General features: G+C 70.0%; 55 protein-coding genes and 2 pseudogenes (2 of these 57 cut by a window edge). 37 read left to right on the top strand and 20 right to left on the bottom strand.

Going from position 1 to position 56,273, the window contains the following annotated elements:
* Together ppgK and ACF088_RS03195 are read right to left on the bottom strand one after the other, a co-directional pair.
* On the bottom strand, window positions 1-825 hold the 5' portion of the coding sequence (ppgK, locus tag ACF088_RS03190; protein ID WP_392373635.1) for a polyphosphate--glucose phosphotransferase. The gene continues 69 nt to the left of window position 1, outside the view; the window shows 825 of its 894 coding nt (coding positions 1-825); the start codon lies at window positions 823-825; its stop codon lies beyond the left edge, outside the window.
* 84 nt (window positions 826-909) lie between these two features.
* The gene (locus ACF088_RS03195) at window positions 910-1,941 is read right to left on the bottom strand and encodes a 4-hydroxy-3-methylbut-2-enyl diphosphate reductase (protein WP_392373636.1); all 1,032 of its coding nucleotides are present in this window, start codon (window positions 1,939-1,941) and stop codon (window positions 910-912) included.
* Between the two features lie 83 nt (window positions 1,942-2,024).
* Between ACF088_RS03195 and ACF088_RS03200 the strand changes: the two genes are divergently transcribed.
* From ACF088_RS03200 to ACF088_RS03215, 4 genes are all read left to right on the top strand, one after another.
* On the top strand, window positions 2,025-3,557 hold the full coding sequence (locus tag ACF088_RS03200) for an APC family permease (RefSeq protein WP_392373637.1): 1,533 nt from the start codon (window positions 2,025-2,027) through the stop codon (window positions 3,555-3,557).
* Window positions 3,558-3,665: 108 nt separating this feature from the next.
* Window positions 3,666-4,901, top strand: a complete 1,236-nt coding sequence (gene xseA, locus ACF088_RS03205) for an exodeoxyribonuclease VII large subunit (protein WP_392373638.1) — start codon at window positions 3,666-3,668, stop codon at window positions 4,899-4,901.
* A 29-nt stretch (window positions 4,902-4,930) separates the two neighbouring features.
* Window positions 4,931-5,227 (top strand): exodeoxyribonuclease VII small subunit, encoded by a 297-nt coding sequence (locus ACF088_RS03210; protein WP_392373639.1) that lies wholly within the window; start codon window positions 4,931-4,933, stop codon window positions 5,225-5,227.
* A 360-nt stretch (window positions 5,228-5,587) separates the two neighbouring features.
* Window positions 5,588-6,181: a malonic semialdehyde reductase gene (locus ACF088_RS03215; RefSeq protein ID WP_392373640.1), complete on the top strand. Its 594-nt coding sequence runs from the start codon at window positions 5,588-5,590 to the stop codon at window positions 6,179-6,181.
* Window positions 6,182-6,417: 236 nt separating this feature from the next.
* On the opposite strand, the gene ACF088_RS03220 is transcribed toward ACF088_RS03215, so the two are convergent.
* Window positions 6,418-6,954, bottom strand: coding sequence for a DUF4245 domain-containing protein (locus ACF088_RS03220; protein ID WP_392373981.1), 537 nt, complete (start codon window positions 6,952-6,954; stop codon window positions 6,418-6,420).
* A 236-nt stretch (window positions 6,955-7,190) separates the two neighbouring features.
* On the opposite strand from ACF088_RS03220, the gene glpX reads away from it, so the two are divergent.
* Complete coding sequence (gene glpX / locus ACF088_RS03225; protein WP_392373641.1) at window positions 7,191-8,222, top strand: class II fructose-bisphosphatase; 1,032 nt, start codon at window positions 7,191-7,193, stop codon at window positions 8,220-8,222.
* A gap of 148 nt (window positions 8,223-8,370) precedes the next feature.
* Here glpX and ACF088_RS03230 read toward each other — a convergent pair whose 3' ends face one another.
* Both ACF088_RS03230 and ACF088_RS03235 read right to left on the bottom strand, forming a co-directional pair.
* On the bottom strand, window positions 8,371-8,730 hold the full coding sequence (locus ACF088_RS03230; RefSeq protein ID WP_088799725.1) for a WhiB family transcriptional regulator: 360 nt from the start codon (window positions 8,728-8,730) through the stop codon (window positions 8,371-8,373).
* Between the two features lie 309 nt (window positions 8,731-9,039).
* Window positions 9,040-9,924 (bottom strand): DUF1707 domain-containing protein, encoded by an 885-nt coding sequence (locus ACF088_RS03235; protein WP_392373642.1) that lies wholly within the window; start codon window positions 9,922-9,924, stop codon window positions 9,040-9,042.
* Window positions 9,925-10,091: 167 nt separating this feature from the next.
* Here ACF088_RS03235 and ACF088_RS03240 point away from each other — a divergent pair, with 167 nt between their 5' ends.
* The 7 genes from ACF088_RS03240 to ACF088_RS03270 all read left to right on the top strand — a co-directional run bounded on the left by ACF088_RS03240 (window position 10,092) and on the right by ACF088_RS03270 (window position 15,505).
* On the top strand, window positions 10,092-11,774 hold the full coding sequence (locus ACF088_RS03240; RefSeq protein ID WP_392373643.1) for a fumarate hydratase: 1,683 nt from the start codon (window positions 10,092-10,094) through the stop codon (window positions 11,772-11,774).
* Window positions 11,775-12,003: 229 nt separating this feature from the next.
* Window positions 12,004-12,210, top strand: a complete 207-nt coding sequence (locus tag ACF088_RS03245; protein ID WP_392373644.1) for a hypothetical protein — start codon at window positions 12,004-12,006, stop codon at window positions 12,208-12,210.
* Window positions 12,194-12,718 carry a DUF6879 family protein gene (locus tag ACF088_RS03250; protein WP_392373645.1) on the top strand — a complete coding sequence of 175 codons (525 nt, stop codon included), beginning with the start codon at window positions 12,194-12,196 and terminating at the stop codon, window positions 12,716-12,718. Before ACF088_RS03245 ends, ACF088_RS03250 begins: the two co-directional genes overlap by 17 nt.
* A complete protein-coding gene (locus ACF088_RS03255) occupies window positions 12,708-13,550 on the top strand; it encodes a helix-turn-helix domain-containing protein (RefSeq protein WP_392373646.1) in 843 nt (280 codons plus the stop codon). Before ACF088_RS03250 ends, ACF088_RS03255 begins: the two co-directional genes overlap by 11 nt.
* Before the next feature lie 451 nt (window positions 13,551-14,001).
* Window positions 14,002-14,166: a hypothetical protein gene (locus tag ACF088_RS03260; RefSeq protein ID WP_392373647.1), complete on the top strand. Its 165-nt coding sequence runs from the start codon at window positions 14,002-14,004 to the stop codon at window positions 14,164-14,166.
* A 73-nt stretch (window positions 14,167-14,239) separates the two neighbouring features.
* On the top strand, window positions 14,240-14,755 hold the full coding sequence (locus ACF088_RS03265) for a hypothetical protein (RefSeq protein ID WP_392373648.1): 516 nt from the start codon (window positions 14,240-14,242) through the stop codon (window positions 14,753-14,755).
* Window positions 14,756-14,842: 87 nt separating this feature from the next.
* A complete protein-coding gene (locus ACF088_RS03270) occupies window positions 14,843-15,505 on the top strand; it encodes a class I SAM-dependent DNA methyltransferase (RefSeq protein WP_392373649.1) in 663 nt (220 codons plus the stop codon).
* Between the two features lie 332 nt (window positions 15,506-15,837).
* On the opposite strand, the gene ACF088_RS03275 is transcribed toward ACF088_RS03270, so the two are convergent.
* The 3 genes from ACF088_RS03275 to ACF088_RS03285 are packed head-to-tail and all read right to left on the bottom strand — an operon-like array spanning window position 15,838 to window position 17,869.
* On the bottom strand, window positions 15,838-16,479 hold the full coding sequence (locus tag ACF088_RS03275) for a TetR/AcrR family transcriptional regulator (RefSeq protein ID WP_392373650.1): 642 nt from the start codon (window positions 16,477-16,479) through the stop codon (window positions 15,838-15,840).
* A complete protein-coding gene (locus tag ACF088_RS03280; RefSeq protein WP_392373651.1) occupies window positions 16,476-17,156 on the bottom strand; it encodes a DUF4166 domain-containing protein in 681 nt (226 codons plus the stop codon). Before ACF088_RS03280 ends, ACF088_RS03275 begins: the two co-directional genes overlap by 4 nt.
* Window positions 17,153-17,869, bottom strand: coding sequence for a hypothetical protein (locus ACF088_RS03285; protein ID WP_392373652.1), 717 nt, complete (start codon window positions 17,867-17,869; stop codon window positions 17,153-17,155). The genes ACF088_RS03280 and ACF088_RS03285 overlap by 4 nt, the downstream gene beginning before the upstream one ends.
* A gap of 410 nt (window positions 17,870-18,279) precedes the next feature.
* On the opposite strand from ACF088_RS03285, the gene ACF088_RS03290 reads away from it, so the two are divergent.
* The gene (locus ACF088_RS03290) at window positions 18,280-19,173 is read left to right on the top strand and encodes a hypothetical protein (protein WP_392373653.1); all 894 of its coding nucleotides are present in this window, start codon (window positions 18,280-18,282) and stop codon (window positions 19,171-19,173) included.
* Between the two features lie 271 nt (window positions 19,174-19,444).
* Here the strand turns inward: ACF088_RS03290 and ACF088_RS03295 are convergent, their stop codons facing one another.
* Complete coding sequence (locus tag ACF088_RS03295) at window positions 19,445-20,116, bottom strand: permease prefix domain 1-containing protein (RefSeq protein WP_392373654.1); 672 nt, start codon at window positions 20,114-20,116, stop codon at window positions 19,445-19,447.
* Window positions 20,113-20,454, bottom strand: coding sequence for a PadR family transcriptional regulator (locus ACF088_RS03300; RefSeq protein ID WP_392373655.1), 342 nt, complete (start codon window positions 20,452-20,454; stop codon window positions 20,113-20,115). The genes ACF088_RS03295 and ACF088_RS03300 overlap by 4 nt, the downstream gene beginning before the upstream one ends.
* A gap of 85 nt (window positions 20,455-20,539) precedes the next feature.
* On the opposite strand from ACF088_RS03300, the gene ACF088_RS03305 reads away from it, so the two are divergent.
* The 4 genes from ACF088_RS03305 to ACF088_RS03320 are packed head-to-tail and all read left to right on the top strand — an operon-like array spanning window position 20,540 to window position 22,675.
* Complete coding sequence (locus ACF088_RS03305) at window positions 20,540-21,013, top strand: DUF2269 family protein (RefSeq protein ID WP_392373656.1); 474 nt, start codon at window positions 20,540-20,542, stop codon at window positions 21,011-21,013.
* Window positions 21,014-21,024: 11 nt separating this feature from the next.
* Window positions 21,025-21,306: a hypothetical protein gene (locus ACF088_RS03310; protein ID WP_392373982.1), complete on the top strand. Its 282-nt coding sequence runs from the start codon at window positions 21,025-21,027 to the stop codon at window positions 21,304-21,306.
* 4 nt (window positions 21,307-21,310) lie between these two features.
* Complete coding sequence (locus tag ACF088_RS03315; RefSeq protein WP_392373657.1) at window positions 21,311-21,985, top strand: HD domain-containing protein; 675 nt, start codon at window positions 21,311-21,313, stop codon at window positions 21,983-21,985.
* A 36-nt stretch (window positions 21,986-22,021) separates the two neighbouring features.
* Window positions 22,022-22,675, top strand: coding sequence for a recombinase family protein (locus ACF088_RS03320; RefSeq protein WP_392373658.1), 654 nt, complete (start codon window positions 22,022-22,024; stop codon window positions 22,673-22,675).
* A gap of 663 nt (window positions 22,676-23,338) precedes the next feature.
* On the opposite strand, the gene ACF088_RS03325 is transcribed toward ACF088_RS03320, so the two are convergent.
* Together ACF088_RS03325 and ACF088_RS03330 are read right to left on the bottom strand one after the other, a co-directional pair.
* A complete protein-coding gene (locus tag ACF088_RS03325) occupies window positions 23,339-23,836 on the bottom strand; it encodes a hypothetical protein (protein WP_392373983.1) in 498 nt (165 codons plus the stop codon).
* 243 nt (window positions 23,837-24,079) lie between these two features.
* On the bottom strand, window positions 24,080-24,553 hold the full coding sequence (locus ACF088_RS03330; protein WP_392373984.1) for a nuclear transport factor 2 family protein: 474 nt from the start codon (window positions 24,551-24,553) through the stop codon (window positions 24,080-24,082).
* A 457-nt stretch (window positions 24,554-25,010) separates the two neighbouring features.
* Here ACF088_RS03330 and ACF088_RS03335 point away from each other — a divergent pair.
* From ACF088_RS03335 to ACF088_RS03365, 7 genes and pseudogenes are all read left to right on the top strand, one after another.
* Window positions 25,011-25,325, top strand: a pseudogene (locus ACF088_RS03335) (helix-turn-helix domain-containing protein); the annotation flags it as partial.
* Complete coding sequence (locus ACF088_RS03340) at window positions 25,304-25,492, top strand: DUF397 domain-containing protein (protein ID WP_392373659.1); 189 nt, start codon at window positions 25,304-25,306, stop codon at window positions 25,490-25,492. The pseudogene ACF088_RS03335 and the gene ACF088_RS03340, both read left to right, overlap by 22 nt.
* A 52-nt stretch (window positions 25,493-25,544) precedes the next feature.
* Window positions 25,545-26,957, top strand: coding sequence for a class II fumarate hydratase (locus ACF088_RS03345; RefSeq protein WP_392373660.1), 1,413 nt, complete (start codon window positions 25,545-25,547; stop codon window positions 26,955-26,957).
* 195 nt (window positions 26,958-27,152) lie between these two features.
* Entirely contained in the window at window positions 27,153-27,896 is a 744-nt protein-coding gene (locus ACF088_RS03350; RefSeq protein ID WP_392373661.1) for a DUF402 domain-containing protein, read from the top strand.
* Window positions 27,897-28,107: 211 nt separating this feature from the next.
* Window positions 28,108-28,791 (top strand): class I SAM-dependent DNA methyltransferase, encoded by a 684-nt coding sequence (locus ACF088_RS03355; protein WP_392373662.1) that lies wholly within the window; start codon window positions 28,108-28,110, stop codon window positions 28,789-28,791.
* 90 nt (window positions 28,792-28,881) lie between these two features.
* Window positions 28,882-31,479, top strand: a complete 2,598-nt coding sequence (locus ACF088_RS03360) for a SpoIIE family protein phosphatase (RefSeq protein WP_392373663.1) — start codon at window positions 28,882-28,884, stop codon at window positions 31,477-31,479.
* Window positions 31,480-31,662: 183 nt separating this feature from the next.
* Entirely contained in the window at window positions 31,663-33,126 is a 1,464-nt protein-coding gene (locus ACF088_RS03365) for a catalase (RefSeq protein WP_392373664.1), read from the top strand.
* Window positions 33,127-33,202: 76 nt separating this feature from the next.
* On the opposite strand, the gene ACF088_RS03370 is transcribed toward ACF088_RS03365, so the two are convergent.
* Complete coding sequence (locus tag ACF088_RS03370) at window positions 33,203-35,479, bottom strand: transglycosylase domain-containing protein (RefSeq protein ID WP_392373665.1); 2,277 nt, start codon at window positions 35,477-35,479, stop codon at window positions 33,203-33,205.
* Window positions 35,480-35,788: 309 nt separating this feature from the next.
* Here ACF088_RS03370 and ACF088_RS03375 point away from each other — a divergent pair, with 309 nt between their 5' ends.
* From ACF088_RS03375 to ACF088_RS03415, 9 genes and pseudogenes are all read left to right on the top strand, one after another.
* On the top strand, window positions 35,789-36,760 hold the full coding sequence (locus tag ACF088_RS03375; protein WP_392373666.1) for an SPFH domain-containing protein: 972 nt from the start codon (window positions 35,789-35,791) through the stop codon (window positions 36,758-36,760).
* Window positions 36,761-36,824: 64 nt separating this feature from the next.
* Window positions 36,825-37,091, top strand: coding sequence for a hypothetical protein (locus ACF088_RS03380; protein WP_392373667.1), 267 nt, complete (start codon window positions 36,825-36,827; stop codon window positions 37,089-37,091).
* A gap of 172 nt (window positions 37,092-37,263) precedes the next feature.
* Window positions 37,264-37,788, top strand: a complete 525-nt coding sequence (locus ACF088_RS03385) for a PadR family transcriptional regulator (RefSeq protein ID WP_392373668.1) — start codon at window positions 37,264-37,266, stop codon at window positions 37,786-37,788.
* The gene (locus tag ACF088_RS03390; protein ID WP_392373669.1) at window positions 37,785-38,474 is read left to right on the top strand and encodes an ABC transporter ATP-binding protein; all 690 of its coding nucleotides are present in this window, start codon (window positions 37,785-37,787) and stop codon (window positions 38,472-38,474) included. The genes ACF088_RS03385 and ACF088_RS03390 overlap by 4 nt, the downstream gene beginning before the upstream one ends.
* Window positions 38,471-40,957, top strand: coding sequence for an FtsX-like permease family protein (locus ACF088_RS03395; protein WP_392373670.1), 2,487 nt, complete (start codon window positions 38,471-38,473; stop codon window positions 40,955-40,957). Before ACF088_RS03390 ends, ACF088_RS03395 begins: the two co-directional genes overlap by 4 nt.
* A gap of 8 nt (window positions 40,958-40,965) precedes the next feature.
* On the top strand, window positions 40,966-43,368 hold the full coding sequence (locus ACF088_RS03400) for an FtsX-like permease family protein (protein WP_392373671.1): 2,403 nt from the start codon (window positions 40,966-40,968) through the stop codon (window positions 43,366-43,368).
* A gap of 58 nt (window positions 43,369-43,426) precedes the next feature.
* Entirely contained in the window at window positions 43,427-44,026 is a 600-nt protein-coding gene (locus ACF088_RS03405; protein ID WP_392373672.1) for a dihydrofolate reductase family protein, read from the top strand.
* A gap of 47 nt (window positions 44,027-44,073) precedes the next feature.
* Window positions 44,074-44,661 carry a Uma2 family endonuclease gene (locus tag ACF088_RS03410; protein ID WP_392373673.1) on the top strand — a complete coding sequence of 196 codons (588 nt, stop codon included), beginning with the start codon at window positions 44,074-44,076 and terminating at the stop codon, window positions 44,659-44,661.
* Window positions 44,662-44,894: 233 nt separating this feature from the next.
* Window positions 44,895-45,398, top strand: a pseudogene (locus ACF088_RS03415) (Uma2 family endonuclease); the annotation flags it as partial.
* 98 nt (window positions 45,399-45,496) lie between these two features.
* Here ACF088_RS03415 and ACF088_RS03420 read toward each other — a convergent pair.
* Window positions 45,497-46,456 (bottom strand): LysR substrate-binding domain-containing protein, encoded by a 960-nt coding sequence (locus tag ACF088_RS03420; RefSeq protein WP_392373674.1) that lies wholly within the window; start codon window positions 46,454-46,456, stop codon window positions 45,497-45,499.
* Window positions 46,457-46,589: 133 nt separating this feature from the next.
* Between ACF088_RS03420 and ACF088_RS03425 the strand changes: the two genes are divergently transcribed.
* Window positions 46,590-47,144 carry a peroxiredoxin gene (locus ACF088_RS03425; protein WP_392373675.1) on the top strand — a complete coding sequence of 185 codons (555 nt, stop codon included), beginning with the start codon at window positions 46,590-46,592 and terminating at the stop codon, window positions 47,142-47,144.
* 32 nt (window positions 47,145-47,176) lie between these two features.
* The gene (locus tag ACF088_RS03430) at window positions 47,177-47,710 is read left to right on the top strand and encodes an alkyl hydroperoxide reductase (protein ID WP_392373676.1); all 534 of its coding nucleotides are present in this window, start codon (window positions 47,177-47,179) and stop codon (window positions 47,708-47,710) included.
* A gap of 141 nt (window positions 47,711-47,851) precedes the next feature.
* Here ACF088_RS03430 and ACF088_RS03435 read toward each other — a convergent pair whose 3' ends face one another.
* From ACF088_RS03435 to ACF088_RS03450, 4 genes are all read right to left on the bottom strand, one after another.
* Complete coding sequence (locus tag ACF088_RS03435; RefSeq protein ID WP_392373677.1) at window positions 47,852-49,390, bottom strand: AI-2E family transporter; 1,539 nt, start codon at window positions 49,388-49,390, stop codon at window positions 47,852-47,854.
* Between the two features lie 127 nt (window positions 49,391-49,517).
* Complete coding sequence (locus ACF088_RS03440) at window positions 49,518-50,222, bottom strand: transglycosylase SLT domain-containing protein (RefSeq protein ID WP_392373678.1); 705 nt, start codon at window positions 50,220-50,222, stop codon at window positions 49,518-49,520.
* Window positions 50,223-50,664: 442 nt separating this feature from the next.
* The gene (locus tag ACF088_RS03445) at window positions 50,665-51,987 is read right to left on the bottom strand and encodes a PhoH family protein (RefSeq protein ID WP_392373679.1); all 1,323 of its coding nucleotides are present in this window, start codon (window positions 51,985-51,987) and stop codon (window positions 50,665-50,667) included.
* Window positions 51,988-52,539: 552 nt separating this feature from the next.
* Complete coding sequence (locus tag ACF088_RS03450) at window positions 52,540-53,337, bottom strand: isoprenyl transferase (protein ID WP_392373680.1); 798 nt, start codon at window positions 53,335-53,337, stop codon at window positions 52,540-52,542.
* Between the two features lie 122 nt (window positions 53,338-53,459).
* On the opposite strand from ACF088_RS03450, the gene mgrA reads away from it, so the two are divergent.
* Window positions 53,460-54,491, top strand: a complete 1,032-nt coding sequence (mgrA, locus tag ACF088_RS03455; protein WP_392373681.1) for an L-glyceraldehyde 3-phosphate reductase — start codon at window positions 53,460-53,462, stop codon at window positions 54,489-54,491.
* A gap of 431 nt (window positions 54,492-54,922) precedes the next feature.
* Here mgrA and ACF088_RS03460 read toward each other — a convergent pair whose 3' ends face one another.
* Window positions 54,923-55,651, bottom strand: coding sequence for a prepilin peptidase (locus ACF088_RS03460; RefSeq protein WP_392373985.1), 729 nt, complete (start codon window positions 55,649-55,651; stop codon window positions 54,923-54,925).
* Window positions 55,652-55,735: 84 nt separating this feature from the next.
* On the opposite strand from ACF088_RS03460, the gene ACF088_RS03465 reads away from it, so the two are divergent.
* Window positions 55,736-56,101, top strand: coding sequence for a DUF192 domain-containing protein (locus tag ACF088_RS03465; RefSeq protein ID WP_392373682.1), 366 nt, complete (start codon window positions 55,736-55,738; stop codon window positions 56,099-56,101).
* A gap of 53 nt (window positions 56,102-56,154) precedes the next feature.
* Here the strand turns inward: ACF088_RS03465 and ACF088_RS03470 are convergent, their stop codons facing one another.
* Window positions 56,155-56,273 carry the end of a Cmx/CmrA family chloramphenicol efflux MFS transporter gene (locus ACF088_RS03470; RefSeq protein WP_392373683.1) on the bottom strand. The gene runs 1,081 nt beyond the window's last position, so 119 of the gene's 1,200 nt are visible here — the last part of the coding sequence; its start codon lies beyond the right edge, outside the window; the stop codon is at window positions 56,155-56,157.

The raw sequence follows: 56,273 nt of genomic DNA on the forward strand, positions 1-56,273 counted from the left end.
GGCAGGCGGGGCGGACGCCCGAGGGGGAGCGGCCGCGGCCGGGGAACCGTCCGCGGCAGGTGGCTCGCCAGCCCGAGCGGCGTACGCAGCCATCGCGGCACCCACAATCCCCGCATTGTTCTGCAGCTGAGCCGGCACGATCTCCGCGCTGACGTTCTCGATCAGCGGCAGGAACTTCTCCGCCTTGCGGCTCACCCCGCCGCCGATCACGAACAGCTCGGGTGAGAAGAGCATCTCCACATGGGCGAGGTACTTCTGGACCCGGTGCGCCCAGTGCTGCCAGCTCAGCTCCTCGTCGTCCTTGGCCTTGGTGGAGGCGCGCTTCTCGGCGTCATGGCCGTGCAGCTCCAGGTGGCCGAGCTCGGAGTTGGGCACCAGGCGGCCGTCGGTGAAGAGGGCGCTGCCGATGCCCGTGCCGAGGGTGAGCACGATGACCGTGCCGGTCCGGCCGCGGCCGGCGCCGAAACGCAGTTCGGCCAGGCCGGCCGCGTCCGCGTCGTTGAGCACCGTGACAGGGGTGCCGCCGGCCTCGCCGCCGAGCCGCGCGGTGAGCAGTGCGGCCGTGTCGAGCCCGATCCAGCCCTTGTCGACATTGGCGGCGGTACGGGTCGTCCCGTCGGTGACGACACCGGGGAAGGTCGCACCGACCGGCCCCGACCATCCGAAGTGGTCCACGACCTCTTTGACGCCGTCCGCGACCGCATCCGGGGTGGCCGGATGCGGGGTCAGCACCTTGTAGCGCTCCTCCGTGAGCTCGCCGCGCTCCAGATCCACCGGGGCACCCTTGATGCCCGATCCACCGATGTCCACACCGAAGACCTTCATGGGAAAAGGCTAGGCGTCGGCGGGGCGGCTCGCCCCCGGGATGCACCGACCGGTGGCCCGGAAGGCGAGGCGAACGCGGCGGGCTCAGTCCTCGGTTGCCGCCTTGGCCTCGGCGCGCAGGTCCCGGCGGAGCTCCTTGGGCAGCGAGAAGGCGATGGACTCCTCGGCGGCCGTGATGGTCTCCACGTCCTCGTAGCCGCGCTGGGCGAGCCAGTCCAGGACGCCGTGGACGAGCACGTCGGGGACGGAGGCGCCGGAGGTGACACCGACCGTGCCGACGCCCTCCAGCCAGGCCTCGTCGATCTCCTCGGCGTAGTCGACCAGATGGGCGGTGCGGGCGCCCGCACCCAGCGCCACCTCGACCAGGCGGACGGAGTTCGAGGAGTTCTTGGAGCCGACGACGATGACGAGATCGGCCTCGGCGCCCATCTGCTTCACCGCGATCTGGCGGTTCTGGGTGGCGTAGCAGATGTCGTCGCTGGGCGGCGAGAGGAGGTTGGGGTAGCGGCCCTTGAGGGCGCCCACCGTCTCCATGGTCTCGTCGACCGAGAGGGTGGTCTGGGAGAGCCAGACGACCTTGTCCGGGTCGCGGACCTCGACATTGCCGACGTCCTCGGGGCCGTCGACCAGCGTGATGTGCTCGGGCGCCTCTCCGCTGGTGCCGATGACCTCTTCGTGGCCCTCGTGGCCGATCAGGAGGATGTCGTAGTCCTCCGCGGCGTAGCGGACGGCTTCCTTGTGGACCTTGGTGACCAGCGGGCAGGTGGCGTCGATGGTGGCGAGCTTGCCGCGCTTGGCCTCTTCGTGGACGACGGGCGCCACGCCGTGCGCGGAGAAGATGACGATGTTGCCCTCGGGCACCTCCTCCGTCTCCTCGACGAAGATGGCGCCCTTCTTTTCGAGGGTTTTCACGACGTACTTGTTGTGGACGATCTCGTGGCGTACGTAAACGGGGGCGCCGTACTGCTCAAGGGCCTTCTCCACAGCGATCACGGCGCGGTCCACGCCCGCACAGTAGCCACGGGGGGCGGCGAGCAGGACCTTGCGCTGGTCGCTGCGGCGCGAAGCGTCTTCGCCCGAGGTGGTGGCGGGCGTCGGGCTGGGCGAGGAAGTCATGCGTCCCATCGTAAAGGCGTGGCCCCGCCCCGGAAGATCGCGCCGTTGTCCGAGACTGGGGCGGCACGGAGCGAGGAGGCAGGATGCCGGGCACGAGCGGCGGCACAGGCGGCGAGCGGTCGGGTGGCAGGCAGTCGGGCGGCGCTGCGGACACCGCCGCCGGCGGGGGCGGGGGCGCCCCCGGTGCGCTGCGGCGGACGCTGACATTCCGGGATCTGGTCGTCTACGGTCTGCTGTTCATCGCCCCGATGGCGCCGGTCGGGATCTTCGGCACACTGCAGGCCGTCTCGCACGGTGCGGTCACCGCCGTCTACCTCGTCGCGACGGTCGCGATGGCGTTCACCGCGTACTCGTACGCCCAGATGGTGCGGGTCGCCCCGCAGGCCGGTTCGGTCTATACGTACGCCCGGGTGGGGCTGGGCGAGGGTGCGGGGTTCGTCGCCGGGTGGATGGCGATGCTGGACTACCTGCTGATTCCGGCGGTGGCGTACCTGTTCTCCGGGATCGCGCTGCATGCGCTGGTGCCGTCCGTGCACCAGTGGGTGTGGACGGCGCTGGCGGTCGCCGTGACCACGCTGCTGAATCTGTGGGGCGTGCGGACGGCGGCCCGGGTGGGCTTCGCGGTGCTGGCGATGGAGATCGTGGTGCTCGCGGTGTTCGTGGTGTCGGCGGTCGCCGAGCTGATCGCGCACGGGGCGCAGCGGGGCTGGGCCGAGCCGCTGACCGGCGAGGGCGGGTTCTCGGTGCGGGCGGTGCTGGCCGCGGTGTCGGTGGCGGTGCTGTCGTATCTGGGCTTCGACGCGATCGCGTCGTTCGCGGAGGAGGCCGGGGGACCGGCGCCTGCCGGGACGGAGGGCGCCGGGCCGGAACGGGTGACCGACGGGCCGGAACGGGTGGCCGACGGGCCGGAACGGGTGGCCGACGGGCCGGGCCGGGTGGCGCGGGCGGTGGTCACCTGTCTGGCGGTGGCCGGTGTGCTGTTCGCGGCGCAGACCTATCTGGCGGCACTGCTGATGCCGGTGAGCCCGGCGGAGCTGGCGGCCCGGCCGGGGGAGCAGGGCGGCGCCTTCTACGCCACGGTCGACGCGTCGGTGGGCCGCTGGCTGCACGACCTGGTGGCGGTGAGCAAGGCCATCGGCGCGGCGTTCGCGGCGCTGGCGGGGCAGGCGGCGGCCGGCCGGCTGCTGTTCGCGATGGCCCGGGACCGGCGGCTTCCCGGCGCGATGTCGAAGGTGGACGCGGGCAGCGGGGTACCGCGCCGGGCGCTGCTGGGCGCGGCGCTGGTGTCGCTGGCGGCGGCGGTGTGGGCGGCCCGCAGGGACGACGGGCTCGACCAGCTGTCGTCGGTCGTGAACGTGGGAGCGCTGACGGCTTTCGGGCTGCTGCACGCGTCGGTGGTCGGCTGGTTCTGGGTCCGCCGGGCGGACGGGACGCCGAGCGTGCTGCGGCATCTGGTGGTGCCGTTGCTGGGGCTGGCGGTGGTGGTCGCGGTGATCGTCGAGGCCTCGGCCGCCGCGCAGGCCGTGGGCGGGGCCTGGCTGGTGGTGGGGCTGATGGTGCTGGCGATGCAGTACCGGGGGTGGGTGCGCGGGCGGTCGGACGGGGCGCGGGGCTGACGAGAGCGGCGGCGGAGGGCACCCGAGGGGGGCGGCAAGGGGACGGCCGCCGGACCACGTACCGCGCGAGCGCCGCCACTGTCGGTGCCCGCCGCTAGTCTCGCTCGTATGGCTGTTTCTACGTCCCCGGAAACGCCGATCCCGGTCGGCGAGGTGTCCCGGCTCATCGGCGGTTGGATCGACCGGCTCGGCGCGGTGTGGGTCGAGGGGCAGATCACCCAGCTCTCGCGGCGCCCGGGCGCGGGGGTGGTCTTTCTGACGCTGCGTGACCCGTCGTACGACATCTCGGTGAGCGTGACGTGCTACCGCCAGGTCTTCGACAAGGTCGCCGACGTGGTGAGCGAGGGCGCCCGGGTGGTGGTGCACGCCAAGCCCGAGTGGTATGCCCCGCGCGGGCAGCTGTCGCTGCGGGCCGCGGAGATCAAGCCGGTCGGGGTCGGTGAACTCCTCGCCCGGCTGGAGCAGTTGAAGAAGTCGCTGGCGGCGGAGGGGCTGTTCGCCGCGGACCGCAAGAAGCCGCTGCCGTTCCTGCCGCAGCTGATCGGGCTGGTCTGCGGCCGGGCGAGCGCCGCCGAGCGGGACGTCCTGGAAAACGCCCGACACCGCTGGCCGGCCGTCCGCTTCGCGGTGCGCAATGTGCCGGTGCAGGGGGTGCATGCGGTCCCGCAGGTGGTCGCGGCGGTCCAGGAGCTGGACGCGCTGCCCGAGGTGGACGTGATCATCGTCGCGCGTGGCGGCGGCAGCGTGGAGGATCTGCTGCCGTTCTCCGACGAGCAGCTCGTCCGGGCCGTGAGCGCGGCCGTGACGCCCGTCGTCTCGGCGATCGGCCACGAGCCGGACACCCCGCTGCTGGACCTGGTCGCCGACCTGCGCGCCTCGACGCCGACGGATGCGGCCAAGAAGGTCGTGCCGGACGTGGGCGAGGAGCTGGCCCGGGTCCAGCAGCTGCGGGAGCGGGCGCTGCGCGCCGTCGACGGCTTTCTGCAGCGGGAGGAGCGGGGGCTCGCGGCGGCGCTGCAGCGGCCGTGCATACAGCGGCCGCAGCGGATGGTCGAGGACCGCGAGGAGCAGGTCACGGCGCTGCTGGAGCGCGGCCGGCGGACCCTGGGGCATCTGCTGGACCGTGCCGACTCGGAGCTGACGCACACCCTGGCCCGGGTGGTCGCCCTCTCCCCCAAGGCGACGCTGGAGCGCGGCTACGCGGTGCTCCAGAAACCGGACGGCACGGCGGTGCGCTCCCCGGACGAGGTCGGCTCGGACGACGCGTTGCGGGCCCGGGTGGCCGAGGGCGAGTTCAGGGTGCGGGTGGACGGCGTCCCGGGCGCGGTCACACCCCCCGAATAGTGCAAAGGCAGACTCTTAGGGTGGGAGACATGGCGAAGGCGAAGACGGATGGCGCGGCGGACACGGAGCAGGGTGCGGCGGCCGGCGCGGCGGCCCGGGTGGAGTCGGTGGACTCCACGCTGGGCTATGAGCAGGCGCGGGACGAGCTGATCGAGGTCGTCCGCAGCCTGGAGGCGGGCGGCACGACACTGGAGGAGTCGCTCGCACTGTGGGAGCGCGGCGAGGCGCTGGCGAAGGTCTGCCGACGCTGGCTGGACGGCGCACGGGCACGGCTGGACGCGGCGCTGGCGGAGTCGCCGGACGGGCCGGAGGCGGAGCGCGCATAACGGGCCGGAGCGCTGCCCGAGACCGGGCAGGCCGGTGTGCTGCCCGAGACCGGGCAGGGCCGACGTGCTGCGCGAGCCCGGGCAGGCCGACCGGGGCGGAGCGCGCGGGTCGGGCAGGGGTGGAGCACACAGAGCGGCGGACCCCGCCGGACAAGGCCCCGGCCGGCCCCTCCCCCGCCGGAAAGACCGCAAGGGCAAGGCAAACCCCTGTGAACCGCCTCACAGCACCCGCATTTTAGTTGAAGCTTAATCTATCTGGATTACAGTGGTTTCCCGTAAGCCCCCTGCAGTACGTGCATGATCACTACTGTCTGCAGTGCCACAGATCCTGAACCCCAGCCCACTCACCGAGGTGCCTTTATGTCTCTCGCCCTTGACGCCGCCGCTCAGGACCTCCTGTTCCGGGAGGCCCAGACCGCCAACACGTTCACGGACGAGCCGGTGACGGACGAGCAGGTCCAGGCCATCTACGACCTGGTGAAGTTCGGCCCGACCGCCTTCAACCAGTCGCCGCTGCGGATAACCCTGGTCCGTTCCCAGGAGGCCCGTGAGCGCCTGGTCAACCACGCCATGGGTGCCAACGGCCCGAAGACCCTCGGCGCACCGCTGACCGCGATCCTCTCCGTGGACCTGGAGTTCCACGAGAAACTGCCGCAGCTCTTCCCGCACGCCCCGGGCATCAAGGACTCCTTCTTCTCCGAGGCCGCGCGCCGCGAGGTCGCCGGGACCCAGAACGCCACCCTCCAGGCCGGTTACTTCATCGTCGGCATCCGCGCCGCCGGCCTGGCCGCCGGCCCGATGACCGGCTTCGACTTCACCGGCGTCGACAAGGAGTTCTTCGGCGACGGCAAGCAGAAGTCGTTCCTCATCATCAACATCGGCAAGCCGGGCGCCGACGCGTTCTTCCCGCGCTCCCCGCGACTGACCTTCGACGAGGCCGTCGCCACCGTCTGAGCAGGCGCCCCGCCGGGACCTGCAGGAACCCGCAGGGAACCCGTAGCGAACCCGTAGCGAACTCGTAGAAGTCCCGATGCGAGCCCCCTGGGGAAGCCGTAGCGCACCGGCTCCACGCACCGATGAGGCCGCCGCACCCTTCCCGGGTACGGCGGCCTCATCGGTGTCTTGATCGTCTTGATCGTCTTGATCGTCTTGATCGTCTTGATCGGTCTCTTGCCCGGCGGCTGCGCCGGTCAGGTCTTCTTCGCCACCAGCGCGGCGGCCAGGTCGGCGAGCCGCCCGTAGGGCGCGGTGCCGGTGACGACCGTGGTCACCCCGGACTCCTCGCGGACCAGCGCGTTGTACTTGTCGCCCTTGTAGCGGTCCCACTTCTTGCTGCCGACGGCCTGCTTGCCCTCGGCCTTGGTCGCGCCGAGCGTGACCTCCTGTATGAACTTCCGCGGCATGGCGTCGCTCTGCTCGATGGCCGCGTACTCCTGCTCCGGGTCGAGCATGCCCAGGTGCCAGGCACCGCCCTTGCCGTCCTCGTTCGCCTTGTACGAGACGGAGGTGGCACGCCAGGTCTTGGGCAGCCCTTCGGGCGCGGCGACCGGGTAGGGCGCCGCCCGCCGGGCCGTGATCAGTTCGACGCGGTAGTCGACCTTCTTGACCGCGTTCTTCGCCGCGTCCGCGCTCTCGTCGTGCGGGATGAAGAGATAGATCGCCCCGACGAGGATGCCGATCACCGCCAGCGACAGGACCATGTCCCGCACCGTTTGCCTGCCTCGCATACCTGCCACGCCCCTATGGTCCCCCATCCCCGCCGCGGCCCCGACAGGCCCCCCGGCAAAGGCCGTCACCCGCGCACATACCCAGGCGACCGACTCCCCCGCCGGTGCTCATGCGTAGGGCCCTCTGCTCATTTTGGCGGCCTGGAGATACTGTGAACCTCCGGGGGAAACCCCCGCACCCCCGCACAGCCACCCTCATTCCTTCACGGCCGTCGCCGTTCAGAAAGGTGCGCTCGATGAGCGAGCATCATCTCCCGTCCCAGCTCGAGGTCAGCCCCGAGGCGCCGGACCGCAACCTCGCCCTGGAACTCGTCCGGGTCACCGAGGCCGGTGCCATGGCATCGGGCCGCTGGGTGGGGCGAGGTGACAAGAACGGCGCGGACGGCGCGGCGGTGAAGGCCATGCGTGCCCTGATCCACACCGTCTCGATGAACGGCGTCGTGGTCATCGGGGAGGGCGAGAAGGACAACGCCCCGATGCTCTACAACGGTGAGCGCGTGGGAGACGGGACCGGCGCGGAGTGCGACGTGGCCGTGGACCCGGTGGACGGGACGACGCTGACCGCCAAGGGCATGGCGAACGCCGTGTCCGTGATGGCGGTGGCCGAGCGCGGCTCGATGTTCGACCCGTCCGCGGTCTTCTACATGGACAAGCTCGCCACGGGCCCGGAGGCGGCGGACTTCGTCGACATCACGGCGCCGGTGGCCGTGAACATCAAGCGGATCGCGAAGGCCAAGAAGTCCGCGGTCGAGGACGTCACCGTGGTCATCCTGGACCGGCCCCGCCACGAGGGTCTGGTCAAGGAGGTCCGGGAGGCCGGGGCCCGGATCAAGTTCATCGCCGACGGCGATGTCGCCGGCGCGATCATGGCGGCCCGTGAGGGCACCGGCGTGGACCTGCTGCTGGGCATCGGCGGTACGCCCGAGGGCATCATCGCGGCCTGTGCGCTGAAGTGCCTGGGCGGCGCCTTCCAGGGCAAGCTCTGGCCGAAGGACGACGAGGAGCGGCAGCGGGCGCTGGAGGCCGGGCACGACCTGGACAAGGTGCTGGAGATCGGCGACCTGGTCCGCGGCGACAACGTCTTCTTCGTCGCCACCGGCATCACCGACGGCGAACTGCTGCGCGGAGTGCGCTACCGCGCCGAGAACGCCTACACCCAGTCCCTGGTGATGCGCTCCAAGTCCGGCACCATCCGCCAGATCGACTCCCAGCACCGGCTGTCCAAGCTGCGTGCGTACAGCTCGGTGGACTTCGAGCGCCCCAGCTGACGGGATGGCGCGGCCGGCCCGTGCAGCCGGCCCGTCCGTCCCCACACTTCGCCCCCGCCGGAGACTCTCCGGCGGGGGCGAAGTGGCCCATACGCCCTGGGGTGCGTCCTCTGGGTGCGTCCTATGGGCCGAAGCCTCGCGCGGCCGTCTAGCCGGCCGCGGGCATATGGGCGGCTCGCTGGAGCTCGGCCTCCCGGCGCCGCCGACGGGTCAGCACGACCCGGCGCTCGGCCGCGGTCAGACCGCCCCAGACGCCGTACGGCTCCGGCTGGAGCAGCGCATGCTCCCGGCACTCGACCATCACGGGACAGCGGGCGCAGACCCGCTTCGCGGCCTCTTCTCTGGCCAGGCGCGCGGCGGTCGGCTCCTTGGACGGGGCGAAGAACAGCCCGGCTTCGTCCCGGCGGCACACCGCCTCCGAATGCCAGGGGCCGGCCTCGTCGCGATCAGGCACTTGCTGGGACGGAACGACAGCGGCATCCTGCAGGGGCTGATGCGGTAGCAGCACGGTCTACTCCTGACGACGGCTTCGGCGCGAGAATCACCCTTGCCCGTCTCGCTGCGTACGGCCCATTTCCGCACCCCGCAGCCGTACGAGAGACGATGCACCAGCCCTACCCGCTGTACGCACGCTTATGCACACCGTGGCGATCGTGCGACAACGAGAAAATCGCGGGTGGCGCCACCTCAGGAAGGTCGCCCGCGCCCGGGCGCCGGCCGATCGCCGTACACGTCCTCAGGGACCGGTGCTCGCACCCCTGGGATACCCGCACACTCCGCCCCCTGCTCCGCTGTTCCTCCCGCACCCTCCCGCGCCTTACCGGAGCCGGTCCCGACGCTCACGCCGTGCGGAGCGCAGCCGTTCCTGCCACTCCTGGCGGTCATGGCGCAGTTGGTGGTGCCGCTCACGCCGCTCCTCGCGCAGCTCGTGGCGGAGCTCCCGGTGCTCCTCCCACAGCCGGTCGCGCAGATCGCGGATCCAGGCGCCGCGCTTGGGCTTGGCCTCCACACTGCCCAGCACGGCATAGCCGTTGACCAGGATCTGCGGGGCGTTGCCGTCCTCGGCGTCATGGGTCTCGATCTCGAAGTTGCCGAGGATGCCGGAGCCGCTGCTGCGCAGCGTGATGTTCTCCGGGACCCGGATCTCCACACTGCCGAAGACGGCCGTGACATTGATCTGGACCTGCTGCTGCGGGAAGACGGCCTCGGTCAGATCGATCTCGACGCTGCCGAAGAACGCGAAGGCGTTGATCCGCGCGGGGGCCTGCCACCGGCCCTTGCGGACGGAGGCACTGAAGATCGCGACGAGGTTCTGGTCCGGGACCGGGGCGCGGGGGCCATAGGCGTACGCGTCCGGGTCCGGCTGCGCGCGGCCGGCACCCGCCGCGGGCAGATCCCGCACGACGGGCTCCAGTTCACCCATGGTCTTGGCCCGGTAGACCGTGTCGATCCGCTCGGCGTGCTCCTCCGGGTCGAGCCGGCCCTCGGCCAGCGCTTCACGGAGGATCTCGGCGACCCGGTCGCGGTCCGCGTCGGACGCCCGGATATCCCCCTCGGCCACCGCGGGCGACGCGGACGCCGGCGTGGCCAGGTGCATCGGCTTGGTCATGTTCACCGGCTGCCGCTCCGGCCGCTCGTCGTGCTTCCGAAGCGGTCCGGGCGGGTTCTCGGGGCCCGGTCGTCCCCCGTTGTCTGCATCCACCGACCCAGCGTACCGAGACGCGATAGATCGCGACTAGGGATCGGCAAGGACGGCTCTCGCACCCACTGAGCCTGACCTCACAGCGGCGTCCGCGCGCCGGGGTTCTACGCTGTGGAGGCGCTGCCGTAGATGCCAGCCGGACCTCTCCGAGTAAGGAATGACCTTCGATGCCGGAATTCGCCTACACCGACCTTCTCCCCGTAGGTGAGGACACCACCCCGTACCGCCTCGTCACCTCGGAGGGCGTGAGCACCTTCGAGGCCGACGGACGGACGTTCCTCAAGGTCGAGCCGGAGGCGCTGCGCAAGCTGGCCGCCGAGGCGATGCACGACATTTCGCACTACCTGCGCGCGACGCACCTCGCCCAGCTCCGCAAGATCCTGGACGACCCCGAGGCCAGCGCCAACGACCGCTTCGTCGCGCTCGATCTGCTGAAGAACGCCAACATCGCCGCCGCGGGCGTCCTGCCCATGTGCCAGGACACCGGCACCGCGATCGTGATGGGCAAGCGCGGCCAGCAGGTGCTGACCGAGGGCGGCGACGAGGCGGCCCTCTCCCACGGCATCTACGACGCCTACACCCAGCTGAACCTGCGCTACTCGCAGATGGCTCCGCTGACGATGTGGGACGAGAAGAACACCGGCTCCAACCTCCCGGCCCAGATCGAGCTGTACGCGACCGACGGCGGCGCCTACAAGTTCCTCTTCATGGCCAAGGGCGGCGGCAGCGCCAACAAGTCCTTCCTCTTCCAGGAGACCAAGGCGGTCCTCAACGAGGCCTCCATGATGAAGTTCCTGGAGCAGAAGATCCGTTCACTCGGTACGGCCGCCTGCCCGCCGTACCACCTCGCGATCGTCGTCGGCGGCACCAGCGCCGAGTACGCGATGAAGACCGCGAAGTACGCCTCCGCCCACTACCTCGACGAGCTGCCCGCCGAGGGCTCGCCCACCGGCCACGGCTTCCGCGACAAGGAGCTGGAGGAGAAGGTCTTCGAGCTGACGCAGAAGATCGGCATCGGCGCGCAGTTCGGCGGCAAGTACTTCTGCCACGACGTCCGCGTCGTCCGCCTGCCCCGCCACGGCGCGTCCTGCCCGGTCGCCATCGCCGTCTCCTGCTCCGCGGACCGCCAGGCCGTCGCGAAGATCACCGCCGAGGGGGTCTTCCTGGAGCAGCTGGAGACCGACCCGGCCCGCTTCCTCCCGGAGACGACGGACGAGGAGCTGACGGAGGGCGCGGGCCCCGACCTCGACGCGGTCGCCATCGACCTCAACCGGCCCATGGACGACGTCCTGGCCGAGCTGACCAAGCACCCGGTCAAGACCCGTCTCTCCCTCACCGGAACCCTGGTCGTCGCCCGCGACATCGCCCACGCGAAGATCAAGGAGCGGCTGGACGCCGGCGACGAGATGCCGCAGTACCTCAAGGACCACCCGGTCTACTACGCGGGCCCGGCCAAGACCCCCGAGGGCTACGCCTCCGGCTCCTTCGGCCCGACCACGGCCGGCCGGATGGACGCCTACGTCGAGCAGTTCCAGGCGGCCGGCGGCTCCAAGATCATGCTGGCCAAGGGCAACCGCTCCCAGCAGGTCACCGACGCCTGCGGCACGCACGGCGGCTTCTACCTCGGCTCCATCGGCGGCCCGGCCGCGCGCCTGGCCCAGGACTGCATCAAGAAGGTCGAGGTCCTGGAGTACGAGGAGCTCGGCATGGAAGCGGTCTGGAAGATCGAGGTCGAGGACTTCCCGGCCTTCATCGTCGTCGACGACAAGGGCAACGACTTCTTCACTTCGCGGGAACCTGAGCAGCCGACGTTCACCAGCATCCCCGTACGGGGCCCTGGCCTGGCCTGAGTCACCCCCAGAAGCGCCGCAGAGCCCCCGGCAAACCGCCGGGGGCTCTGCTGTCACTCGGGGCAGCGCGGCCCAGGACGGCCCCACGCAGGCTCGCCCGGCCCAGGCATGGACCTGGGAATACCCGACTTCGCAAATATTCGAGCCGCCGCATAGACGGCCGTGTCGGCCCCTCGTACCGTCATGACCACCAGGCCCCAACAGGGGTCAACCACAAGGGGGTTTCGGCATGGCGCGCGAGGAACTGACCCGACTGACCGGCAACGGAAACGGCACCTGCGGCAAGGACGACTGCCCAAACGTCTATCGCACCGCCGACGGCTCATTCGTCGTACAGGGCGACGTTTCCCAGGCGTTCACGCCGCCCGAGGGCGAAGGGCTTGTGGAGATCCCCGAGAGCGTGCTGAGGGAGGCCGTTCGTGTTCTTGGCTGGTGAGGAGTGGGCGGCACGCTTCGAGGGCTTCCAGCGGGAAGCGTGGAGGCTTGAGACCCTGCCTCAATACCTCATGCCGCAGGAAGAAGAAGAGTTCCAAGCGTTCAAATCGGGGGCACGAATCGACCCCCGCGCCGTATCGAATGAGTACACCGATCGGCTACGCCGACAAGCCGATGAAGGGCGCACTCAGGGGCGCGTGCACATCGTGACGCGGCCACTATCGGACTACCTGCGATTCGAGTTCGCGCAGTACTACACGCCCCACGCGCTATCGGGTGAGCAGATCCGAATTCTCGACGTGACCGAGCGGGATAACCCGCTGGCCGGCGTTCAGGATTTCTGGATGTTCGACCGTGCCGAAGTGGTGCTCATGAATTACCACCCGGACGGACGGCAGATCAGCCGCGAAGTCTACGAAGGGGACGTAGCCCGGTTCATCGAATACCAACGGATCGCCGTAGCCGAGTCGGTGCCTCTTGAGGAGTACGTGAAGGGCATTGACGTTTGAGCCCGAGAGGCTAGGTCAGTCCAGATCAGACCTAGCGGAAGCCCTGAGAGGCCAGCGCAAGCGAGCCGGGAAAACCCAAACCTGGCTCGCTCGCCGCTGCAACATGTCTCAAACCAAGGTCAGCAACATCGAGAGCGGAAAGCTCACGCCCTCACTGGTCGACGTCGAACTGATCCTTGAAGCACTCGGGGCAGATAGCCCTGTCGCTTCCGAAATCTTGGCGATAGCAAGAACAGCCAACACGGAATGGCAGGATCACTGGTCCTCTCGCCGTAGGGGTTTGGATAAAAAACAGAACGAGCTAGCGACGCTCGAAGCGGTCTCGACAGAGTTCCGGTTCTTCCTGCTGTCGATGATTACCGGACTGCTGGCCACGCCTGAATATGTGCGTGCCAGCATTTCCGAAGTTCCCGGCGACCAATCGAAGACCATTGCCAAGAAGCTTGAACGACAGCAGGTGCTTTACGACTCCTCGAAGTCGTTCATATTCATTCTCACCGAGCAGGCGGTGAGGTGGCCACTTCTCCCCCCAATGGCCATGGCCATGCAACTCGACAGACTTGCATCCGTCTCTCGCATTCCGAATGTACAGCTAGGCGTGATCCCTCTGGGTGGACACATCCCGGAAAGGCCGCTGAACACATTCACGGTCTACGACCGCCGGCTAGCCACTGTCGAAACAGGTACAGGGGCGTTGATTTTGCGCGACCACAGAGACATCACGGCGTATCTCAAGGACTTTGAGGCGTACGAGCGGGTCGCCGTCTTTGGCGATAGCTGTCGAGAACTCTTGGCTGAGTGGTCCGCGAACTTTACCCGACCTCGCAAATAAGACCTCTAACGATGCACGCTTCCCCGCATCATTGCTTGCCACCGAGCAGCCGAGCCGGGGAGGCCAATAGCGATGAGCGACAACACGATGATGACACCGCCTGTCCATCTGTCGCTCCCTCCCAGCACTCCGAAGCCAACCGAAGGATGCGGGGTTTGTGCCGCGCTGGCCAAGCAGCGCGCAGAGGCCGAGGCTAGTGGGAACTTTTCAGCGGCGGCGGATTGCAACGTCGAGTTGCGAAATTGCCCGCACCGGAGGGCCACCGACCGGAAAAACGCATGACCGCCGCCACCAAGGCGCCTCAAAAGCGAGCGGGCAAGCCCATTCGACGCAGGAGCGCCCCGCAGGCTGCGAACAGGCCGCAGGCCGCCCCTGTGGCCTACTGCGGTGTTTGCATCGGCCACCTTCGGATTTGGTGCCCCGACTGCTGCGGATTCGAAGGCTGCACTACATGCCGCTTCACATTCAAGGTGCCGTGCCCGCACTGCGCGGGCAAAACATTGGAGCCGATCAGGTGGTAAAGCGGTTCCTCGGCCGCATTGCGTGGCCATCGTTCGTGCTGATCGTGACCGGCTTGTGCGGCCTGATCATCACCCTTGCCGCGACCGGCAAGTGATGAGCTCCCGTCTCCCGCGCAACCGCGCGGCAGTGGCGGGCAACACCCCATCAATGGGAAGGGGAACCGCCGCATGACCGTCATGGTCGAAGCTCAGAGCGATACCACATACCGCGACCCTCGGGCGCTGCTGGACGCGGTCCGCCCGCACGTCAAGGAGTGCACGTACAACGTGCTGGAGAGCCCCGGATCGGACAGGCTCGACCTGTGGGACCGCGAGATCGCGCTTCTCATGCGAGACAACGTCATGGTTCGGGATATGGCCGAGCGCATTCTCGGCAACGCCGTGGCCTACCTGGTCACCGCCATGGAGCACCCGAACGTTCACCTCGGCGTCGGTAAGACGGTGGACATGGGGGTTCACCAGATCATCCTGGACACCCCCGTGTACTTCGCGTTCTGCGACACGTACAACCACGGGCGGTACAAGCACCACGCGCCGCTCATCCAGCGCCGGACTGACGGCCCGGTCATCCGCACGGGCGACTTCCTGCGCTCGAACGGCTTCGACGCGGACCGGGAACTATGGGATCAGATCGACGGCGCGGAGTGCTCGCCGTGTGACAACAAGGTTCCCGACAGCCACTGACCGGCCCCGCTAGAGTGCCCCGCCTCCGCGTCCGTCTGGGGGTCGGGGCGCTCGCCCCGACCGCAACCGCCCTGAAGAGGAAGCCCGTTGACTGCTCAGCACAACTACGAGCATGAGCGCCAGCTCTGGGACACGTTTGCCGAATCGGCCGAGAAGGATGTGTTCGAGAGTGACCCCCTGTTTCGGTGGACGCAGTACGGCGACCACGGCCCCGGCCTGGAACTCCTCGGCGATCCCGAAAGCGTGCTTGAGATCGGGTGCGGTACCGGGCGCATGCTGGCCTACCTCGCACAGCGGGGCGTCAAGGCAACCGGCGTCGATCTGTCGCCCGTGATGGTGCGGAACACGATGGAGCGATGGGGTCCTATGGGGGCGCAGTTCATCTGCGCCGAGATTCTTGACCATCTGCGGCGCAGCTCTGAGACGTACGACGCGATTTACTCGATCTTCGGCGCTGCCTGGTTCAGCGACCCGAAGAAGCTCTTTCCTCTGGTGCGTCAGCGGCTCAACCGTGGTGGCGTCTTCGTCTTCTCCCAGCCCCCGGCTATCCCCGGAGCGTACGGCCCCCAGGGCATGTACAAGGGGGGCTTCGCGGGTCCGGCCATGTTCACCTACCGCTACAGCTACACGCCCCGGATGTGGGAAAGCCATCTGCGTACGGCCGGCTTCGGAGAACCGTCGGTTCAGGTACTCGAAGCCCCGACCCCTGGCCACATCGGAACCTTGATCGGTCGGGCCGTGGTCGCATAGACCTCACGCTTGAACGGGTGCATAGCCCGGACACGTCCAGGTCTTCGGCCCAACCCACTATCCGGCCGCCGACGGCCGGCCCAGCGGCCCAGTGCTCTACGGCATGCCGCTGGTTCTCGGGGCTGGTGGTGTCGTCCTTGAGGATGGACAAGCGGACGTTCCCCAGAACCCTCGGATGCTTGATCATGGCGGGATAATTCCGGCGTCCACGCGAGCAGAACAAGCCGAACGACTTCTTCCAGGACCCGGCGCCGGCGCCAACGTTCACGAGCATTCCGGTGCGCTCGGGAAGCTGACGCACCCGCAGGACCCGCGCGGCCTCTGACGTCTCGTCAGCGGCCGCGCCGGGCCGTGCTACGCCGAATCCGTGCCCGTACGGCCCGCTGGGCGACCGGGCCCAGGTCCTCCAGTACGCCGATGAGCCCGGACAGTTGCTCCAGTGCGTCCAGGGCCGTCAGCGCCCCTTCCGGGTCCACGCCCTCGTACAGCTCCAGGCCGACGAAGCCCGCCGCGAGGGCCCGGGAGAGGCCTGGGACATCCACGAAGTCGGCGATCGGCGTCCCGGCCAGCACCCGCGCCAGCACCCCTTCGATCTCCTCGATCCACAGGGCGAGTCCGGCGGCGGTCGCGGGGACGAGCCGGGGCTGGGTCTGGGCCCCGGCCAAGAGCTGGGCGAGGACGGCGACATGGCCGGCGGCGCGCTCCTCGGCATGCAGCTCCCGCCCCAGCTCAAGGAGTTCGGCGAGGCTGCCGACCCGGGTAAGACGCTCGCGGTAGTGCGCGACACGCTGCTCCGCGCCGTACCCGCAGGCGGCGGCGAGGAGTTCGTCGACGCTGCCGAAGTGGTAGAAGATCAGAGCCTGGTTGACTCCTGCGGTGGTGGCGATGCTGCGGGCCGAGGTCTTGGCGAGGCCCTGCTCGGTGAGCGTCCGCAACGCACCGGCGAGCAGTTTCGTACGGGTGTCGGCGCTCACGCCCGTGCCTCCTCGCGCACCGGCCGCAGCCCGGCGCGGACACCGCGCTCGGCGACCTTCACGAACTCGGCGTCGAAGGACCCCTCGTAGCCGAAGAGCGGGCCGAACCGCCGGTTGCCGACGCGCACCTGGATACGGAAGCGCCCGGCCGCCTCGTCGTACGACTCCCGCACCACGGCGTCGCCCCCGATCAGCTCCGGAACCCGGACGTCGACCGGCCCCTCCCGGAAACGGTGCTCGCCGGAGCGGATGACCAGGGCACCGCTGTCGTCCACGCTGAAGTGCAGGTCGGTGGCGAGGTGCTGGTGGGTGCCGAGGTAGTCGACGACGCAGCCGCGCTCGGGGCTGAAGACCATGGTGGCGTCGAAGCGGCGGGGACGGCGCGGGAAGGAGAAGGTCCGCACGAAGGTGACGGTTTCACGGCCGAAGGAGTCCGTGTACGGGACGTTCTCGATGACGAAGGGGATGTCCCGGCCGGCCTGCGGGACGAGGATGTTGCGACTGCCGCCGAGGGCCAGGAACGGCCGGACGAAGCTGCGGCCGTGCCAGATCCGGTCCATCGTGCCCCGCCCGATGCACGCCTCACCGCTGTCGAGCCCGACGGAGAAGCGCCGCCGGATGTTCGGGTGAAGGCGGTCGAAGTCGGCGCCCAGTGCGCGCTGGAATATCGAGGTCATGACTGCTCCAAGGTGGCGAGGAGGGCGGTCGGGGCGGCAGTGCTCTCGCTGCGTCCGGTGGCCCGTTCCGGGGGGCGGCGCAGACAGCGGCGGGCCGCGGGGGTGACGGGCAGGGGCGGCAGCAGCAGCGCGGCGCCTGCCACGGCGAGTGCGGTGACGGGGGCCACGGCCACAGCGGTGGCGACGACGGCGGCCATACGGACGCACACTTCCGCGAGAGCGTGGCGCAGCGACCGCTCGGGGGTGATCCCGCGTTCGCACCACAGCCGCAGCCGGTCGAAGGACCAGGCGGTGGCCCAGCCCATGAGCGGCCGGAAGAGGAGCCGGTCGACGACCCGGCCGAAGCGCCCCCAGCGCGGCCGGTAGTCGTAGCCGGTGAGGAATCGCAGCGCATCGCCGTCCGGAACGTACCGCCAGTACCCGCGGCCCTCCTCGATGAGCGACAGCGGGTGCGCGGAGGAGAAACGGAGGGCGGAAGTCCGGGTGCCGTCGGGCCGGTTCCGCTCGCCGGCCGAGACGCCGGTGCCGTCGACCGTGAGCAACGGCAGGACGCGGGTGGCGTAGCGGAAGCGCTGCGGCTCCCCCGGCGCGCACGGCAGGTAGTCGATCTCACTGAACCTCAGGTCCCAGCGCTGATGCCGTTCCGGCAGCTGGCTGCGGTCCCACACGTCGTCGATCCCGGCGCGGATCCGCGCCTCCACGTACAGCCCCATGCGGCTTCCCCCATCCCACGAGTTTGAGCGACTGCTCAAAACGCAGAGTAGAGCGTTTTGAGCGATCGCTCAAGGCGGTGCTTCGGAGGGGAGGCGGGAACGGCTCAGGCGTCAGGGGCAGGCATCAGGGGCGGGCATCAGGGGCGGGCATCAGGGGCGGGCATCAGGGGGTGCCGGGAAGAACCGTGTCACCGATCCTGCTGGCCAATTTTGTTGCGGGTAGGTGTGATGCCCGTGGGTCCTGTAGCGGTCGTGCTCTTCCGTCTGTGCCTCGCCGAGCCCCCCGCACGCACCTGTCGGCCACCCGAAGCACGGCCAGGTGAGCCATTTGTCCTCGATTCCCGGCCAATGCTGTGGCTGACGTGCACTGAGGACTGTTCCGCAGAACTGCCCTTGGTGAGAATCCCCCGATGGCTGCTCTCGAAGCGATATACGGAGTGCTGGGCGTACTGGGAGGCGCGACGATCGGCGCCTGGAGCGCCGGACGCCTGCAGCGTGGGGCGCATAAGACCACCGCGGCAACCGCAGCCGCCGAAAAGAATGCCCGGACACTCGAACTGGCCCTGGAGACCACCTCCACCGCCCGCATCGCCACCCGGGCCTGGGCCCTGTTCATGGAACTCGCAGTACAAGACCTTGCGACTTCCCGGCCGGTGGATCTGGCCACCTTCGACAGCGAGGTGAAAACACTCCTCGGAGACGTCACCAGCGCCCTCTTCCGCCTCGCGGCGATCCCCGACATCCCTTTCGCCGAAGCACCGGCGCGCATGAACTCGCCACTGACTCGGTCAACGCGGACCGTCCGGGAGGCTCTGCTCCAAAAGGAGTCCAGCCGGACCGTCGGGCCCGGGCAGGCCGCCACCCTGCTCGCGCTGGTGCGTGATGGCGCCGCCGACATGAACGAGACCTTCGTCCGGCAGACCAACCTGCTCACGGGCCGCACACCCGCTCCCCTGGAGCCGTCCCAACCGGCCTCGCTGCCCGATCACCTCACCGAGCAGCAGCCGTACATGGGGCTTCCCGACCACCTCAGCAGGTCCGCACCGCAGCTCTCGCTCCCCGACTACGTCGGCATGTCGGCTCCCGCGCCTTCGCCGCTCCCTTTCGAACCGTTCTGGTTCGCGGTACCGATGCTCCGCCGGCTGTACACACTGGACGGTGAGCCTTCCCCGCCCCCTCGGGACCAGCTGCGGCCAGGCGCATGGCACCTGGCAATTGACCAGCACCGTTTAGGACTTGTGGTCGCGGTGGCCGATGACCTCAAACTCGTCCTTCGAGACACGGAAGGCATCCAAAGAGGCTAGATGGGCGGCGCTACCGGGCCGGGCCGAATCCCCCAACCAAGCCCACGGGCTGATTCACCGCCGTTTGCGGCTGGTGACGATCTCGCCGGCCATTCCGGATCACGCGGTGAGGGAGAGGTCGAGTCGGGCGAGGTCGAGTCGGGCGAGGTGGCTGGTGCGGGTTCGGCCGAGGGGTCAGGTGATCTTGTTCCAGCGGCACCCCATGGTGGGTGGCTGATGGCCCGTTGACGTGCCCGAGGGCACGTCAACCCCGCAACCGAGAGGCGGTGGGTCACATCGCCGGCAGGCGCGCGCATTGGCGGCAGGCGCGGGCCGAGGTTGCCACCACGGCGTGCGACGCGGCTGCGAGTGCGCCGGCGAACGCGAGCAGTGGCCAGTTCGTGGCCAGGACGGAGGCGGTGGCGAGCGCGAGCGTCGCGACCGCCATGGCAACGCCTGCGGTAGTCCCGGTCCATGCGACCGCGAGGGGGAGTTGGTGCGGAACGGGCAGCCAGCGGGCGAGGGTGCCGGTGGCGGCCAGCGTCGCCGCGGCGAGCAGCGCTGCGACGCCGGCAACACCGGCCAGATGAACGGCCAGCAACTGAGCCGTGCGTGGCAGCTGCCAGGGCTGATCGCGGTCGATGGCCCAGGCCAGGTACCAGCAGGCGACCAGGAAGGGGGCGGTGAGGGCGACGACCCGGGCGGTGTGCCGGGCCTGGGCGATGGTCAGTTCCCGTTGGCAGCTCGGCACGAGTTCGTCGAGGGTCCCGAACTCTCCCACTGCTTGGTGGGCGGCGCACCGGTAGGCCATTCCTTCGCGGGTGTGCGCCGTTACCGTGTCCGAAAGACCGTCGCGCATCTCCTCGATCATCCGGGCCTTGATCCGGGCCGGGCCGTGCAGGGCGGCCGTCAGGGCCGCGAGGTGGTCCTCGATGGGGTCGGCTTGCCGACCGGTGGCGCTCATGTGGCAATCCCGGGCGGTGCGGCGGGGTTCAGGACCGAGCCGATCGCTGTGGTGAACTCGCTCCACGCGGTGCGCTCGCCGGCCAGGGTGTGCCGTCCGGCGTTGGTGAGTTCGTAGCATCGCCGCCGCCGTTCACCGGAAGACTGCCAGCTGCTGCTCAGCAGCCCGAGCCGCTCCAGCCGGTTCAAGGCCGGGTAGATCGTGCCCGTGCGCAGCTCAAGTGCGCCCCTGCTGCGGTGTTGGACCGCGGCGATGATCGCGTAGCCGTGCAGCGGGCCTGGTTCAAGCACGGCCAGCAACAGTCCGTCCAGGTGCCCTCGCACCGCGTCTGCCCTCATGAGTAGGCAGCCTACCCAAAATTGCTGTAGGCAGTGTATGTATTGGCAGCCAACCTATTCATGCTTCTGCTCGGAGGAATCCGCCGTGACCAAGGTGCTGCTGTCCGTACATGTCCTCGCGGCGATGCTGGCGGTCGGGTCGATCACGGTGGCCGCGTCCCTGTTCCCCCGCTACGCGCTGCAGGCGTCTGGCGGCCGGGATCCGGACGGGCGAGCCGCCGGGATCGCCGCACTCCTGCACCGGATCTGCCGCGGCTACGCTGTCGCCGGCCTCGCCGTGCCGGTCTTCGGGCTCGCCACCGGAGCCCTGCTCGGCGTCCTCACCGACGCCTGGCTGATCGCGTCGCTCGCATTGACCATGATCGCCGCGGCCCTGCTGGCCATGGCCATCCTGCCCGGCCAGCAGCGCCTGCTCGCGTTGGCCCAGGACTCGGCGACCCACGATGGCCAGCGTCCCGCGGCGACCCGGCTGACCATGCTCACCGGCATCTTCAACGTTCTCTGGGCGATCGTCGTCATCCTGATGATCGTCCGCCCTGGCTCGACCACGGGAGCGTGATCCCCGTGCAGATGTTGCGGATCGCGTCCGGTGCCGAGACCGCCTCCTTCGCCGTTCTGCTGGGCAACCTGCTCACCACACACACGCAAGCGATCACGACGCTCGTCGGCCCGCTGCACGGCACGGCCTACCTCATCGTCATCGCGGCCACTTCGACGGCCCCGTCTGCCGCCTCGACGGGCGCCCGATGGCGCGCCGCCATCCCAGGAGTCGGCGGGCTGCTCGCCTTACGGCGGATCCACCTGCGTACCCGAGGAAACCAACCTCCTACGCGCAATGCCCAGGAAGGGTGACGTGATGGACGACGCATACGCTGAACTGCACTTTCCTCGTACCGGCGTAGCGCTGAGCGCGATGCGCTTCGTGAACGGCATCGAGGACCCGGCGATCTTCAACCACAGCATGCGCAGCTATCTCTACGGGCGCTTTCTCGGAGAGCAGCAAGGCCTGCAACCCGGCCGCGACTATGACGACGAACTGTTGTTTCTGGGCTGCCTCCTGCACGACGCCGGGCTCAGCTCTGCGGGCAATGGTGATCAGCGCTTCGATATCGACGGCGCCGACTTGGCCGCCTGCTTCCTCACCGACCAGGGGGTGTCACCTGAGAGGGTCGAGGTCGTATGGGATGCGATCGCCCTGCACCTGCACTACGAGATCGCTATGCGCAAGCGTCCCGAGATCGCGTTGGTGACGGCCGGCGCCGGATTCGACCTGGGCCCCGAGGGGCCACACACCCTCCCGGCCGGCTACGCCGACCGCATCCATGCCTCGCTGCCCCGCCTCCACGCCGCGCCCGTGCTCTACGACACGATCGTCGGTCAGGCACTCGACAAGCCGCACAAGGCCCCGCCATTCAGCATGCCCGGCGAACTGGTTCGCCAGGAGACACAGGCAGTCTGGCCTACCTGGAAACAACTGATGACCCGATCCCCCAGTTGGAACGACTACGACGGCTACCCACCGAAGGGGTGAGCACGGGTACCCGGACAGCCGCTGCACGCCAAGGCCATGTCGCGTCCGGTCAGCCCACAGCACGATGCGGCTGATGCCGTCACCGGACACCCCGGGGTGGGGGCGTGGCAGGCCCACCCCGGCCGTCACCGCGAAGGCGACACCCTCGTCGTTCCGTCGCTGGACCGGCTCGGCCGCTCCGTCCAGGACCTCATCGCGATCGTGTCCGGCCTGCGCAAGCGCGACGTCGGCTGCACCTCGCTGCACGAGGCGGCTGCACGAGGCGGCTGCACGGGGCGGCTGCACGAGGCGCTGGACGGCACCACGCCCGGCGGGCGCTTGGTCTTCCATGTCTTCGCGGCCCTCGCGGAGTTCGTCCGCGAACTCATCGTCCAGGGCACCAACGCGGGGCTGGACGCCGCCCGCGCCCGCGGCTCCCCACTCAGCCACCGGCCGGCAGTTGTCTCGCCGGCGCCCCCAAAGGCCCTCGGCAGGGCGCGCCCCGTACCGACAACGGCCTGCAGATTCCCGCCACACGAAACCGTCGTAGAGATATCCCGGAATAACTTGTGCTCGACCTCGCCCGGAAGGGTCTGCATGGGTCTTCATGGGTCTTCATCGGTCTTCATGGGTCTTCGTGGCGCCAAAGACTCTCGGCGAACTGTTCGAGGCTTTCCAGCGAGAGGCGTTCCGGCTGGAGGCCCTGGATGACCACATCCCGGACCGGAAACGTGGATGCCTATCGGGTGTTCTCGCCGGAGAGTCTACGCCGGCCGATGACAACGAAGCCGGGGTATCAGGACTCCGTTGCTCACCAGCAGGGGTGAGCATGGCCGTCGCTTTCGCCTTCCCTCTCGACCACTGACTCCGTTTCTGTGATGCGAACCGGGTGGGCGCTATCAGAAGAACGCGACTCGCGGAGTGGTGGGCGAAATACGGCGAAGGAACAGACAAGAGCCAGGGACCGCGCTGCGGGCGCTACGGCAAGCGTCCGGCAAGAAGGAAGACGGCTGGAGCTGTCGCCCGCGGTGCGGTCATGTCTGCAGGCAAGGTGAGCAAGCTCAGCAAGAGGAAAACAGGGAAGGCCGCTCCGCCCGTCGTGGATTTTGAGAAGATTCTTATGACGGTTCGGCGTTTCCGATGAATTCAAGGCGGAGTACCAGCGGCGGGCAGAGCGGCGTTATTGCGCGTCCCCGCGGGAGCGAAGGTGGCGCCACCCGAAGTAGAGCGCCCCCAGCGCTCCCCCAACTGCACCAGCCCCGCACATCACGGTCGCCCATGGGGCCATGTCCTGCGTGAACCACAGCAAGCTCACTGCGGCCAGGGCCATGGAGAGCAGGCATCGCTCTCCATGGCCCGGCCCGCGGCGACCGGTCAGTCCCGGATGTTGCCGCACTTGTATGTGACGCCCTTCATTTTGATGTCCCGATACCCCGCGAAGGAGGCGAAGTCGGTGCCGCCACCGCCACCGCCGCCCTCCTTCCGGCAAGAATAACCAAGCGCCTCAAGCTTCCCGAGATCGCTCTTCGCCTGGTAGTTCTTGTAGGACTTGATCATGGCGGCACGCTTTTGCGCAGGCGTAGCTTCCTTCGCCTTCGTGTACGCATAGCACCCGACGCTGGCGCCGATGCCTACCCACGAAGCCCCCTTGGCCAGTGCCTTGGTAAGGCCTGCCGCGCCGCTGCCAATCCCCAGAACTGCGCAGATTTCATCAACCCCAGCAGCGTGAAGCTGCGCTTCTGCTGCCGGCCGCGCGACGGTTGCACCCCCTTCGCCTTCCCCTGAAGCTGCACTTGCGGTGTGCGCGCTGATGCCGCACATAGCGCCGGTCATGGCGAAGGCGATCGCGGTCGAGATCCCCTTGCTTCGCATACTCACGAAGTCAATCCCCCAATAACACTCTACAGTGTCTTGATCTTTACGAGAAGGACGCTACCAGCGCGGCTATATGCACGCAATGAGTTTACCGGAAATAGGGATTCCTTAACGAGGCCACCTCCATGGAATCGGATGAATTTCTCGTAATTTTGCAAAATCTCACATACCCGGCGCCTCTCCCGTGGATGGACATAAACCGTTAGGAGGTGGTTTGGGTCGATCATTCCGGCCGCGCCCTCACGCCCCGTCGGCGTCCCCGAGCCGCTCCGTCGGCCCGGCGAAGGACAGGAACGTGGTCCGGGTGGCGAGGAGCCAGGCACCGTCGACCTTGCGGAACGTGTCCTCGTAGTGCCCCACTTGGGCCGGGGGCCGGGGCGGCACCATGCCCTCCTGGTAGCCGTCGACCCGGTAGGTGGCGAAGTAGGTGGTGGCGGTGGCCGTCGTCGCAGAGGTGACGGTGACCAGGATGTTGGTGCACATACGGCGCGACAGCCGGTCCGCGGGCCGGGAACCGAAGTAGGCGCGGAGCGCGTCGCGTCCGTGCACCCGGCGGTCGCCCTGCGGCCACTCCCAGACCCCGTCGGGGGTGAACAGGTCCGCCACCGATCCGGGGTGCCCGAGGTCGAGCCGGTGGACGAACTCGACGATCAGGCGCTCACAGGCCCGCTCGGCGAGCAGGCACTCCATGGGGTCAAGGGCTTCGGTGTCCATCCCCATTGCGCACCAGCGCCCCACGACCGCCACCACGGCTTTGCGGGCGGCGGTGGCGCTACCGCCCGCGATCACGCGGGCAGGCGCAAGGCGGCCAGGCCTGGCTGAGCCCGTAGAGGTCGAACGGGCCTCCGGCCACGGCATGGACCGGCATGGACCGGTGCCCGCTCCTCCTTCACGATGCCGTCGCGCGGCGTAGTACGAGGGGACAAGAGGGGCGCGTCGCCGTCCAACCGTGCTTCGACGGGCGTGCGACGGCGCATCCGACCCGGCAACGGCGGCGGGTGCCACGGCCGTACGAGGACCGTGCGGACGGTCGCCGGGCCGCAGTGCGCCGAGGGGCCGAGGGGCCGACGCGGACGCCCGGTGCCGGCGCCCGGCGCTCGCGGGATGAGTGAAGCCCGCACGCGGGTGAGGTATCGGGCAATAAGCTGCGGCATGTTGACGCTCCTTGTGCATGACGCGTTGGCCATGCCACGGGGCCGTGTGCGCGGCCGCCGGTGCCTCTCGTGCCGTCCGCCCTCTACGCAGACTCCGTCTGAATGCCGGGCTGACTCAGGTTCAACTGGGCCGACAGGCACACACGCACGGCACCCGCAGCAACCAGATCGAGCGGACCACGGGCGCCAAGCCAACGCTTGAACCGACCCGAGCCCTGGACAAGGCGGTGGGTGCCGACGACTTGCTCGTCGAGTTGTGGCCGTACATCCAGCAGGAGGTGTTCCCCTACTGGTCTCGGGCCGTCATGGAATGGCTGGAGCGGGCGACGGCGCCCCCTTGGCGACGAGGCGAGTGCGTCGAGGTCGCGGACGGTCACACGGGCCTTGGGTCCCCGTCCGTGACTCGGAGAACCCCCACGGCCCCGCCCTCCTCATCCCCTCCCCCGCCTGGGCCGCCTTCGTGGCGGGCCTGAAGGGTGAGCGCCCCGCAGGCAGGTGACATCGGAACAGCGGCCGGGAACAGATTGCCGTTCCCGGGCACTGACATAGGTATGAGCGACAACAGCGCATTCGGCGACTCCCACGGCTTCCGGACCGAGCACGACTCCATGGGTGAGGTGCAGGTGCCCGCGTATGCGAAATGGCGGGCGCAGACGCAGCGTGCGGTGGAGAACTTCCCGGTCTCCGGGCAGCGGCTGGAGCGGGCGCACATCGAGGCGCTGGCCCGGATCAAGGGGGCGGCCGCCCTGGTCAACGGCGAGCTGGGGGTGCTGGACAAGGACATCGCGGAGGCCGTCCAGCAGGCCGCTGCCACGGTCGCGGAGGGGCAGTGGGACGACCACTTCCCCGTTGATGTGTTCCAGACCGGGTCGGGGACGTCGTCGAACATGAACACCAACGAGGTCATCGCGACGCTGGCGAGTGAGCGGCTGGGCCGGGAGGTTCATCCAAACGACCATGTCAATGCCAGCCAGTCGTCCAATGATGTCTTTCCGTCCTCGATTCATATCGCGGCGACGTCGGCTGTCCTCAACGACCTCATCCCGGCGCTGGAGCATCTGGCGGAGGCGCTGGAGCGGAAGGCTGAGGAGTTCAGCGAGGTCGTGAAGTCGGGGCGGACGCATCTGATGGATGCGACGCCGGTGACGCTGGGGCAGGAGTTCGGCGGCTATGCCGCCCAGGTGCGCTACGGCGTCGAGCGGCTGCGGGCGTCGCTGCCGCGGCTGGCGGAACTGCCGCTGGGCGGCACGGCGGTGGGGACCGGGATCAACACCCCGCCCGGGTTCCCGGCCGCGGTCATTGCGGAAGTGGCGCGGGCGACGGGGCTGCCGCTGACCGAGGCGCGCGATCACTTCGAGGCGCAGGGGGCGCGCGACGGGATCGTCGAGACCAGTGGGCAGCTGCGGACGATCGGGGTCGGGCTGACGAAGATCGCCAACGATCTGCGGTGGATGGCGTCCGGGCCGCGCACCGGGCTCGCGGAGATCGCGCTGCCGGATCTGCAGCCGGGCTCGTCGATCATGCCGGGGAAGGTCAACCCGGTGATTCCGGAGGCGGTGCTGATGGTTGCGGCGCAGGTCACCGGCAATGACGCGACGGTGGCGGCGGCCGGGGCGGCAGGCAACTTCGAGCTGAATGTGATGCTGCCGGTGATCGGGAAGAATGTGCTGGAGTCGGTGCGGCTGCTGGCCAATGTCTCCCGGCTGCTGGCGGACCGTACGGTCGACGGGGTCACCGCGAACGTGGAACGGGCCCGGGAGTACGCCGAGTCGTCGCCGTCGGTCGTCACTCCGCTCAACAAGTACCTCGGGTACGAGGAGGCGGCGAAGGTCGCCAAGAGGTCCCTCGCCGAGCGGAAGACCATTCGTGAGGTGGTCCTGGAGGGCGGCTATGTCGAGCGGGGGCTGCTGAGCGAGGAGCAGTTGGACGAGGCGCTGGACGTGCTGCGGATGACGCGGCCCTGAGCCGGCCGGCCCCTCGCCGCGCCCCGGCGCTCCTGTTGCGGCGCGGGTTCTAGGGCGGGTTCCGGGGCGGGTTCCGGGGCGGGTTCCGGGGCGGGTTCCGGGGCGGGTTCCGGGGCGGCCCGCATTATCATGCCCGTCACGCCCGGTGCGTCTCATGTCACGGCGCGCGTCATGCCGCGCAACTAAGATCTGCGCATGACAGCGGACATGGTGGACACGACGGAAGGCGAGGCGCCCGGCGGACGCGGGACGGCCGGGGCGAGGCGGGCGGCGGGCAGTGCGGCGGGAGCGTCACACTGGGCGCCGGGGGACCACATCCTCTGGCGTTACCGCGACAATGCCGACGCCGGACGGTTCCACATCTGTCGTCCGATGACCGTTGTCCAGGACACCGACGAACTCCTCGCGGTGTGGATGGCGCCGGGCACGCCGTGCATCAAGCCGGTGCTCGCCGACGGCACGCCGGTGCACCGCGAGCCGCTGTCCACCCGCTACACCAAACCGCGCCGGACCAGCCACGACCAGTGGTTCGGCACCGGTGTGCTGAAGCTGGCCCGGCCCGGTGACCCGTGGTCGGTGTGGCTGTTCTGGGAACATGGCTGGCAGTTCAAGAACTGGTACGTCAATCTGGAGGAGCCGCGCCGCCGTTGGGCGGGCGGCATTGACTCCGAGGACCACTTTCTCGACATCTGTGTCTATCCGGACCGGCACTGGGAGTGGCGGGACGAGGACGAGTTCGCACAGGCGCAGCGGGACGGGCTGATGACCGATGCACAGGCCGCCGAGGTCAGATCCGCCGGGCGGGCCGCGATCGCACAGATCAGGGCCTGGCGTGAGCCGTACGCGGACGGCTGGGAGGACTGGCGGCCCGATCCGGCCTGGGAGGTTCCCCGGCTACCGGAGGACTGGGACCGCGCACCGGATCGTTTGCGGTCGTGAGGGAGTGAAGTGAAACCACGCGAGTGAAGGGGGCGAACCGTGGGAAGCTGCGCCTATGGGCAATGCTGTTTCCTGCGGGGCGAGGAGCGGGGCCGAGCCCCCTTGCTGCGCCCCGGGTCTTCAAACGTAGGATCGTCCTCCGCAAGACTGCACAGGCGCAACTCCAGAACGGGAAAACGAACTTGACCGCAGTCGCAGGAGGGGCGAGGTCGTGAGTGCAACTCACTACGACGGATACGAGGGGCTCAACCGGTTAGCACTGGACCGGGCCGGCCAGGCCGAGGCGTTCGACGCCATCGGCGACCGGTACGACGACGCCTTCCCGCACAAGGAGGGTCAGCTCGCCTCGGGCACCTGGCTGGCCGACGCCCTCCCCGAAGGCTCGCGCCTCCTGGATCTCGGATGCGGTACGGGCCTGCCGACCGCCCGTCAGCTCGCGGACGCCGGACACCGCGTCATGGGAATCGATCTCTCCCCCTCGATGGTCGCACTGGCCCGGGAGAACGTCCCGGACGCGGACTTCCACCGGCTGGACATCGCCGATCTGCGCGGCGGCCGGCTCGGCGGCCCCGGCTCTTTCGACGGTATCGCCGCTTATTTTTCCCTTCTGATGCTGCCCCGTGCGGAAATCCCTTACGCACTGGGCATGCTCCATGATCTGCTACGTCCCGAGGGGCTGCTCGCCCTGTCCATGGTCGAGGCGGATGTGGACGACTTCACCATTCCGTTCCTGGGCAACTCGATCCGGGTATCGGGTTACCTGCGGGACGACCTGCGCCGGGTCGTGCACGACGCGGGTTTCGACGTCGTCGGGGAGGACGCCTACGCATACGCCCCGTCGAGTACGGACGTACCACCCGAGATCCAGCTCTTTCTGCACCTGCGACGCGCCTGAGACGCAGCGCGTTGGGCGCGTCCCGTACGGGCGGCGCGCTCGCAACGCGGCGCGTTCGGCGCACAGCCCCGGACGGATGGAATCCCACGCGTGACGGAGCACCCCACCTCCCACGAATCGCGGCGGTCGGCCTCGACCGCCGCGCCCTCGGCGTCCCCTGCGCGGGGGCCGGCCCGGACGGCGTCGTTCGGCGCGGTCCCCGACCCGCGCAGCGCCCTGCAGCAGCCCACCGCGGCGGGGTTCGCCCCGTCGCCAGGCGCCGGGTTCGCGGTGCGCGGCGGTGACGACATAGGCCTCGCCGGTGTCGCCGTCACGGCCTCGGCCGGTTCGCCGGCCGGGCACCACGACGACGAGCCGCCCGTGGATCACGGCGCGGCGCGGCGGGACCCGTCGGCGGACGCGGACGGCGCTGCCGCGGGCCACACCGGCGGGCGCACCAGTGATCACAGCGCCGCTCACAGCGGCGGTCATGCCGCCGCACGGGACGTCTCGCTCCCGTACGGGGAGGCATACGGCGACACGTACGGGGAGGTGGCCATGCCTGCGGGAGGACGGCCGGGCGGGGCAGCGGATGCGGGCCGGGAGACGGCCCGTGCCACGCGGCGGGTGGCGCAGGGCGCGGTGGGTCGCGCCGAGGCGCCCGAACCGGGCGAGGAGCCGCACCACGGGCAGCGCCCGCGGCACGGCGGCGAGGGCATCGGGCGGCCGCGGGAGGGCGGCGGTCCGGCCGGCGGCGGGCGGCCGCGCGGCGGCGGTCCGGGCGGGACGGTGCCGGAGCAGTCGCCGGCGCCGCACGGCGGACGGTCCGCGAGCCCGGGCGACCGCGGTGCGGCCTCGCACCCGGCGGCCGGGGAGGCCACCGCGGCTCCGGTACCCGGCCCGGGCGGCCCGCCGCAGAACCCGCCGGCCGCTCCCCCGGCCCGCTCGGCGCATCCGGGCGAGAGCAGCGAGGTGGCCGCGGCCCGGCAGGCCGGCGGCGACCGGCTGCGCTTCATCGGGGCGGCGACGCGGCGGATCGCCCGCGGCATCGACCTCGACGAGATCGTGCTCGGGCTGTGCCGGGCGACGGTGCCGACGTTCGCCGACGCCATCCTCGTCTATCTGCGCGATCCGCTGCCGGTGGGCGATGAGCGCCCGACCGGCCCGGTGGTGCTGCGGCTGCGGCGTACCGACCGGATTCCGGAGGAGCCGGACACCAACGGCGGCCGGCTGCCGGTGCTGCCCGCGCAGCCCGATCTGGGCCCGGCGATGGGCGGCAGCGCGGCGGAGCTGGCCGAGGTGGAGCCCGGCGGCCCGCTGGCCGAGGTGCTGCGGGGCGTACGGCCGCTGTTCGGCGAGGCGCAGGCGGCGCGGACGGCGCTGCCGGAGCTGCTGGGGCCGGATCCGCGGCTGCCCAGCGGTCATCGGGTGATCCTGGCGCCGCTGCGCGGCCGTCGGCGGGTGATCGGGGCGGCGGTGTTCCTGCGGCGCCCGGACCGGCCGGCGTTCGAGCCGGACGACCTGTTGGTGGCGGCGCAGTTGGCGACGCACACCGCGCTGGGCGTGGACAAGGCGGTGCTCTACGGCCGTGAGGCGTATATCGCCGATGCGCTGCAGCGCACCATGCTGCCGGACTCGCTGCCGCAGCCGACCGGGGTCCGGCTGGCCAGCCGCTATCTGCCGGCCGCCGAGACGGCCCGGGTGGGCGGCGACTGGTACGACGCGATCCCGCTGCCGGGCAGCCGGGTGGCGCTGGTCGTCGGCGATGTCATGGGGCACTCGATGACCTCGGCCGCGATCATGGGGCAGTTGCGCACCACCGCGCAGACCCTCGCCGGGCTGGATCTCCCGCCGCAGGAGGTGCTGCACCACCTCGACGAGCAGGCCCAGCGGCTGGGTACGGACCGGATGGCGACCTGCATGTACGCGGTGTACGACCCGGTGGCGCACCGGATCACCATCGCCAACGCGGGGCATCCGCCGCCGGTGATGCTGCACCGCGGCGGGCGCGCCGAGGTGCTGCGCGTGCCGTCGGGCGCGCCGATCGGTGTCGGCGGGGTGGACTTCGAGGCGGTGGAGCTGGATGCCCCGGCGGGCGCCACGCTGGTCCTCTATACGGACGGTCTGGTCGAGTCGCGGATCCGGGACGTGTGGACCGGTATCGAGCAGCTGCGGGAGCGGCTGGCGGAGACGGCCCGGCTGACGGGTCCCAACCCGCCGCCGCTGGAGCCGATGTGCGACGAGGTGCTGGACATGCTGGGCCCCGGCGACCGCGACGACGACATCGCGCTGCTGGCGGCCCGGTTCGACGGGATCGCGCCGAGCGATGTCGCGTACTGGTATCTGGACCCGAAGGCGCAGACGGCCGGGCAGGCCCGCCGGCTGGCCCGGCGGGCACTGGCGCGCTGGGGCCTGGAGGAGCTGACCGATCAGCTGGAGTTGCTCGTCAGCGAGGTGGTGACCAATGCCGTGCGGTACGCGGAGCGGCCGATCACCCTGCGGTTGCTGCGAACGGACGTACTGCGCTGCGAGGTGGGTGACGACGTTCCGCAGCTTCCGCGGCTGCGCCAGGCCCGGCCGTCGGACGAGGGCGGGCGCGGTCTCTACCTCGTCAACCGGATGGCGCGGCGCTGGGGCGCGACCCGTCTGAGCATGGGAAAGGTCGTCTGGTTCGAGCTGTCGATGCCTCCGGGGGCGCTGCGCCGCTGACGCCGGGCGGTCCCCGGCCGCACATCCCATATGTTGGACCCCGTCTGAGATCGGACGGGGTCCAACTCTTGCCGACGTGCCGTCGGGGTAGTTGACTGCTTGGGTGGATGTAAGGGACTGACCGCCCCAATTCGGGACTGACCGACCCCTACTCCCAGTCGTCGAAACAGGAGGCACTCCTCCATGTCCAGCACCGCGCACAACGTCCCGCGCACGACGAACAACGCCGGCATCCCGGTGGAGAGCGACGAACACTCACTCACTGTGAGTCCGGACGGCCCCATCCTGCTCCAGGACCACTACCTCATCGAGAAGATGGCCCAGTTCAACCGCGAACGGGTCCCCGAGCGGGTGGTGCACGCCAAGGGCGCCGGCGCCTACGGCTTCTTCCAAGTCACCAACGACGTCAGCCAGTTCACCAAGGCGGATCTCTTCCAGCCGGGCAAGACCACCGAGATGTTGGCCCGCTTCTCGACCGTCGCGGGTGAGCAGGGCTCCCCCGACACCTGGCGCGACCCCCGTGGCTTCGCCCTGAAGTTCTACACCGAGGACGGCAACTACGACCTGGTGGGGAACAACACCCCGGTCTTCTTCGTCCGTGACACGATCAAGTTCCAGGACTTCATCCGCTCGCAGAAGCGCCGCCCGGACAACGGGATGCGCGACAACGACATGCAGTGGGACTTCTGGACGCTGTCGCCGGAGTCCGCCCACCAGGTCACCTGGCTGATGGGCGACCGCGGCATTCCCAAGACCTACCGCCACATGAACGGCTACGGCTCGCACACCTATATGTGGGTCAACGCCGGCGGCGAAAGGTTCTGGATCAAGTACCACTTCAAGACCGACCAGGGCATCGACTTCCTCGCCCAGGAGGACGCGGACCGGATCGCCGGCGAGGACGGCGACTACCACCGCCGTGATCTGTTCGAGGCCATCGACGGCGGCAACGCCCCGTCGTGGACGCTGTATGTGCAGGTCATGCCGTTCGCGGACGCCCCGGACTACCGGTTCAACCCGTTCGATCTGACCAAGGTGTGGCCGCACGGCGACTACCCGCTGATCGAGGTCGGGCGGATGACGCTCAACAAGAACCCCGAGGACTACTTCATCCACATCGAGCAAGCGGCGTTCGAACCGTCCAACATGGTGCCGGGCGTCGGCCCGTCGCCGGACAAGATGCTGCTGGGCCGGCTGTTCTCGTACGCGGACACCCACCGCTACCGCATCGGCCCGAACTACGCCCAGCTGCCGCCCAACCGGCCGCACGCCCCCGTCCACTCGTACGCGAAGGACGGCCCGATGCGGTACGAGCCGTCCCGCGCGGCCCGGCCCTACGCGCCGAACAGCTACGGCGGCCCGGCGGCGGACACCCTGCGCTACGGGGAGCCCGCGGGCTGGGAGACCGGCGGCGAGATGGTCCGCGAGGCCTACACGCCGCGCCGTGACGACGACGACTTCGGCCAGCCGGGCACGATGGTCCGCCAGGTCCTCGACGACGCGGCCCGCGACCGGCTCGTCGGCAATGTCTCCGGCCATCTGCTGAACGGCGTCAGCCGCCCGGTACTGGACCGCGCGCTGCAGTACTGGCGCAACATCGACAAGAACGTGGGCGACCGGATCGCCCACAAGGTGAACGGCGGCTGAGGCGCCACCGCTCCGGCACAGCAGCGCGGCCCCCGCCGGTGAGGCGGGGGCCGCGCTGCGTGCGTGCGGGTCGGCGTCAGCGGAAGCCGGGCAGGCTGTCGGCGTTGTTTCCGCCGGTCTCGTTCCCGGTGCCACCGGTCGGATTGCCGTCGCCGCCGGCGCCGCCGCCGCCGTCCACCCCGCCGTTCGGCGAGCCGGAGCCGGACGGGACGGGCGGGCTCGGCCGGCCGCTGTGGGACGGCGAGGGAGGCCCGCTCGGCTTCGACGGGGTCGGCGAGGGCGAATCGCTCGGCGTCTTGGACGGGCTCGGGCTGGACGACGGGGTGTCGCTCGGGGTCGGAGTGGGGGTCGGGGGGATCGCGGCACCCATGTTGGTGTCCAGCTCGAAGTCCGTGCCGGTGTCGCCGTTCAGCGCCGCCTCGGTGTAGTCCGCCCACACCCGGGCCGGGTAGCCGCCGCCGTTGACCCGGCCGTCGCCACCGGCGTTCTTGAGGGTGACCTGCCGGCCGCCGCTGGGCGACTCGCCGAACATGCCGACCGCGGTGACCAGCTTGGGCGTGTAGCCCACGAACCACGCCGACTTGTCGTCGTCGGAGGTGCCGGTCTTGCCGGCCGCCTTGTAGGCGGTGTTCTTCACGGCTTCCGAGGCGGTGCCGTCGTTGACCACACCGGTCAGCACGGAGGTGACGGTGTCGGCGGTCTTGGGGCTGAGCACCTGGTCGCCGATCGGGTCCTTCAGCGGGACCTTCGTCTCGGCCCCGTTGACGCTGTGCGTGGCCTGGGTGACCAGCGTCGGGGTGACCTTCTTGCCGTGGTTGTCGAGGGTGGCGTAGGCGCCGGCCATCTGGAGCGGGCTGGCGCCCATGGTGCCCAGGGTCATGGCGGGCTTGACGTCCATCTTGGCGTCCATGCCCAGGCTGACCGCGGTCTCCTTGACCTTCTCCAGGCCCGCGTCCGCACCCATCTGCGCGAAGACCGCGTTGACGGAGTTGTTGGTCGCCGTCTGGACGCTGATCTTCCCGTACTCGCGCTCGTCCTCGTTGGGCGGCGCGAAGGCGATGTTGCCGCCGACGACCGGACGGCGGTTACGGCCGTCGTAGATGGTGTTCGGGGTGATCGGGACGCCGTCCCGGGTGACCGCGTTGTTCTCCATCGCGGAGGCCAGGATCAGCGGCTTGAAGGTGGAGGCGGCCTGGTAGTCGGTGCGGGTGGCATTGTTCCGGTAGTGCTTCGGCGGGCCCTCGCCGCCGTACATCGCCACGATGTGACCCGTCTTGGGATCCACCGAGGTGGCACCGAGCTGGGCGTCCCCGTCGACCTTGCGCTTCTTGGGGTCGAGGTCGGCGAGCAGCTTGCGCTTGACGGATGTCTCCAGCGCCTTCTGCTTGTTCTTGTCGATCCCGAGGGTGACCGTCCAGCCGCCGGCCGCGAACTGCTTCTCGTCGACGCCCTGGGCGAAGAGCTCCTGCTTGGCCTGCTCGACGAGGTAGTTGGTCTGGCCGCTCACCCCGCTCAGCGGCTTGGGCTCCTTCGGCACCTGGAACCTCTGCTTGCGGCGGTCGTCCGCGGAGAGCCACTTCATCTCGACCATGTTGTCGAGGGTGTAGGCCCAGCGCTCCTGGACCCGCTTCTTGCCGGCGTCGGTCGCCAGGGTCCAGTCGTACTGGTTCGGTGCCTGGAGCAGCGAGGCCAGGTAGGCGCCCTGCGAGACGGTGAGCTTGTCGACGTCCACGCCGTAGTAGGCCTGGGCGGCGGCCTGGATGCCGTAGGCGCCGCGGCCGTAGTAGCTGGTGTTGATGTAGCCGGCGAGGATGTCGTCCTTGCTGAACTTGTTGTCCACCTTGAGCGAGATGACGATCTCCGAGAGCTTGCGGGAAACCGTCTGCTCCTGGCTCAGGTAGTAGTTCTTGACGTACTGCTGGGTGATCGTCGAACCACCCTGCTTGCCGTGGCCCAGCACCGTGTTGAAGATGCCACGCATGGTGCCCATCAGGTCGACACCGGAGTCGTGGAAGAAGTTCTTGTTCTCCGCGGCGACGAAGGTGCGCTGCACGTCCTTGGGTATCCGGCTGAGCGGGACGTTCTCCCGGTTGCGCAGACCGGTACGCGCCATGACCTTGCCATTGGCGTACTTGTAGACGTTGCTCTGCAGCTTGGCTTCGTTGTTGCCCTTGGGTATGTCCACGTACAGATACAGGCCGATGAAGCCGAGGATGCCCAGCAGGCACACCCCGAGGAAGGCTCCGAGGAGCTTCTTCCAGGTGAAGAAGCGGCGTATGCCGGACTTCTTGTCCTTCGGTTTGGCCCGGCGGGCGCTTGCCTGTTGCGCCCGTCTCGCGTCCGCTCGGCCCATCGCTTCAGCAACTCCAGTCGTTCCGCCCCCAGCTAACTCAGCTGTTGAAGCTAACACCGCATCTGTCAACAAATACTCATCGATCAAGGCTTTTCCCGACGTGACAAACAGCACCCGGCACGACGGAACCAAGGGGTGGGTTTTGTGCGTCGCCCAGGCCCCACCTGGGAAGTTGCCGCCGAAGAACCCTCGCACGACCCCTGGACACCCCACCAACCCCGGGTTTAAAGTGATATCACTTTGCTAGGTCAGTGACATCACCCATTGCGGCCGGAATCACGTACCGCAATGGGGAGAAACGGGGATTCCATGTCCGATCAGACACCCGCCGACCACACCACCGGGCCCGGCGCCGACCTCGCCGTCGACGCTCCCCCGATGCCCCGCCCGCAGGTCCGCGAGGTCCCGGCGCACAGCATTCCGGGCGGTCTCGCCCTGCTGCTGACCGTGCTCGGCGTGGCGCTGGGCATCGCCATGATCATCGTCGGCGGGGTACTCGGCGAGGGCGGCAGCAAGACGGCCGGAGTGCCGGTGATCATCGCCGGCGTCCTGCTGCTGCTCGGCTCGTTCTTCTGCATGACCGGAGTGAAGATGGTCGCGCCCGGCGAGGCCCGGGTGATCCAGCTCTTCGGACGGTACGTCGGCACCATCCGCACGGACGGGCTGCGCTGGGTCAACCCGCTCACCACGGCCCAGAAGATCTCCACCCGGGTGCGCAACCACGAGACCGCGGTCCTCAAGGTCAACGACGCCTACGGCAACCCGATCGAGCTGGCCTCGATCGTGGTCTGGCAGGTCGAGGACACCGCCCAGGCACTCTTCGAGGTCGACGACTTCCTGGAGTTCGTCGCCACCCAGACCGAGGCGGCCGTCCGGCACATCGCCATCGAGTACCCCTATGACGCACACGACGAGGACGCCCTGTCACTGCGCGGCAACGCCGAGGAGATCACCGAGAAGCTCGCCCTGGAGCTGACCGCACGGGTCCAGGCCGCCGGCGTACGGATCATCGAGTCCCGCTTCAGTCACCTCGCCTACGCCCCCGAGATCGCCTCCGCGATGCTCCAGCGGCAGCAGGCCGGCGCGGTGGTCGCGGCCCGCCAGCAGATCGTCGAGGGCGCGGTCGGCATGGTCGAGCAGGCGCTGGACCGGATCGGCCGGCAGGGCATCGTCGAGCTGGACGAGGAGCGGAAGGCGGCCATGGTCAGCAATCTGATGGTGGTGCTGTGCGGCGACCGGGCCGCCCAGCCGGTCCTGAACACGGGTTCCCTCTACCAGTGAGCGGGCGAACCATGGAGAGGTGCACGCCGAGCGAAGGCGAGGCCGAACGAAGCGAGGCTTCGGCATGAGCACCGACACCCCCGAGGGGCCCGGCGCCGAGAGCGGGCGGGCCCCCGCGCGGCCGCCGCAGCAGCGCAAGCAGGTACTGCTCCGGCTGGACCCTGCGGTCCATGACGCGCTGGCGCGATGGGCCGGCGACGAACTGCGCAGCGCCAATGCCCAGATCGAGTTCCTGCTCCGCAAGGCGCTGTCGGAGGCGGGGCGGCTGCCCCGCGGGACGGGGGCGATTCCCCGGCGCGGACGGCCGCCGAAGGACCGCAAGGACGACTGAGAGGTCGGCCAGGTCCCTCCCGTGGGCACTCGCTCCACGGCCCCGGCGGACCGGGCCCGCGCCCGGGAGTTCCCGGGTGCACCCGCCGGAGGACGGACCTGGGGTCAGCCGCGCATCCCGCTGTACAGCACGCGTATACACCAGCGATACACCCACGAGTAAAGTGCTCCGCATGTCAATCGGTCATACGCTGCTGGGTCTCCTGGAGTCCGGCCCCCGCCATGGCTACGACCTCAAGCGGGCCTTCGACGAACGCTTCGGCCAGGACCGCCCGCTGCACTACGGGCAGGTCTACTCCACGATGTCCCGGCTGCTGAAGAACGGCCTGGTCGAGGTGGACGCCGTGGAGGCCGGCGCGGGCCCGGAGCGCAAGCGGTATGCGATCACGGACGCCGGGATCACCGATGTCGCCCAGTGGCTGGCCCGCCCGGAGAAGCCCGAGCCGTACCTCCAGTCGACGCTCTACACCAAGGTCGTCCTGGCCCTGATGACCGGCCGCAACGCCGCCGAGCTGCTGGACTCCCAGCGCACCGAGCATCTGCGGCTGATGCGCGGACTGACCGAGCGCAAGCGCACCGGCGACCTCGCCGACCAGCTGATCTGCGACCACGCGCTGTTCCATCTCGAAGCCGATCTGCGCTGGCTGGAGCTGACCGCCGCCCGGCTCGACAAGCTCGCGGAAGCGGTCCGTGCATGACGCCGGAGGGATCCCTGCTCGCAGCGGAGGGGCTGTACAAGACCTACGGGGCGACACCGGCGCTGGACGGCGCGGAGTTCTCCATCCACCCGGGTGAGGTCGTCGCCGTCATGGGCCCGTCGGGCTCCGGCAAATCGACCCTGCTGCACTGCCTCGCCGGGATCATCAGCCCGGACTCCGGCACCGTCCGCTACGGCCCGCACACCCTGAACGCGCTGAGCGACGCCCGGCGCAGTGCCCTGCGCCGTACCGACTTCGGTTTCGTCTTCCAATTCGGCCAACTGGTACCGGAGTTGACCGCTCTGGAGAATGTCGCGCTGCCCCTGCGGCTGAACGGCACCAAGCGCAAGGAGGCCGAACGGCAGGCCCACGAGTGGCTGGAGCGGCTGGAGGTCGAGAAGGTGCACGGCCAACGGCCCGGCGAGATATCCGGCGGCCAGGGCCAGCGGATCGCGGTCGCCCGCGCCCTCGCCACCCGCCCACGGGTCATCTTCGCGGACGAGCCCACCGGCGCCCTGGACTCGCTCAACGGCGAACGCGTACTGACCCTGCTGACCGATGCCGCCCGGGAGACCCACGCCGCGGTCGTCCTGGTCACCCACGAGGCCCGGGTCGCCGCCTACTCCGACCGGGAGATCGTGGTCCGGGACGGCAAAGTGAAGGACATGCTGGCGGGCTTGATATGAGCCTGCTGCGCTCGTCCACCGGCAACGCCGGCGGCAGCGGCAGCGGCAGCGGCAGCGGCAGCGGCAGCGGCAGCGGCAGCGGCAGCGGCCAAGGGGACGACCGCACGCCCGGCCCGCCCGCGCCCCGGAACCCGTCAGCCGCCACCCGCACCGGTCCGGCGACCTGGGCCCGTGACCTCGTGATGGGGATGCGGTTCGCGGCCGGCGGCGGCCGCGAGGGCTGGGTCCGTACGGCGCTGACCGCGCTCGGCGTCGGCCTGGGCGTGGCCGTCCTGCTGCTGTGCTCGTCCGTGCCACCCCTGCTGGATGCCTGGCACGGCCGGGAGAAGGCCCGCGAGAACCTGGGCCAGATGCACGAGCCCCCGCGCTCCGACCGCACCCTGCTCTACGCCTCGGCCGACACCACTTTCCGCGGTGCGCCGATCCGCGGGCGCCTGGTACGCCCGGACGGCGCGCATCCGCCCGTGCCGCCCGGCATCGGCCATCTCCCCGGCCCCGGACGGATGCTGCTCTCCCCGGCACTCAAGGAGCTGCTGGACTCCCCCGACGGCGCGCTGCTGCGCGACCGGCTGCCCTACGACGTGGCCGGTGTGATCGGCGACGAGGGTCTGCTCGGCCCGCAGGAGCTCACCTACGTCGCGCAGAGCGCCACGCTCACCGCGCCCGACGGCTACCGCATCGACCGCTTCGGCAAGAACTGGGACCCGCCACCGATGCGGGCGCCCGTCGTGGTCCTCGTGGTCATGACGTGTGTGACGCTGATGATGCCGGTGCTGGTCTTCCTCGGCACGTCCATCCGGTTCGGCAACGAGCGGCGGGAGCGCCGGCTGGCCGCGCTCCGGCTGGTCGGCGCCGATGTCCGTACCACCCGCCGGATCGCCTCCGGTGAGGCGCTGTTCGGTTCGCTGCTGGGGCTGGCGGGGGGCGGCGCGCTGTTCCTGGCCGGCCGGCAGTGCGCTTCGGTGGTCACGCTGTGGGACGTCAATGTCTTCCCCTCGGACGTGGCGCCCGCCCCGCTCGCCGCCGCACTGATCGCCGTACTCGTACCGACGGCGGCGGTCGTGGTGACGCTGTTCGCCCAGCGCGGCATCACCGTCGAGCCGCTGGGCATCGTCCGCAACCGCCCCGCGCTGCGCCGCCGGCTGTGGTGGCGGGTGGCGGTGCCTGTCGTGGGCATCGTGCTGCTGGTGCCGCTGGCCCGGGAGCAGCCGTGGCGCGACACCCAGCTCGACACCTTCCGGCTCGCGACCGGCTCGATGCTGCTGCTGCTCGGCGTCACCGTCCTGCTGCCCTGGCTGGTGGACGCGGTGGTCGGCCGGCTGCACGGCGGCCCGGTCGCCTGGCAACTCGCGGTCCGCCGCCTGCAGTTGAGCAGCGGCTCGGCCACCCGCGCGGTCAGCGGCATCACCGTCGCGGTGACCGGCGCCATCGCGCTCCATATGCTCATGACCGGTATGCAGGCCGGCTACGCCCAGGCGTACGCGGAGTCCGGCAAGCTCCCGCGGATCGGCCTGTGGGGCGACGCCGGCGGCTGGCCGCAGACGCAGCGGGCGCTCGGCGCGCTACGCGCCACTCCCGGGGTGACGGCGGTCCGCGGCACGATCGACGCGAACATCGGCCGGCTGCCGGCCGCCGGGCGTCCCACGTCCGCTGCACTGCCCTCGACGCTCGCCATCGGCAGCTGCGCCGAGCTGCGCAAACTCGCCCGCCTGGGCTCCTGCCGGGACGGCGAGGTGTTCCTCACCGATGCCACGGGCCGGGACGCCGCCCTCACGCCCGGGGCGACGATCAGCCTCAACCCCCCGTACACGAACGACGATCCGCAGCCCCCGCACCCCTGGACGATCCCCGCGGCGGCCCGCGGGGTCCGGCTCTTCGACCGCGAACGCGCCCCCGACCACGTCTCGTACGACCTGCTGGCCACACCGGCCGCGCTCGACACCGGCCGACTCAACCACCCCACCACGGAGTTCAAGGTCGACTTCGATCGCGGCACCCCGGACGCCGTGGAGTACATCCGCAACACCGTGGCCCGTATCAACCCGGCGATGAACGAGTCCTCCGCCGTCGACAATCCGCATGTCGCGCAGTACACCAGCGTCCGCAAGGGCCTGTTCGCCGGCGCCGTCCTCACCCTCCTGCTGATCGGCTCGGGCCTGATCATCTCCACCGTCGAGCAGCTCTACGAGCGCCGCCGACTGCTGTCCACCCTCGATGCGTACGGGACCCGCCGCGCCACCCTGGGCTGGTCGGTGCTGTGGCAGACCGCCCTGCCCGTGACGCTCGGGCTGGGCCTGGCGCTGGGCTGCGGGCTGGCGCTGGGGACGCTGCTGCTGACCACGATCGACAGCACGGTGACGGTCGACTGGCCGGTGGTGGCGGGAATCACCGGGGCCGGCGGCGGCATGATCTTCTTTGTGACGCTGCTGAGCCTTCCGCCGCTGTGGCGGATGATGCGGCCCGCCGGGCTGCGGACGGAGTGAGCGCGGCCATGCCCGGTGCTTCCCGTCCGGGCCGGGGCGTGCCCCTCCGGCGCTGGTGTGCCGACCTCGCCATGGGCGCCCGGTTCGCCGTCACCGGCGGCCGCGAGGGCTGGATCCGTACGGCGCTGACCGCGCTCGGCGTCGGCCTGGGCGTCGCCGTCCTGCTGCTGGCGACCGCCGTCCCGAACGTGTGGAACGCCGCCATGGACCGGCAGCGGGCCCGCACCGTCGTGCCCGCCGTGGAAGGGACCGGGCCCTCGGACCGGACACTGCTGACCGCCTCGTCGGGCAGTGCCTACCGCGATCGGCCGGTGCACGGCCGGCTCCTGACGGCCGAGGGGCCCCGCGCCCCCGTACCACCGGGCCTGTCCCGGCTGCCGGGGCCCGGGGAAACGGCCGTCTCCCCCGCCCTGTCCGACCTGCTGTCCGCCCCCGAGGGCGCACTGCTCAAGGAGCGCTTCCCCCATCTGCGGATCACCGCCACGATCCGTGACGCGGGGCTCATGTACCCCGGTGAACTCCTCTTCTACCAAGGCAGCGACGATCTGCGGCGGCCCGGCGACGGCGTCGAGCGGATCACCGCGTTCGGTGACCGCGGGGACCCGTTCCGGGCAAGTCCCCTGGTGGTGCTGATCATCATCGTGAGCTGTGTCGCGCTGCTGGCTCCCGTCGCCGTCTTCATCGCGACCGCGGTGCGGTTCGGCGGGGAGCGCCGTGACCGGCGGCTCGCCGCGCTCCGGCTGGTGGGCGCGGACCGGGCCGCCACCCGGCGGATCGCCGCCGGCGAGGCGCTGGCCGGTGCGCTGTTCGGGCTGCTCACCGGCGCCGCGATCTTCCTGGCCGGCCGGATCCCGCTCACCGGCATCTCCCTTTTCGGCATCGGCGTGTTCCCTTCCGACGTGGCGCCGGATGCCGTCCTCGCCGGTTTTGTCGCGCTGGCCGTCCCGCTCTGTTCGGTCGGCGTCACGCTGGTCACCATGCGGCGGGTCACCGTCGAGCCGCTGGGCGTCACCCGCACGGCACCGCCGCGGCGCCGCCGGCTGTGGTGGCGGCTGCTGCTGCCAACCGCCGGGGTGGCACTGCTGCTGCCGCAGGCGATCGGCGGGCCGGGCCACGGCGACATCGCCGACGCTCAGGTGGTCCTCGGTGTCGCGCTGCTTCTGCTGGGCGTGGCGGCGCTGCTGCCGTGGCTGGTGGACCTCGCGGTGTCCCGCCTGGACGGCGCGGGCCCCGGCGGCCAGTCCTGGCAACTTGCGGTGCGGCGACTGCAGTTGAGCAGTACCACGGCGAGCCGTTCGGTCAGCGGGATCACCGTTGCGGTGGCCGGTGCCCTCGCCGTACAGCTGCTGTTGACCGGCTCCCAGAGCCTCGACGAGCAGCGCCGCGGCCCCGCATGGACCGTCGTCGACGCGCGCGGCGACACGGTGCCCGCCGCCCGTGCCCCGCAGCTGTACGCCGGGCTGCGCGCGGCCGCGGGCGTCCGTGCGGCACACGGCATGGTCTCCGGCTACGCGGACTCCTCCCGTCACCACCAGGCCCCGGCGGATACCGCGCCCCGCGAAGGCGACGACCCCGAGCCGTATCCGGTGGTCGTCGCCGACTGCGCCACCCTGCGCCAACTCGCCGATATCGGCGCCTGTTCCAAGGGCAGTGTCTTTCTCGTCAAGCACCCCGAGGGCCTCCCTCCCCACCCGCACCCGGGCGAGCGGCTGGCCCTCGACCCGGTCGGCAGCCGCAGCGACCACCGGGCGCCCGCCCTCTGGTCCGTCCCGCGCAGCGCCCGCCCCGTCACCGCCAAGACCCGCAGCTTCCCGCCCGGTGTCATCAGCCCCGGCCTGCTCACCACCCCGGAGGCCCTGCCACCCACGCTGCTGCGCCATCCCCACATCACCGTCCTGCTGCGGCTCGACCCGCACACCCCGGACGCGATCGAATACGTCCGCAACAGGGCCGCCGCGATCTCCCCGCAGATCGGCTTCCTCGCCTACGGCGACGGCAGCGCCACCGACACCGACACCCTCAACGCCACCCGTCACGGCCTGACCGCCTGCGCCGCCGCCGTGCTGCTGCTGATCGGCTGCGGTCTGCTGATCACCGCCCTGGAGCAACTCCGCGACCGCGCACGGGCGTTGTCCGCCCTGGATGCCCTCGGCACCCCGCGCGCCGTGCTGGGCCGCTCGGTCCTGTGGCAGACGGCCGTCCCGGTTGTCCTCGGCCTGGCACTGGCACTCGGCTGCGGACTGACCCTCGGCTCGCTGCTCCTCCACATGGTGGGCCGCCCCTGGCAGGCCGACTGGTGGGGCATCCTCACCCTCACCGGCACCGCGGCGGCCGTCGTCCTCGGCGTCACCGTGCTCTCCCTGCCGCTGCTGTGGCGCCTGATGCGCCCGGATGGGCTGCGTGCGGAATGAATCTGCGAGATCATTTCGCACGCAGCAGCGCCCGCCAACTGCCCCAGGGGGACCCTTTATGCGCCGGCTCGTCTATTGCATCGCCTCCACCCTCGACGGCTTCCTCGCCGGCCCGGACGGTGCGGACCCCACCGGCCCGGACGGCTTCTGGCCGATCGCCGACGACTACCTCAAGCATCTGGCCGCCGAGCTCCCCGAGATCCTCCCCGTCCAGGCCCGGTCGGCCCTCGGCATCACCGACGAGGGCACCCGCTTCGACACCGTCCTGGAGGGCCGGCGCAGCTACGAGATCGGCCTCCGGGCCGGTCTCACCGACGCCTACCCCCACCTGCGCCACCTCGTCTTCACCCGGACCATGAAGCAGAGCCCCGACCCGGCGGTGGAACTGGTGGCCACCGACCCGGTGGCCACGGTCCGGGAGCTGAAGTCCGCACGCGGCAAGGACATCTGGCTGCTGGGCGGCAGCGAACTGGCCGGCGCGCTCTACCCCGAGATCGACCAGCTGATCGTCAAGCTCAGCCCGCTCACCCTCGGCTCCGGCATCCCGCTCTTCTCCCCCAGCACCGCCTTCGACCCCCGCACCTGGGAGCTGACCGAGCACACGGTCCTCCAGAGCGGCGCGGCCTTCCTGACGTACGACCGGGGCGGCGCGGTCTGAGCGGTGCCGGAGTACGGGGTGGAGGGCGCTCCGACACGGCCCGTCCGATGTGCCTGACGCCCCTCGAACAGGCCGACCAGCTCAGGAAGCAGCTCCCTGGCCACCCCGTCGAGATCCTCGGAGGCGTCCTCACCGTGACCCCACCCCCGGGCCCTGCCCACGCGAAGGGGCTGGCCCGCCTCAGGCGCCCCTTCGTCGCGGCGGGCTTGGACGGCGGCGAGACAGAAATCCTCGAAGGCCTCGGGTTGTGGCTACCGGGCGGTCCGGAGAATTTCGCCGTTCCGGACCTGTCCGTTGTCGACGCCGACTTCGAAGACCATGTCATCGAGTACGAGTGCTGCGACCCGGCGGCCTTCCGCCTGGTCCTTGAGATCACCTCCGGGAATTACTCCAACGGCCTGCGCACGAAGGTCACCGCTTACGGCGCCGCCAGGATCCCGGTGTATGTGATCGTCGACCGCAAGCACGAACGCCTCCACGTCCTCACCGAGCCCATGAGAGACGGCTACGGAGTACACCGCATCCATGTAGCCGGGGAAAAGGTCACTCTTCCCGAGTCGATCGGGGCCGAAGTCTCCCTGGACGTGGCCCAGACCCTGGACGATGCCAGACCCCGCACCTCGCACCGCCCCTGACCCTCGCCCCCGGCCCCTCGCCCCCGGCCCCTCACCCCCCGGCCATCCGCACCGGCAGCCCCCGCAGCGCCCCCGCGAACCCCCCGATGCGCCCGATGCGCCCGATGCGCCCGATGCGCCCGAGGGCCCCGTATCGAGGCGATCTACGAACGGATGAACGTGGTCATACGAGACGTGTGCGGGTGCCCCTGCCTACGATGATGGCCTCGATACCGGCCATCAGGAGGCACTACATGTCTGCCGCTGCAGTCGAGCACCCTCATGACGGCAAGCTGCCCAGCCTGCTCGAGGTGGCCGCCCAGCTCACCGAGAAGCTCCCTGGCTACCGCATCGAGATCATCGGGGCAGACCTCACCGTGACGCCGCCCGCCGACGGCCCGCACGCCGATTCACTGACCGACCTCATCTTCGCTTTCGCGCCTGCGCACGGAGCGGAGACCCGAGTGGCCCAGGCCATGGGCGTATGGCTCCCCGACGGCCCCGAGGACTATGCCATCCCCGACCTCGCCGTCGTCGACGCCGACTACCGCGATCACCTCGTGGCGGACAACTGCTACGACCCGGTCGTCTTCCGGATGGTGCTGGAAGTGACGTCTTCGAACTACGCCACCGACCTCAAGACGAAGGTCGCCGCGTACGCGATCGCCAAGATCCCGGTCTACGTCATCATCGACCGCAAGAAGGACCGCATCCACACCCTGACGGAACCGTTCGCCAACGAATACCGCAACCACAGCGTCCACGCCCCCGGCCAACGCGTCACGCTCCCCTCTTCCCTCGGCGCCGAGATCACACTGACGTCGAAGCGATCCTCTCGGTCGCCCGCCCCTGACCTTCACCCCCCGGCCATCCGCACCGGCAGCCCCCGCAGTGCCCCCCGCAGCGCCGCCGCGAACTCCTCGAACTCCCCCTGGCGTGCGGCGCCCGTCCGCATGGCGAGGGCGATCGTCCGCGAGGGCGCCGGGTCGGCGAAGTAGCCGGTCGTGAGCTGGTCGTTGCGGCCGGTTTCGACCCGTAGCGCGGTGCGGGGCAGCAGGGTCACACCGAGCCCGCCGGCCACCAGTTGCACCAGGGTGGACAGGCCTGCCGCGCTGGTCGTCACGGGGGTGTTCTCGTCCCGGCCGGCCTCCCGGCAGATGTCCAGGGCCTGGTCCCGCAGGCAGTGGCCCTCGTCGAGCAGCAGCAGGTCCAGTTCCTGGAGGGCCTGGCGCGGGATGTCGCCGCGGCCGCCGAGCCAGTGTTCTTTGGGTGCGACCAGGACGAAGTCCTCGTCGAAGAGCGGGAGTTCGGTGACCTGGGGGACGCCGAGCGGCACGGCGAGCAGGAGCAGGTCGAGGCGTCCGTGGGACAGGCCGTCCAGGAGGGAGGCGGTCTGCTCCTCGTGCACCTGGAGGTCCAGGTCGGGGTAGGTCTCATGGACCAGCCGCAGGACGGCGGGCAGCAGATACGGGGCGACGGTCGGGATGACCCCGAGCCGCAGCACGCCCGTGAACGGCGCGCGGGCCGCCTCCGCCTCCTCCATCAGATCGCCGACCGCCTCCAGGACCGTCCTGGCCCGCGCGGCCACCCGCTCCCCCGCGGGCGACAGCAGCACCTTGCGCGTCGTACGCTCCAGCAGCTGCACCCCGAGGGTCTCCTCCAGCGCGGAGACCGACCCGGACAGCGCGGGCTGGCTCATGCCGATCTCGGCCGCCGCCTCGCGGAAATGCAGATGCTCGGCCACCGCCGCGAACGCCCGCAGCTGGGCCAGGCTGGGCTGGCGGGGTCTGCCGCCCTGACTCGCCGGTGAAGCCACTGATAACCACCTCCGATCAACAGCAACCAGTCTAGCTATTTCCCTGATCAATGCCTGCTGTGGCAGTGTGTAACCCGTCCAAGCCTCAAGGAAAGTCCCCAAAAAGGGACTTTCTGCGCAACAAGGAGAGTACGTGCTCACTGTCGGTGACAAGTTCCCCGAGTTCGACCTGACCGCCTGCGTTTCGCTGGAAAAGGGCCAGGAGTTCGAGCAGATCAACCACAAGACCTACGAGGGCAAGTGGAAGATCGTCTTTGCGTGGCCCAAGGACTTCACCTTCGTGTGCCCGACCGAGATCGCCGCCTTCGGCAAGCTGAACGACGAGTTCGCCGACCGTGACGCCCAGGTCCTCGGCTTCTCCGGCGACTCCGAGTTCGTGCACCACGCCTGGCGCAAGGACCACGCGGACCTGACCGACCTGCCCTTCCCGATGCTCGCCGACTCCAAGCACGAGCTCATGCGCGACCTGGGCATCGAGGGCGAGGACGGCTTCGCGCAGCGCGCCGTCTTCATCGTCGACCAGAACAACGAGATCCAGTTCACCATGGTGACCGCCGGCTCCGTGGGCCGTAACCCCAAGGAGGTTCTGCGGGTCCTCGACGCCCTGCAGACCGACGAGCTGTGCCCCTGCAACTGGTCCCAGGGCGACGAGACCCTCGACCCGGTCGCGCTGCTCTCGGGCGAGTGACACTCCGCTAGCGAACTGGAGGCTGATCTGACATGGCTCTCGACGAACTGAAGTCCGCCGTACCGGACTTCGCCAAGGACCTCAAGCTGAACCTCGGCTCGGTCATCGGCAACAGCGACCTCCCGCAGCAGCAGCTGTGGGGCACCGTGCTGGCCTGCGCGATCGCTTCGCGCTCGCCGAAGGTGCTGCGCGAGCTGGAGCCGGAGGCGAAGGCCAACCTCTCCGCCGAGGCCTACAGCGCCGCGAAGTCGGCCGCCGCCATCATGGCGATGAACAACGTCTTCTACCGGACCCGGCACCTGCTGTCGGACCCGGAGTACGGCACCCTGCGCGCCGGTCTGCGGATGAACGTCATCGGCAACCCGGGCGTGGACAAGGTCGACTTCGAGCTGTGGTCGCTGGCCGTCTCGGCCATCAACGGCTGCGGTATGTGCCTGGACTCGCACGAGCAGGTACTCCGTAAGGCCGGCGTGGACCGCGAGACGATCCAGGAGGCCGTCAAGATCGCGTCCGTCCTGCAGGCCGTCGGCGCCACCCTCGACGCCGAGGCCGCGCTCGCCGAGTAACTCCGCCGCGCGCGGGACACCCGCACAAAACCCCGCAGACCTGGCGTCTGCGGGGTTTTGTGTGTCCGGTGCCCGGGGTGCGGCCGGGGTGCGGCCGGGGTGTGTCTTCCGGATCGGCCCGGGTGATCCGGAAGACGCGCCCTACGCCTGGGGTTCCTCGGGCGTAGGGCGCACCGGCGGCGGGGTCGGCGCCACCGAGATCGCGGTGGCGCCGCGCGGGGCCACCGCCATCCGCACCGCCTGTTCCCTGGAGTACGAACGCAGGTAGCCGACCACCGTGTTGGTGACCGCCACCAACGGCACCGCGACCACCGCACCGCCGATGCCCGCGATCAGCCCGCCCGCGGCGACCGACAGGATCACCGCGAGCGGATGGACCCGGACCGCCCGGCCCAGGATGAACGGCTGCAGGACGTGCCCCTCGATCTGCTGGACGGCCAGCACGACCGCCAGCACCATCAGCCCGGTGAACACGCCGTTGGCGACCAGCGCGATGACACACGCCAGCGCACCCGAGACCACCGCGCCGACCAGCGGAATGAAGGCGAACAGGAAGATGAAGACGGCGAGCGGCACGGCCAGCGGCACATTGAGGAAGTAGAGGCCGATACCGATGAAGATGGCATCGATCAGGGCGACGACCACCGTGCCGCGCACATAGGCGGTCAGCGTCCGCCAGGCCCGCGGCCCGGCACCCGCCACACCCTCGCGGGCCGCGCTCGGGACCAGCCTGAGCAGCCAGTTCCAGATCCGCCGACCGTCGTAGAGCAGGAAGAGCGTGGTGAACATCGCCAGCAGGATGCCGGTGAGCACTTCGAGGACGACGGTGACGCCCTCCAGACCGGCCGAGGTGATGGCCTCGGTGTTGGCACCGACCGCGTCCTGCAGGTTCTTGGCGATCTGGGTGATCTGAGACTCGGTCACATGGAACGGGCTCTTCAGCAGCCAGCCCTTGAGCTCGGTGATGCCCTCCTGGATGCGGCTGGAGACCGAGTCGATGTTGTCCTGGACCTGCCAGACCACGAACCAGCCGACCAGGCCCATGATGACGAACCCGCCGATGAAGGTCAGCGCGGTGGCCGGCCCGCGCGGCAGCCCGCGCCGGCGCAGCCAGCCCACGGTGGGCTGCAGCAGCGCGGTGATCAGCGTCGCCGCGATGAAGGAGAGCACCACCAGCTCGATGGTGGTGATGACCCGCGCGAGGACCCACAGCGTGGCGGCCAGCACCAGCAGCCGCCAGCTCGCCTCGGCGGCGACCCGTACGCCCCACGGCACCGCGTCGACCGGATCGGGGCGGGCCGCGACGGCCGGGGCGTAGGACGGCGGCGGGGGGACGCTCTCCGGCGGGTCGGCATCGGGGGACACGGCGGCGAGCTCCGTCGCGGGGTGCGGCACCCCGTCCGTCGCTTCCGGCAGCTGGGTACGGGGAACCGTGAGCGTGGCCGACGCACCGCCGCGCGGCGGTGCGCCGTCCGCCGGGCCGCCGGCCGCGGGGGCATCCGCGTGACCGGCACGCCTCAGCTCTTCCGGGTCACCGGCCTCCACCGGGGAGTCCGGCAAGCTCCCTCCAGGGGGGACCCCCACCGCGGCTTCCGCACGGCGGCGCTGATCCTCCAGCCGCTGCGAGAGCCGGGTCAGACCGGCGCCGAGGCCACCGACCCACTGAGGCAATCTGGACATGTGCCTTCCTCTTCCCCTCCCACGCGCCACAACCTGACGGGCACGACGTTACCTGCGCCGGACGCACGAAACCCCCGACGCTGCCGCGTTCGGGGGTTTCGGAAGTGCGGTGGTACTGCCGGCGGGCCTAGTACCAGCTGTTGGCCTGCCAGAACGACCAGGCACCACAGGGGCTGCCGTAGCGGTCGTTCATGTAGTTCAGCCCCCACTTGATCTGGGTGGCCGGGTTGGTCTGCCAGTCGGAACCCGCAGAGGACATCTTGGAGCCGGGCAGCGCCTGGACGAGGCCGTAGGCACCCGATCCGGCGTTGGTGGCCTTGTAGTTCCAGCCGGACTCGTGGTCCACGATGTTGCTGAAGCACTGGAACTGGTCGCCGGCCATCATCTGCTGCGCGATGGACTTCGTCTCGGCGATGGAGTACGACCCCTTGCCGAGGAGGTCGCCCAGGTCGCCGCGCGAGGAGGAGCGGGACGCGGCCTGCTCCTTCTTGTCACGCGCCTCGGCCGCCTTCTTGGCCTTCGCCTCGTCCGCCGCGTCCTTCTTGCTCTGCGCGGTCTCAGCGGCAGCCTTGCGGGCCGACTCCTGAGCGGACTTCAGCGCTGCCGTGTCCGCCTGGGTGGACTGGTCGTCCGCCTGCTGCGTCAGGGAAGCCGTCTGCACCTGGGCCTGTGCGCCCGCGGGAATGTCAGCGATCGTCGCATCGGCAGCGGTGGCCTCGGTGTTGCCGACCGAGGCGGGCTCGTTGCCTGCAGCGACGCCGACCACGGCGCCGACGGTGGTGACCGCGGTGGCGGATGCCACGGCGAATCCCCGGACCGAGATCCGGCTCACACGATTTCCTTCCAGCATCGCCCGCATAGGTGACCTCGCGGGCGCAATCGTGCCCCTGACGCTGACCTCCCCTTGTTCCGGGCCCTGTTGAGCGGGCGGGTCCGGCTGGTCACGGGAGGCACTGGCCCGGTACGTCCCCCTCGGGGTCCGCGTGGTGCTCGGGCGGCATACGGCGCATCGCTATGAAGTTCGTTGGTTCTACACGCCTCCCCCGGTCTCACCTTCGTTCGACCGGAGGCACCCCCATGGGGTGCTTGGTGCCGTATGCGGGGCCTGACAGGACCCAGACTCTGCCCGACCCGGAGGCCGGGAAGCAATTCCCCGCTGGGTGTGAAAGCTCACACCTCGTTTACGGCAAACGATTTTCGGATATCCACTCGCAGCACTGCGCCGCCCGGCTAAGCTCCTTCGCTTTGCCGGGCGGCGCTGTGTTCACAACCGGTCAGATCCTGCCGTCCTCCAGCAATTCGGTCACCAGGGCCGCGATCGGCGAACGCTCCGAGCGGTTCAGCGTGACGTGGGCGAACAGCGGATGCCCCTTCAGCTTCTCGACGACGGCGACCACGCCGTCGTACCGCCCGACCCGGAGGTTGTCGCGCTGCGCGACGTCATGCGTCAGCACCACCCGGGAGTTGGCCCCGATACGGGACAGAACCGTCAAAAGGACGTTCCGCTCCAGCGACTGGGCCTCGTCCACGATGACGAACGCATCATGCAGCGAGCGCCCGCGGATATGGGTCAGCGGCAACACCTCCAACATGCCGCGCCCCACCACCTCTTCGATGACGTCCTTGCTGGTCACCGCGGACAGCGTGTCGAAGACGGCCTGCGCCCAGGGGCTCATCTTCTCCGCCTCGCTGCCCGGCAGATAGCCCAGCTCCTGCCCGCCGACGGCGTACAGCGGGCGGAACACCATCACCTTGCGGTGCTGCCGGCGCTCCAATACGGCCTCCAGGCCCGCACACAGCGCCAGCGCCGACTTGCCGGTACCGGCCCGGCCGCCCATCGAGACGATGCCGACGTCCGGATCGAGCAGCAGATCCAGCGCGATCCGCTGCTCGGCGCTGCGGCCGTGGATCCCGAACGCCTCCCGGTCGCCCCGCACCAGCCGGACCGCGCCCTCCGCGGTGACCCGGCCGAGCGCCTTGCCGCGGTCGGACTGCAGCACAAGTCCGGTATGCACCGGAAGTTCGGAGACCTCCGGTACCTGAGCGGTCTCGGCGGCGAAGAGATCGTCGATCTGCTCGGCGGAGACGGTCAGCTCGGCCATCCCCGTCCAGCCGGAATCGGTGATCGCCAGCTCGGCGCGGTACTCCTCGGCCAGCAGCCCGACCGAGGACGCCTTGATACGCAGCGGCAGGTCCTTGGAGACGACCGTGACGTCGTACCCCTCGGCCTGCAGATTGCGCGCCACCGCGAGGATCCGCGAGTCGTTGTCGCCGAGCCGGAAGCCCGCGGGCAGGATTCCGGGATCGGAGTGGTTCAGCTCGACCCGGAGTGACCCGCCGAGATCCCCGATGGGGATGGGCGAGTCCAGCCGCCCGAACTGCACCCGGTACTCGTCCAGCAGGCGCAATGCCTGCCGGGCGAAGTAGCCGAGCTCGGGGTGGTGCCTTTTGGCCTCCAGTTCCGTGACCACCACGACCGGCAGCACGACCTCGTGCTCGTCGAAGCGGGCCATGGCGCCTGGATCCGCCAGCAGCACACTGGTGTCGAGTACATAAGTGCGCCGGTCGTGCTCACGGCGCTGCTTGATGTTCACCACGGGTGGAGGAACCCCCTCGAATGAGGTTGGGGTGCGACGGCGTCGCGGGGCGGTGTTCTCCCGGGGGCGCCGCTTGTCCAGCTGTCGCTGGGCAGCGTCTCCGGGACCCCCGGCCATCTGGTGACCGGACCGGGCTCGGACCACAATGCGCGGGCCGAGCACCGGCCCTCCGCGTCGACCGTGCGGTACGCACGGACCTCCGTGATGTGCAAAGGGCCTCCCGGGCGGACGACCCCATGCCGTCCGCTGAGATGCGGCGCCCGATGGCTTGTTCCGGACGCCGACCTGGAAGGGATATTCCCTCGAACCTGCGTAGCCATGCCACGGCATATGACGCACGGTCGGTGAACCTTGGGTAACGCCTGCTCGGCGAGCCGTGGCGTCGCCAAGGTGGTACCCGAGGGGAAGGTGTGTCAGAAGAGGCCCCGTCAGCGGCACATGGAGCCGACGGGGCCTGGTGACGCCCCGCAACGGAAGGGACATCGGGGACTTCAGGGGTGAATCAGACTTACGGGGCGTGAGTAACCCGCCTGGCGGAGTGCGGCGGAGCGCCTAGAAGCCGTAGCGCCGGTGCCGGGCGGCGTAGTCGCGCAGCGCGCGCAGGAAGTCGACCTTCCGGAACGCCGGCCAGAAAACTTCGCAGAAGTAGTACTCCGAATGGGCGCTCTGCCACAGCATGAAGCCCGACAGCCGCTGCTCACCGCTCGTACGGATCACCAGATCCGGATCGGGCTGGCCGCGGGTGTAGAGGTGCTCGGAGATCAGGTCGATGTCGACGATCTCCGCCAGCTCCTCGAAGGAGGTGCCGCGCTCGGCGTGGCTCAGCAGCAGCGAGCGCACCGCATCGGCGATCTCCTGCCGGCCACCGTAGCCGATCGCGACGTTCACCAGCACGCCGGTGTTGTCGCGGGTGGCCTGCTCGGACTCCTTGAGCACCTGCTGCGTGGCGGTCGGCAGCAGATCGCGGTTGCCGACGTGGTGCACCCGCCAGCGGCCGTCGGAAGCCAGATCTCGGACGGTGTTCTCGATGATGCCCAGCAGCGGCTTGAGCTCCTCCTCGGGCCGGTCGAGGTTGTCCGTCGACAGCAGCCAGAGCGTGACCACCTCGACATCGGTCTCCTCGCACCAGCCGAGCAGCTCGCTGATCTTGGCCGCGCCGGCCTGGTGACCCTGCTCGGTCGTCCGCCCGTCGGCCCGCGCCCAGCGCCGGTTGCCGTCCAGGATGACGCCGATGTGCTTGGGCACCTGGGTGTGATCCAGGCGACCCTCCACCCTGCGCGCGTACAGCCGGTAGACCAGATTGCGCAGTGCAGGCGGATAAGGGATGCGCACCCCGGAAGATCGCAGCATGTGTGGTCCAGCCCCTCCGTGCCAATGGCGGTCGCCCCGTCGCCTCAAGTGGGCAACTTTACTTCTCGGCTGCGTCGACAGCCCAATCAGGTAGGTCACAAGTACGTGATAGGGAGATGAGCATGACTGGCACCGACTACCGCGCAGCGGATTCCCGCTACGACTCGATGAAGTACCGGCGAACGGGTCGCAGCGGACTCAAACTCCCCGCAATCTCCCTTGGACTCTGGCACAACTTCGGGGATGACCGCACCCTGAGCTCCCAGCGCGCCATCCTCCGCCGCGCCTTCGATCTGGGCGTGACCCACTTCGATCTGGCCAACAACTACGGTCCGCCACCCGGGTCCGCCGAGCTGAACTTCGGAAAAATCTTCGCGCAGGACTTCCGTGGCTACCGCGACGAGATGGTTCTCTCGACGAAGGCCGGATATCTGATGCACCCCGGCCCCTACGGTGAATGGGGTTCGCGGAAATATCTCCTCTCGTCGTTGGATGCCTCACTGAAGCGGATGGGTGTCGATTACGTCGATATCTTCTACTCGCACCGCTTCGATCCGGACACCCCGCTGGAGGAGACGATGGGCGCGCTGGCGTCCGCCGTCCAGCAGGGCAAGGCCCTGTATGTCGGGGTTTCCTCCTACAACGCCGAGCAGACCCGTGAAGCGGCCGGAATCCTGCGCGAAATGGGCGTCCGCGCGCTGATCCACCAGCCCTCGTACTCGATGATCAACCGCTGGACCGAGGACGATCTGCTGCTGGACACCCTCGAAGGGGAGGGCATGGGCTGCATCTCTTTCGCGCCACTGGCACAGGGGATGCTCACGGACAAGTACCTGCACGGGATCCCCGAGGGCTCACGGGCCTCCCAGGGCAAGTCCCTGGACCCGGGCCTGCTGTCCGACGAGGTCGTCCGCCGCCTCCGCGGCCTCAACGACATCGCCGCCCGCCGCGGCCAGTCGCTGGCCCAGCTCGCCCTGTGCTGGGTGCTCCGCGACGAGCGGATGACCTCCGCCCTGATCGGCGCCAGCAGCGTCGCCCAGTTGGAGGCCAATATCGCCGCCCTCGACGCTCCCGCGATCACGGACGCCGAGCTGGCCCGGATCGACGAGTTCGCGAAGACGACGGACGGCGTGAACATCTGGGCACGGCGGTAGCGCCGGTCCGGCGGTGGCGCTTGCCCGGCGGTGACGCTTGCCCGGCGGTGACGCTTGCCCGGCGGTGACGCCGGTCCGGACATATCGCCCGCCCGGCCGCAGCGCCTGCCCGGCGGTCGCGGGCCGCATGCCTCGCGGGGTGCCGGTGGCCCGGGGGTGTGCCCTGCGGTGTCCACGGCGACTGTGACGCCCGCGTAGGGGGCGGCCGGTGCACGGAACAAAAAGCGGGCCGGTCCGTGGGGGGGATACGGACCGGCCCGAGGGGGGGTTTCCACCATAACCCCGCGGGAGGGATGCTTCGTGCACCGGCGCGCGCGGCGGCGTGGCTCGGTCTCCGGGGAGGCCGGGCAGAGGGAGGGAGCAGACCCGCGGACGGGATCCGTCCGGTGCGGGGATGTGGGGTGCGGGGTGCGGGCCGTGTGGGCGTGCGGTCAGGCGGCCGCCGCGGCGGCACCCAGGAGCAGCACGCCGAACGCCCCGAGGATCATGAAGGGCCCGAGGGGCATGGCCGCTCCCCGTGCACCGCGCCGGACGATCAGCAGCCCCGCGCCGTAGAGCGCACCGAGCAGCACGCCGGCCGCCCCGCCGAAGAGCAGGGTGCGCCAGCCGTACCACCCGAGGGCGATCCCCAGCCCGACCGCCAGCTTGACGTCGCCCAGCCCGATGCCCTGCGGGTTGACGACATAGAGCAGGAGGTAGCACGCCCCCAGGACGAGTCCACCCAGCAGCGCCCGCCGCCACGCCCCGGCCTCCCCCGTGAACCAGCCGCCCAGCCCCAGCAGCACCGCCGCCATCACGGCGAGCGGCAGCGTCAAGGCGTCCGGGAGGCGCCGCACCCGCCAGTCGACGGCCGCCAGCAGCACCGCGACCGGCGTCATCGCCAGCCAGGCGACGAGTTCCGGCCGCGGCCCGGCGGCCGCCGCCAGTGCCGCACAGGCCAGTGCGGTGGCCGCCGCCATCGGCAGCACCCCCGGCCCGTACGCCCCGCAGTCCGGGCAGTGCCCCCGCCCCAGCCAGCCCCGCGCCACCCCTGTGATCGCATGCCCGCGGGGGCAGACCGCGCGCCACTCCTCCTCGGGCTCAACGGCCATCCGGTGGGCGGGCCGTGGCAGGAGCAGCCCGGCCACGGCCCCGTAGACGGCGGCGAGAACCATCAGCATCACTGGCACGTGCCGACCTTAGGGGGTGTCCGGCTCCGCGTCAGGGGGCGGATGCGGGACGCGGAAGCGGGTAGAACGCTGTGCATGGCGCGTTGGGAGAACGGCCCGGGGGTCCTGCACGGCACGGAGCACGGCATTCCGGTGGAGATCGCGGCGTCCTGGCGTGCCCGCACCCGCGGGCTGCTGGGCCGCGACGGCATCGAGGGGGCGCTGCTGCTGACCCCGGCGAGCAGTGTGCACACCTTCCGGATGCGGTTTGCGATCGATGTCGCCTATCTGAGCGGGGATTTCACCGTGCTGGCCGTACGCACCATGCGGCCGGGCCGGCTGGGACTCCCCCGCCTCCGCGCCCGGCACGTCCTGGAGGCGGAGGCCGGCGCGATGACCCGCTGGGGCCTGCGCCCCGGCCTCCGGCTCGACCTCCGGCCGGGTGCCGAGCCCGTCCGCTGAGGTATCGGTCCGGCGTCCGGCCGTGCCCGGGCGCCCGCTACCGGGGTGCCGGGCTACCCGGCCGCGTACACCGGGCGGTCGACGGCGGGCGCGCCGACCCGCTCCGTCCGCCGCTGCAGTACGGCGGCCCACGCCGTGGCGGCGAAGGCCACCACACCGGTGCCGGCACCGA

Source organism: Streptomyces sp. NPDC015125, assembly GCF_043080045.1.
Lineage (GTDB): Bacteria > Actinomycetota > Actinomycetes > Streptomycetales > Streptomycetaceae > Streptomyces.

Coding starts and splice junctions, on each gene's coding strand:
- ACF088_RS03195 (WP_392373636.1), bottom strand. CDS start 1,941: ATGACTTCCTCGCCCAGCCCGACGCCCGCCACCACCTCGGGCGAAGAC.
- ACF088_RS03200 (WP_392373637.1), top strand. CDS start 2,025: ATGCCGGGCACGAGCGGCGGCACAGGCGGCGAGCGGTCGGGTGGCAGG.
- xseA (WP_392373638.1), top strand. CDS start 3,666: ATGGCTGTTTCTACGTCCCCGGAAACGCCGATCCCGGTCGGCGAGGTG.
- ACF088_RS03210 (WP_392373639.1), top strand. CDS start 4,931: ATGGCGAAGGCGAAGACGGATGGCGCGGCGGACACGGAGCAGGGTGCG.
- ACF088_RS03215 (WP_392373640.1), top strand. CDS start 5,588: ATGTCTCTCGCCCTTGACGCCGCCGCTCAGGACCTCCTGTTCCGGGAG.
- ACF088_RS03220 (WP_392373981.1), bottom strand. CDS start 6,954: ATGCGAGGCAGGCAAACGGTGCGGGACATGGTCCTGTCGCTGGCGGTG.
- glpX (WP_392373641.1), top strand. CDS start 7,191: ATGAGCGAGCATCATCTCCCGTCCCAGCTCGAGGTCAGCCCCGAGGCG.
- ACF088_RS03240 (WP_392373643.1), top strand. CDS start 10,092: ATGCCGGAATTCGCCTACACCGACCTTCTCCCCGTAGGTGAGGACACC.
- ACF088_RS03245 (WP_392373644.1), top strand. CDS start 12,004: ATGGCGCGCGAGGAACTGACCCGACTGACCGGCAACGGAAACGGCACC.
- ACF088_RS03260 (WP_392373647.1), top strand. CDS start 14,002: ATGCCGCTTCACATTCAAGGTGCCGTGCCCGCACTGCGCGGGCAAAAC.
- ACF088_RS03265 (WP_392373648.1), top strand. CDS start 14,240: ATGACCGTCATGGTCGAAGCTCAGAGCGATACCACATACCGCGACCCT.
- ACF088_RS03280 (WP_392373651.1), bottom strand. CDS start 17,156: ATGACCTCGATATTCCAGCGCGCACTGGGCGCCGACTTCGACCGCCTT.
- ACF088_RS03285 (WP_392373652.1), bottom strand. CDS start 17,869: ATGGGGCTGTACGTGGAGGCGCGGATCCGCGCCGGGATCGACGACGTG.
- ACF088_RS03290 (WP_392373653.1), top strand. CDS start 18,280: ATGGCTGCTCTCGAAGCGATATACGGAGTGCTGGGCGTACTGGGAGGC.
- ACF088_RS03295 (WP_392373654.1), bottom strand. CDS start 20,116: ATGAGCGCCACCGGTCGGCAAGCCGACCCCATCGAGGACCACCTCGCG.
- ACF088_RS03300 (WP_392373655.1), bottom strand. CDS start 20,454: ATGAGGGCAGACGCGGTGCGAGGGCACCTGGACGGACTGTTGCTGGCC.
- ACF088_RS03310 (WP_392373982.1), top strand. CDS start 21,025: ATGTTGCGGATCGCGTCCGGTGCCGAGACCGCCTCCTTCGCCGTTCTG.
- ACF088_RS03315 (WP_392373657.1), top strand. CDS start 21,311: ATGGACGACGCATACGCTGAACTGCACTTTCCTCGTACCGGCGTAGCG.
- ACF088_RS03320 (WP_392373658.1), top strand. CDS start 22,022: ATGTCGCGTCCGGTCAGCCCACAGCACGATGCGGCTGATGCCGTCACC.
- ACF088_RS03325 (WP_392373983.1), bottom strand. CDS start 23,836: ATGCGAAGCAAGGGGATCTCGACCGCGATCGCCTTCGCCATGACCGGC.
- ACF088_RS03330 (WP_392373984.1), bottom strand. CDS start 24,553: ATGGACACCGAAGCCCTTGACCCCATGGAGTGCCTGCTCGCCGAGCGG.
- ACF088_RS03340 (WP_392373659.1), top strand. CDS start 25,304: ATGGCTGGAGCGGGCGACGGCGCCCCCTTGGCGACGAGGCGAGTGCGT.
- ACF088_RS03345 (WP_392373660.1), top strand. CDS start 25,545: ATGAGCGACAACAGCGCATTCGGCGACTCCCACGGCTTCCGGACCGAG.
- ACF088_RS03350 (WP_392373661.1), top strand. CDS start 27,153: ATGACAGCGGACATGGTGGACACGACGGAAGGCGAGGCGCCCGGCGGA.
- ACF088_RS03365 (WP_392373664.1), top strand. CDS start 31,663: ATGTCCAGCACCGCGCACAACGTCCCGCGCACGACGAACAACGCCGGC.
- ACF088_RS03370 (WP_392373665.1), bottom strand. CDS start 35,479: ATGGGCCGAGCGGACGCGAGACGGGCGCAACAGGCAAGCGCCCGCCGG.
- ACF088_RS03375 (WP_392373666.1), top strand. CDS start 35,789: ATGTCCGATCAGACACCCGCCGACCACACCACCGGGCCCGGCGCCGAC.
- ACF088_RS03380 (WP_392373667.1), top strand. CDS start 36,825: ATGAGCACCGACACCCCCGAGGGGCCCGGCGCCGAGAGCGGGCGGGCC.
- ACF088_RS03385 (WP_392373668.1), top strand. CDS start 37,264: ATGTCAATCGGTCATACGCTGCTGGGTCTCCTGGAGTCCGGCCCCCGC.
- ACF088_RS03390 (WP_392373669.1), top strand. CDS start 37,785: ATGACGCCGGAGGGATCCCTGCTCGCAGCGGAGGGGCTGTACAAGACC.
- ACF088_RS03395 (WP_392373670.1), top strand. CDS start 38,471: ATGAGCCTGCTGCGCTCGTCCACCGGCAACGCCGGCGGCAGCGGCAGC.
- ACF088_RS03400 (WP_392373671.1), top strand. CDS start 40,966: ATGCCCGGTGCTTCCCGTCCGGGCCGGGGCGTGCCCCTCCGGCGCTGG.
- ACF088_RS03405 (WP_392373672.1), top strand. CDS start 43,427: ATGCGCCGGCTCGTCTATTGCATCGCCTCCACCCTCGACGGCTTCCTC.
- ACF088_RS03410 (WP_392373673.1), top strand. CDS start 44,074: ATGTGCCTGACGCCCCTCGAACAGGCCGACCAGCTCAGGAAGCAGCTC.
- ACF088_RS03430 (WP_392373676.1), top strand. CDS start 47,177: ATGGCTCTCGACGAACTGAAGTCCGCCGTACCGGACTTCGCCAAGGAC.
- ACF088_RS03435 (WP_392373677.1), bottom strand. CDS start 49,390: ATGTCCAGATTGCCTCAGTGGGTCGGTGGCCTCGGCGCCGGTCTGACC.
- ACF088_RS03450 (WP_392373680.1), bottom strand. CDS start 53,337: ATGCTGCGATCTTCCGGGGTGCGCATCCCTTATCCGCCTGCACTGCGC.
- mgrA (WP_392373681.1), top strand. CDS start 53,460: ATGACTGGCACCGACTACCGCGCAGCGGATTCCCGCTACGACTCGATG.
- ACF088_RS03460 (WP_392373985.1), bottom strand. CDS start 55,651: ATGCTGATGGTTCTCGCCGCCGTCTACGGGGCCGTGGCCGGGCTGCTC.
- ACF088_RS03465 (WP_392373682.1), top strand. CDS start 55,736: ATGGCGCGTTGGGAGAACGGCCCGGGGGTCCTGCACGGCACGGAGCAC.